The 57671-nt window shown below is 46.8% G+C and carries 50 protein-coding genes, 1 tRNA gene and 1 other RNA gene (2 of these 52 cut by a window edge); 40 read left to right on the top strand and 12 right to left on the bottom strand.

Going from position 1 to position 57671, the window contains the following annotated elements:
• Positions 1-1065 carry the 3' portion of a PDZ domain-containing protein gene (locus ACN08W_RS03540; protein ID WP_419107403.1) on the top strand. Its footprint begins 39 nt before the window's first position, so the window shows 1065 of its 1104 coding nt (coding positions 40-1104); its start codon lies off the left edge, out of view; it ends in the stop codon at positions 1063-1065.
• A 105-nt stretch (positions 1066-1170) separates the two neighbouring features.
• On the opposite strand, the gene ACN08W_RS03545 is transcribed toward ACN08W_RS03540, so the two are convergent.
• Positions 1171-2775, bottom strand: a complete 1605-nt coding sequence (locus tag ACN08W_RS03545) for a helicase HerA-like domain-containing protein (protein ID WP_419108812.1) — start codon at positions 2773-2775, stop codon at positions 1171-1173.
• A gap of 216 nt (positions 2776-2991) precedes the next feature.
• On the opposite strand from ACN08W_RS03545, the gene ACN08W_RS03550 reads away from it, so the two are divergent.
• A complete protein-coding gene (locus ACN08W_RS03550; RefSeq protein ID WP_419108813.1) occupies positions 2992-6006 on the top strand; it encodes a UPF0182 family protein in 3015 nt (1004 codons plus the stop codon).
• A 177-nt stretch (positions 6007-6183) separates the two neighbouring features.
• A tRNA-Met gene (locus ACN08W_RS03555) sits at positions 6184-6260 on the top strand.
• A 507-nt stretch (positions 6261-6767) separates the two neighbouring features.
• Here ACN08W_RS03555 and ACN08W_RS03560 read toward each other — a convergent pair.
• The 3 genes from ACN08W_RS03560 to nagB form a co-directional block, all read right to left on the bottom strand.
• A complete protein-coding gene (locus ACN08W_RS03560) occupies positions 6768-7013 on the bottom strand; it encodes a hypothetical protein (RefSeq protein ID WP_419108814.1) in 246 nt (81 codons plus the stop codon).
• A gap of 673 nt (positions 7014-7686) precedes the next feature.
• Positions 7687-7809 carry a hypothetical protein gene (locus tag ACN08W_RS03565; protein ID WP_419103543.1) on the bottom strand — a complete coding sequence of 41 codons (123 nt, stop codon included), beginning with the start codon at positions 7807-7809 and terminating at the stop codon, positions 7687-7689.
• A gap of 1024 nt (positions 7810-8833) precedes the next feature.
• A complete protein-coding gene (nagB, locus tag ACN08W_RS03570; protein ID WP_419108815.1) occupies positions 8834-9628 on the bottom strand; it encodes a glucosamine-6-phosphate deaminase in 795 nt (264 codons plus the stop codon).
• Between the two features lie 72 nt (positions 9629-9700).
• On the opposite strand from nagB, the gene ACN08W_RS03575 reads away from it, so the two are divergent.
• Genes ACN08W_RS03575 through udk form a run of 3 tightly spaced genes read left to right on the top strand, consistent with a single transcriptional unit; the run spans position 9701 to position 12311 of the window.
• Positions 9701-10468 carry a GntR family transcriptional regulator gene (locus ACN08W_RS03575; RefSeq protein WP_419107396.1) on the top strand — a complete coding sequence of 256 codons (768 nt, stop codon included), beginning with the start codon at positions 9701-9703 and terminating at the stop codon, positions 10466-10468.
• 9 nt (positions 10469-10477) lie between these two features.
• Positions 10478-11593 (top strand): N-acetylglucosamine-6-phosphate deacetylase, encoded by a 1116-nt coding sequence (gene nagA, locus ACN08W_RS03580; RefSeq protein WP_419107395.1) that lies wholly within the window; start codon positions 10478-10480, stop codon positions 11591-11593.
• Positions 11594-11645: 52 nt separating this feature from the next.
• Complete coding sequence (gene udk / locus ACN08W_RS03585; RefSeq protein ID WP_419107427.1) at positions 11646-12311, top strand: uridine kinase; 666 nt, start codon at positions 11646-11648, stop codon at positions 12309-12311.
• Between the two features lie 86 nt (positions 12312-12397).
• Here the strand turns inward: udk and ACN08W_RS03590 are convergent, their stop codons facing one another.
• Both ACN08W_RS03590 and ACN08W_RS03595 read right to left on the bottom strand, forming a co-directional pair.
• Complete coding sequence (locus ACN08W_RS03590; protein ID WP_419103539.1) at positions 12398-13114, bottom strand: PspA/IM30 family protein; 717 nt, start codon at positions 13112-13114, stop codon at positions 12398-12400.
• A gap of 132 nt (positions 13115-13246) precedes the next feature.
• Complete coding sequence (locus tag ACN08W_RS03595; protein ID WP_419108816.1) at positions 13247-15103, bottom strand: TPM domain-containing protein; 1857 nt, start codon at positions 15101-15103, stop codon at positions 13247-13249.
• A gap of 377 nt (positions 15104-15480) precedes the next feature.
• Here ACN08W_RS03595 and ACN08W_RS03600 point away from each other — a divergent pair, with 377 nt between their 5' ends.
• Positions 15481-16911 carry a S1C family serine protease gene (locus ACN08W_RS03600; protein ID WP_419108817.1) on the top strand — a complete coding sequence of 477 codons (1431 nt, stop codon included), beginning with the start codon at positions 15481-15483 and terminating at the stop codon, positions 16909-16911.
• 101 nt (positions 16912-17012) lie between these two features.
• On the opposite strand, the gene ACN08W_RS03605 is transcribed toward ACN08W_RS03600, so the two are convergent.
• Positions 17013-17480, bottom strand: coding sequence for a tRNA (cytidine(34)-2'-O)-methyltransferase (locus ACN08W_RS03605; RefSeq protein ID WP_419108818.1), 468 nt, complete (start codon positions 17478-17480; stop codon positions 17013-17015).
• Positions 17481-17631: 151 nt separating this feature from the next.
• Between ACN08W_RS03605 and ACN08W_RS03610 the strand changes: the two genes are divergently transcribed.
• The 10 genes from ACN08W_RS03610 (at position 17632) to secA (ending at position 30540) form a co-directional block, all read left to right on the top strand.
• Positions 17632-18867, top strand: coding sequence for a cysteine desulfurase family protein (locus tag ACN08W_RS03610; protein ID WP_419108819.1), 1236 nt, complete (start codon positions 17632-17634; stop codon positions 18865-18867).
• Positions 18868-18940: 73 nt separating this feature from the next.
• Positions 18941-20143: a tRNA 2-thiouridine(34) synthase MnmA gene (gene mnmA, locus ACN08W_RS03615; RefSeq protein ID WP_419108820.1), complete on the top strand. Its 1203-nt coding sequence runs from the start codon at positions 18941-18943 to the stop codon at positions 20141-20143.
• 48 nt (positions 20144-20191) lie between these two features.
• On the top strand, positions 20192-20581 hold the full coding sequence (locus ACN08W_RS03620) for a chorismate mutase (protein WP_419103533.1): 390 nt from the start codon (positions 20192-20194) through the stop codon (positions 20579-20581).
• Between the two features lie 49 nt (positions 20582-20630).
• Positions 20631-21659, top strand: coding sequence for a methionine synthase (locus ACN08W_RS03625; protein ID WP_419108821.1), 1029 nt, complete (start codon positions 20631-20633; stop codon positions 21657-21659).
• Between the two features lie 80 nt (positions 21660-21739).
• On the top strand, positions 21740-22429 hold the full coding sequence (gene mtrA / locus ACN08W_RS03630) for an MtrAB system response regulator MtrA (protein WP_419103531.1): 690 nt from the start codon (positions 21740-21742) through the stop codon (positions 22427-22429).
• An 8-nt stretch (positions 22430-22437) separates the two neighbouring features.
• Complete coding sequence (gene mtrB, locus ACN08W_RS03635) at positions 22438-24147, top strand: MtrAB system histidine kinase MtrB (RefSeq protein WP_419108822.1); 1710 nt, start codon at positions 22438-22440, stop codon at positions 24145-24147.
• The gene (locus tag ACN08W_RS03640) at positions 24148-25872 is read left to right on the top strand and encodes an LpqB family beta-propeller domain-containing protein (protein WP_419107389.1); all 1725 of its coding nucleotides are present in this window, start codon (positions 24148-24150) and stop codon (positions 25870-25872) included.
• A gap of 102 nt (positions 25873-25974) precedes the next feature.
• Positions 25975-26781, top strand: coding sequence for a ComF family protein (locus ACN08W_RS03645; RefSeq protein WP_419108823.1), 807 nt, complete (start codon positions 25975-25977; stop codon positions 26779-26781).
• A 181-nt stretch (positions 26782-26962) separates the two neighbouring features.
• Positions 26963-27607 carry a ribosome hibernation-promoting factor, HPF/YfiA family gene (gene hpf / locus ACN08W_RS03650; RefSeq protein WP_419108824.1) on the top strand — a complete coding sequence of 215 codons (645 nt, stop codon included), beginning with the start codon at positions 26963-26965 and terminating at the stop codon, positions 27605-27607.
• A gap of 308 nt (positions 27608-27915) precedes the next feature.
• Positions 27916-30540 (top strand): preprotein translocase subunit SecA, encoded by a 2625-nt coding sequence (gene secA / locus ACN08W_RS03655; protein ID WP_419108825.1) that lies wholly within the window; start codon positions 27916-27918, stop codon positions 30538-30540.
• A gap of 64 nt (positions 30541-30604) precedes the next feature.
• On the opposite strand, the gene ACN08W_RS03660 is transcribed toward secA, so the two are convergent.
• Positions 30605-31120, bottom strand: coding sequence for an Rv3235 family protein (locus ACN08W_RS03660; RefSeq protein ID WP_419106898.1), 516 nt, complete (start codon positions 31118-31120; stop codon positions 30605-30607).
• Positions 31121-31167: 47 nt separating this feature from the next.
• Positions 31168-31554, bottom strand: a complete 387-nt coding sequence (locus ACN08W_RS03665) for a LysM peptidoglycan-binding domain-containing protein (RefSeq protein WP_419108826.1) — start codon at positions 31552-31554, stop codon at positions 31168-31170.
• Positions 31555-32136: 582 nt separating this feature from the next.
• Between ACN08W_RS03665 and ACN08W_RS03670 the strand changes: the two genes are divergently transcribed.
• Positions 32137-32688: a hypothetical protein gene (locus ACN08W_RS03670; RefSeq protein WP_419108827.1), complete on the top strand. Its 552-nt coding sequence runs from the start codon at positions 32137-32139 to the stop codon at positions 32686-32688.
• Positions 32689-32701: 13 nt separating this feature from the next.
• On the opposite strand, the gene ACN08W_RS03675 is transcribed toward ACN08W_RS03670, so the two are convergent.
• Complete coding sequence (locus ACN08W_RS03675) at positions 32702-32917, bottom strand: helix-turn-helix domain-containing protein (protein WP_419106901.1); 216 nt, start codon at positions 32915-32917, stop codon at positions 32702-32704.
• A gap of 238 nt (positions 32918-33155) precedes the next feature.
• Between ACN08W_RS03675 and ACN08W_RS03680 the strand changes: the two genes are divergently transcribed.
• Genes ACN08W_RS03680 through ACN08W_RS03690 form a run of 3 tightly spaced genes read left to right on the top strand, consistent with a single transcriptional unit; the run spans position 33156 to position 36763 of the window.
• Positions 33156-33794, top strand: a complete 639-nt coding sequence (locus tag ACN08W_RS03680) for a flagellar biosynthesis protein FlgA (RefSeq protein WP_419108828.1) — start codon at positions 33156-33158, stop codon at positions 33792-33794.
• Positions 33795-33802: 8 nt separating this feature from the next.
• On the top strand, positions 33803-35173 hold the full coding sequence (locus tag ACN08W_RS03685) for an AAA family ATPase (protein WP_419108829.1): 1371 nt from the start codon (positions 33803-33805) through the stop codon (positions 35171-35173).
• Between the two features lie 60 nt (positions 35174-35233).
• Entirely contained in the window at positions 35234-36763 is a 1530-nt protein-coding gene (locus tag ACN08W_RS03690) for a sensor histidine kinase (RefSeq protein ID WP_419108830.1), read from the top strand.
• A gap of 110 nt (positions 36764-36873) precedes the next feature.
• Here the strand turns inward: ACN08W_RS03690 and ACN08W_RS03695 are convergent, their stop codons facing one another.
• Positions 36874-37122 (bottom strand): WhiB family transcriptional regulator, encoded by a 249-nt coding sequence (locus ACN08W_RS03695; RefSeq protein WP_419101533.1) that lies wholly within the window; start codon positions 37120-37122, stop codon positions 36874-36876.
• Positions 37123-37387: 265 nt separating this feature from the next.
• On the opposite strand from ACN08W_RS03695, the gene ACN08W_RS03700 reads away from it, so the two are divergent.
• The gene (locus ACN08W_RS03700; protein ID WP_419108831.1) at positions 37388-37750 is read left to right on the top strand and encodes a hypothetical protein; all 363 of its coding nucleotides are present in this window, start codon (positions 37388-37390) and stop codon (positions 37748-37750) included.
• Here ACN08W_RS03700 and ACN08W_RS03705 read toward each other — a convergent pair.
• Positions 37734-41495, bottom strand: a complete 3762-nt coding sequence (locus ACN08W_RS03705; RefSeq protein WP_419108832.1) for an FtsK/SpoIIIE domain-containing protein — start codon at positions 41493-41495, stop codon at positions 37734-37736. The genes ACN08W_RS03700 and ACN08W_RS03705 overlap by 17 nt on opposite strands.
• Positions 41496-41844: 349 nt before the next feature.
• Here ACN08W_RS03705 and glf point away from each other — a divergent pair, with 349 nt between their 5' ends.
• From glf to ACN08W_RS03795, 18 genes are all read left to right on the top strand, one after another.
• A complete protein-coding gene (gene glf, locus ACN08W_RS03710; protein WP_419103516.1) occupies positions 41845-43032 on the top strand; it encodes a UDP-galactopyranose mutase in 1188 nt (395 codons plus the stop codon).
• A 24-nt stretch (positions 43033-43056) separates the two neighbouring features.
• Positions 43057-45051 (top strand): glycosyltransferase, encoded by a 1995-nt coding sequence (locus ACN08W_RS03715; protein ID WP_419103515.1) that lies wholly within the window; start codon positions 43057-43059, stop codon positions 45049-45051.
• Positions 45048-45932: an ABC transporter permease gene (locus tag ACN08W_RS03720; RefSeq protein WP_419108833.1), complete on the top strand. Its 885-nt coding sequence runs from the start codon at positions 45048-45050 to the stop codon at positions 45930-45932. The genes ACN08W_RS03715 and ACN08W_RS03720 overlap by 4 nt, the downstream gene beginning before the upstream one ends.
• Positions 45933-45938: 6 nt before the next feature.
• Entirely contained in the window at positions 45939-46721 is a 783-nt protein-coding gene (locus ACN08W_RS03725) for an ABC transporter ATP-binding protein (protein ID WP_419108834.1), read from the top strand.
• A 346-nt stretch (positions 46722-47067) separates the two neighbouring features.
• On the top strand, positions 47068-48312 hold the full coding sequence (locus tag ACN08W_RS03730) for a CpaF family protein (protein ID WP_419108835.1): 1245 nt from the start codon (positions 47068-47070) through the stop codon (positions 48310-48312).
• Between the two features lie 9 nt (positions 48313-48321).
• Complete coding sequence (locus ACN08W_RS03735) at positions 48322-49179, top strand: type II secretion system F family protein (RefSeq protein ID WP_419103653.1); 858 nt, start codon at positions 48322-48324, stop codon at positions 49177-49179.
• Positions 49176-50105 (top strand): type II secretion system F family protein, encoded by a 930-nt coding sequence (locus tag ACN08W_RS03740; protein WP_419103652.1) that lies wholly within the window; start codon positions 49176-49178, stop codon positions 50103-50105. The genes ACN08W_RS03735 and ACN08W_RS03740 overlap by 4 nt, the downstream gene beginning before the upstream one ends.
• A gap of 48 nt (positions 50106-50153) precedes the next feature.
• Positions 50154-50360: a hypothetical protein gene (locus tag ACN08W_RS03745; protein WP_419101523.1), complete on the top strand. Its 207-nt coding sequence runs from the start codon at positions 50154-50156 to the stop codon at positions 50358-50360.
• 16 nt (positions 50361-50376) lie between these two features.
• Positions 50377-50832, top strand: a complete 456-nt coding sequence (locus tag ACN08W_RS03750) for a TadE/TadG family type IV pilus assembly protein (RefSeq protein ID WP_419108836.1) — start codon at positions 50377-50379, stop codon at positions 50830-50832.
• 3 nt (positions 50833-50835) lie between these two features.
• Positions 50836-51291: a hypothetical protein gene (locus ACN08W_RS03755; RefSeq protein ID WP_419108837.1), complete on the top strand. Its 456-nt coding sequence runs from the start codon at positions 50836-50838 to the stop codon at positions 51289-51291.
• Positions 51270-51764, top strand: coding sequence for a pilus assembly protein TadG-related protein (locus tag ACN08W_RS03760; RefSeq protein WP_419108838.1), 495 nt, complete (start codon positions 51270-51272; stop codon positions 51762-51764). The genes ACN08W_RS03755 and ACN08W_RS03760 overlap by 22 nt, the downstream gene beginning before the upstream one ends.
• Before the next feature lie 42 nt (positions 51765-51806).
• On the top strand, positions 51807-52919 hold the full coding sequence (prfB, locus tag ACN08W_RS03765) for a peptide chain release factor 2 (RefSeq protein ID WP_419106015.1): 1113 nt from the start codon (positions 51807-51809) through the stop codon (positions 52917-52919).
• A 15-nt stretch (positions 52920-52934) separates the two neighbouring features.
• A complete protein-coding gene (smpB, locus tag ACN08W_RS03770; RefSeq protein WP_419108839.1) occupies positions 52935-53426 on the top strand; it encodes an SsrA-binding protein SmpB in 492 nt (163 codons plus the stop codon).
• A gap of 36 nt (positions 53427-53462) precedes the next feature.
• Positions 53463-53963, top strand: a complete 501-nt coding sequence (locus tag ACN08W_RS03775) for a DUF4190 domain-containing protein (protein ID WP_419106911.1) — start codon at positions 53463-53465, stop codon at positions 53961-53963.
• Between the two features lie 127 nt (positions 53964-54090).
• Positions 54091-54465, top strand: a transfer-messenger RNA (tmRNA) gene (gene ssrA, locus ACN08W_RS03780).
• 460 nt (positions 54466-54925) lie between these two features.
• Positions 54926-56125, top strand: a complete 1200-nt coding sequence (locus ACN08W_RS03785) for an ABC-three component system protein (RefSeq protein ID WP_419108840.1) — start codon at positions 54926-54928, stop codon at positions 56123-56125.
• Positions 56109-56612, top strand: coding sequence for a three component ABC system middle component (locus ACN08W_RS03790; RefSeq protein ID WP_419108841.1), 504 nt, complete (start codon positions 56109-56111; stop codon positions 56610-56612). Before ACN08W_RS03785 ends, ACN08W_RS03790 begins: the two co-directional genes overlap by 17 nt.
• Positions 56613-57403: 791 nt before the next feature.
• Positions 57404-57671: the start of a DUF3732 domain-containing protein gene (locus ACN08W_RS03795; protein WP_419108842.1), read on the top strand. The gene runs 893 nt beyond the window's last position; the window shows 268 of its 1161 coding nt (coding positions 1-268); the start codon lies at positions 57404-57406; its stop codon lies off the right edge, out of view.

The following is a 57671-nucleotide window of genomic DNA, read 5'->3' on the forward strand; positions in this document are numbered from 1 at the left end:
TCTTCTCATAAGAGGTCACGCCGTGATTCTGTTCAGAGTCTATGTGCGTTCTCCACGATTGGACTTGCTTTCTTGGGGCTATGGGTTCCTGTCAATTTTGTGACGGAAGAGCCTGGCCCCACCTTTAACACTATTGGTTCATATAAAGATCAACAACTTATCAGTATTGAGGGCGAAAAAACATACCCTGTAACGGGTGCTCTAGATATGACAACTGTGTCTGTTGCTGGTGGACCTAACACTGATATTTCTGCAGTACATGTATTATCGACGTGGCTGATGCCAGATACTTTAGTTCTCCCTAGTGACTTGGTCTATCCTCATACGCTCACTCGTGAAGAAGTGACTGAACAAAATACTGTTGATATGGCAAATTCTCAAGAGGTTGCGCAGGCTGCAGCACTCAAATATTTGGGGAAGCCGTTTAAAGAAAAGATGACGGTAGCTCGACTGACTAAAGATAATCCCAATAGTGACCTTATTAAACCTGGTGATGTTCTCATCTCTTTAAATGGTCAGAAGATTGAGCATTATGAGCAGATTGCTGAGATTTTGTCGAGAACAGGTGATAAGACTCTTGATGCTGTTATCGAAAGAGAAGGGAAAGAAGAACATCTTTCTCTTAAACCTAGCTATGACGAAAAAAAGCAAAAATATATTCTGGGGTTATTTCTTGGTGCAACTTATGAATTCCCTTTTAAAGTGAATTATGGGTTAGAAGAAGTTGGCGGGCCTAGCGCCGGCATGATGTTTGCTTTAGGAATTATTGACGAACTAACGGAGAAGAATCTGACCGGTGGAAAACATTTTGCTGGTACCGGAACAATCGACGCTCAAGGTCATGTTGGAGAAATTGGTGGTATCGCACAAAAGATGGTAGGTGCTCGTCAGAGTGGAGCAACAACGTTTATCGCACCCGAAAAAAATTGTGGTGAAGTAATCGGTCATATCCCTGACGGTCTATCTGTTGTTGCTGTATCAACTCTAGATGAAGCAGTACATGCAGTGGAAGGCATCGCGGCGGGAAAACCTGCAGATAGTTTTAGACAATGTACCGATTCATAAGATTTTAGCCATTGTCGTTAAACAATAGGTGGTGTGCCCTAACAAGAATGTTGGAGCACACCACCTATTGTTTATGTAAAACTCTTCTCAGAGGCATCTAGCGGTTTAGAAGAATCCTCCACCTCGACGGCGTGAAGAACGTTTAGTTCCAAAGATAGAACGTACCAGCTCACGGCCTAGAGTAGAGACGATATTAGTGCCGATACGCATTGCTGCGTCGTTACGTTTTTGGCGTTCACGTTCTTCTGCCCGCGCAATACGCTCAGCTTCTTTGGCCCGTTCTTTTTCAAGCTTTTCTTGTTCTTTAGCTAAACGTTCAGCTTCTTTTTGCTGTTCTGCACTAAGCGTTTGCTCTTCTTGCTTCTGCTGAGTTTCAGTAAGTTTTTCGTATGCAGAATAAGAATCCACGACGGTTGCGTAACGGTCGTTCAATGAGCTTGCCGCAACTACTGAGCTGATAGCTTCGGGGGCAGGAGCCATGAGTGATTCTGGCGCAAAAATCTTAGTCTTTGCAACCGGTGAGGGTGCACCTTTTTCGCTCATGACCGTGACCAAGGCTTCGCCAATTCCTGCACTCGTGAGTGCTTCTTCCATATCGTAGGCAGACTTTGGGAAAGTCCGTGCGGTAGCCGTCAATGCTTTCTGATCATCTGGGGTAAATGCACGTAGAGCATGTTGCACGCGGTTGGCTAACTGACCTAGTATTTCTGCGGGGAGGTCTTTAGGTGTTTGAGTAATGAAGAAGAGACCTACACCCTTGGAACGAATGAGTCGAACCGTTTGAGTAATAGCTTCTTTAAACGCTTTAGAGGCACCATTAAAGAGTAGGTGCGCTTCGTCAAGGAAGAAGACAAGTTTGGGTTTCTCTACATCGCCAACTTCGGGCAACTCTGAGAAGAGATCGGCAAGAAGCCACATTAAGAAAGTGGAGAATAGTTTAGGATTAGCCTGCACATCTGCCAATTCCAAGATGCTAATGACACCGCGCCCGTCTGCTGCGGTACGTAGGAATTCTTGAGGTTCGAACTCTGGTTCGCCAAAGAACTTTTCCATTCCTTCAGCTTCTAACGTGACTAATTCACGAAGAATGACACCAGCTGTTGCACTGGAGATACCGCCGATACCAGATAGTTCTGCTTTGCCTTCGGGGGAGGACAGAAACTGAATCACTGCACGAAGGTCAGCAAGGTTATATAGTTCTAGGTTCTTCTGGTCTGCGTAATGGAAAATTAGCTGTAGTGCAGACTCTTGAGTGGAGTTAAGGTCCATAACACGCGAAAGCAGAATTGGGCCAAAGGACTCAATGGTAGCTCGGATAGGGACACCAATACCTTCGCCACCGAGTGTGAAGAATTCTGTGGGGAATGATTTTGCTTCCCATTGTTGGCCCAGAGATGCCGAACGTGCAGCTAACTTTTCACTATTTTCTCCCGGTGCCGCTAGACCAGAGAGGTCACCTTTCATGTCAGCAAGGAATACTGGCACGCCCTGCGCGCTGAGCTGCTCTGCAAGAACCTGTAGAGTCTTAGTCTTTCCAGTACCTGTGGCACCGGCAACGAGACCGTGCCGGTTCATCATAGATAGGGGTAGTGAGACTTTTGCTTCTGGGTCGGGCACGCCGTCGCAGGTTGCTACGCCTAAGGGGATGGTTTTCCCTTCAAAGGAATACCCATTTTTAATTGCTTCAAGCTGTTGTGCATCATTAGACATGGCTTCAGTATAACGGGATTAACCACCATATATAACACATCTATTCAGCGTATTTTCAGGTTAGAGGTAAAACCTGTCATCACGGGATGTTCTCGTACCAAAGGCCCTTGTTATTTGGCACAATAGATACATACCTTTGAGCTTGTCTGCTGATAGCAAGAAAAGCTCCTATGACCGGCGAACTGAATTCGCGACGCAACCATCATCGAGGAAGATGTGAGTACCGGACCTACCTCTCAAAAACCCCGTCCTGCACAACGTAGCAATAGCACACTTGTTATAACAGCAACCATTATTGCTGTTCTCATTGCCCTATTCGTTGCAGGCACCCAAATCTATACGGACGTACTGTGGTATAACCAGCTTGGTTATCTTGGAGTGTTCATCACCGAAAACGTTTATAAGATAGCTGTTTTTGGTGTAGCTGCCCTTATCGCAGGAGTTTGCTTGTGGGCAAGCATGTTTTATGCTTTCTCGCACGGTGAACCACCTAAAATGCCGCGTCCTCAAAGACCACGCCCCACAACAGAAAACTCTGGAAACAACCCAGACCCCTTCGCTGAGATCCAAGATTTGTGGGAACAAAGCATGGGACGTTATCGTGACTCCGTTGAGCGTCTACGAAAACTGATTCTCATTGTTGTTCCCCTCGTTGGAGCTATCATCGTTGGTAGCGGAATGAGTGCACAATGGGACACCATCGCACTGTTCTTTAACGGGGTTGGATTCTCTCAAGAAGACCCAGAATTTGGTAAAGACCTCGGTTTCTTTGTCTTTTCCCTTCCTTTTTGGAAATTACTCGTCGACTTCTTGAGCACTATCGTGATTTTCTCTGCCATTGCAGGAGGAGCCGTACACTACTTCTACGGTGGTATTAAAGTTCTCGATAAAGGTATCGAAACAACCAAAGCTTTCCGCATTCAAGCTGCCGTTATCGCCTGCTTGTATCTTCTGCTACGCGGGGCAAAAATCTGGTTAGAACGTTATATCTCAACCCAAACCACTAGCGGAAAATGGGTGGGTGCGATGTTCACTGACGTCAATGCCATCATCCCTGTGAAAGGCATCCTCGCGATTGCAACGTTGCTTGTTGCGATACTTTTTGCCATTACTGTTGTTACTCAACGTTGGCGTATTCCTCTTGTAGGAACCGCCGTTTTGGTGATTGCTTCATTACTTGCAGGCAACTTATATCCCACCATTATTCAGCGTTTTCAGGTACGCCCTAACGAACAAGCATCTGAAACTCCTTATATCCAGCGCAATATTGATGCAACACGGGCTGCATACGGTTTAGACAACATCAAAGTTGAAAGCTATGACGCAACCACTGCAACAAATGCTGGTGCACTTACAGGGGAATCTGCAACAGTTTCTAATATCCGCCTTCTGGATCCTAACGTTGTTTCTAGTGCTTTTGCTCAGTTGCAGCAGTTCCGCCCGTACTATCGTTTTGAGCCAACGCTTTCTGTCGATCGATATACGATTGATGGAAAAGTGCAAGACACTGTACTTGCTGCACGTGAGCTGAATCCTCGTCAAACTGAAGGTTCTTCGTGGATTAACCGTCACGTGGTGTATACCCACGGGTATGGGGTAATCGCTGCATACGGTAACCAAGTAGAAGCTGATGGAAAGCCCAAATTTATGCAGGGCGGTATCCAAGCTCAAGGTGAAATTAGCGATACTTATGAGCCACGTATCTACTTTGGTATGAGCTCTCCTGAATATTCCATCGTTGGCGGTTCTCAAAATGATGAGCCTTTGGAACTAGACCGCCCACAAAGTTCAGATGATTCTGGAAACGCAGACGCTAAATACACTTTTAGTGGTAATGGTGGACCTAATATCGGTAACTTCTTTAACCGTTTGTCCTATGCGATTAAACATCAGTCCTCCGATATTTTGCTCTCGGACGCTATCCGCCCTGAGTCTCAGATTCTCTATGACCGTAAACCGACTGAACGTGTTAAAAAGGTTGCACCGTATCTGACGGTGGATGGAAACCCTTATCCTGTGATTGTTAACAATCAGGTGCTATGGGTTATTGACGCATATACGACAAGCGACCAGTACCCGTATTCTCAGGCAGAAGAGCTGCAACGAGCCACCACTGACTCTGAGACAGAATCTGGTGCTACTGCAGCTTTGCCTCAGAAGAAAGTGAATTACATCCGTAACTCCGTAAAAGCTACAGTCAATGCCTACGATGGTTCTGTTACCTTATATGCGTGGGATGACCAAGACCCAGTGCTTAAAGCATGGCAGGGAGTGTTCCCTCAGACGGTCAAACCTTATAGCGAGATGAGTGCAGACCTCATGGCTCATATGCGTTACCCTCAGGACCTGTTTAAGGTTCAGCGTGAAATTCTCAATAAATATCACGTGACGAATGCTGGTAGCTTCTACGCTGAAGACGATGTGTGGTCTATTCCTAACGACCCAACAGTTAAAGCTGCTCGTCCACTGCCTCCGTACTATCTGTCTTTGCAGATGCCTGGTGAAAAGGATGCTTCTTTCTCTCTTACCAGTAGCTTCATCCCTCAGCAGTCGGACTCTAACACCCGTAACGTGATGTATGGGTTCCTTGCTGCCAACGGTGATGCCGGAACTGGTAAGGATGGTGTGAAGAGTGAAGAATACGGCAAACTCACTCTTCTGGAGTTACCTCGTTCTTCTGTTGTTCCTGGCCCTGGTCAGGCGCAGAACGTGTTCAACTCTGATACTGAAGTATCAACTGAGCTGAATCTGCTACGGCAGGGTGCTTCATCCGTTATTAACGGCAACTTGCTGACTCTACCTGTGGGTGACGGTATCTTATATGTTCAGCCAGTTTATGTGGAGTCTTCTGGGGATGCGGCGTATCCGACGTTGCGTCGTGTGTTGGTAGGTTTCGGCGAGAAGGTAGGATTTGCTCCTACTCTCGATGAAGCGTTGAATGAACTCTTTGACGGATCTTCTGGCGCCCAGACTGCTGCAGACGCTGGTGTTGATCCTTCGAAGGTTGACTCTGACACAGCAGAGGGAAGCTCATCCGGCGAGTCAAAAACTTTAGCGGATGCTCTTCAACGTGCAAATCAGGCACTTAAAGATTCTGATGCTGCACGACAGAAAGGTGATTGGTCTGCATATGGTGAAGCTCAGAAGAAGCTTGACCAAGCAATTAAAGACGCGTTGAAAGCTGATGGGGTAGAAGTGGAGCAATCTGCTGATAAGCCCACTGATAGCTAACAGGCGTTTTGAAAACAGCGTTGAATCGTTCTATAAGGTTGTGACGTTGTTTTGCTCAGGGGTTGGTTGTTGTTCTTGAACGAGAGTTAACAACCAACCCCTGAGTGTATCCTCTCTCACAAAAAGCATTTTAGGTTTGCGTTCAATCGACAAGGTGTGTATAGTTATATAAGTCGCCGCGGGGTGGAGCAGTTCGGTAGCTCGCCGGGCTCATAACCCGGAGGTCGCAGGTTCAAATCCTGTCCCCGCAACCACTTGATAAGTAGCCCCAGTTGGTATGAATCCGATTGGGGCACTTTTCTTTTCCCCTTCATTGTTAATCATCGCAGTGGAGGGGATTTTTGCGTTAATGATATTTTCCCCAAGTAATTCTCCTAGCGTAATTCCTAGCATTCCCGCTGTAACAATTAGAATTTCTAAGGAAAATAGTGTTTTCCCGCGAAGTTTTTCGGAGCCTGAAACTGAACTTAGACCTAGTGTTTGGGCTAGGTCTTTCTGCTTTATACCAGCTCTTGTAATCCATACTTTGATTTCTCTACCGACTACAGCAGGCATACTTAAGTAATTTTTTTCGTTGTTCATCATGGTTGCATGATTAGCAAGTTTTACTTTCTTAATCAACGATAGAGAAGAAAGAATTTAAGCTGAACCAAATTTTTACTTGAAAAGTTCGGTTTAACCGTTTGATGATTCGCTTTGCTGCTTGTCTGTCAAGCTTTTTATGTGCTTACGTGAGTTTTCAGTAAATTCAACACTCCAACTCATAGATCTAATTCAGCTTTGATGCTATCAAGGGAGTATGTTTTAGCTTTTCCAGAACGTGCTTGCTCCGCGTCTTGGCGAAGCCCATAGGCGTGCTCAAGTTCTCCGAGGTGCTCTTCGAGTAGGGAATTGATATAGAAGGAAACGGTTCGGTTAGTTTCTTTGGATAGGCCTGCTAAGCGTTCTTGAACGTCTGGGTCAGTTCGGAAGGTTATTACTTTTTTGGAAGGTACTTGTACGCGCATAAGAGCAGTGTAATATGTGCATTACACTGCATATAATACGTTTTCTTTCTTGTAGCCAACAATAGGCAGGTTTGTATATCCAAAATTTTCATAGAATGTTAGGAATGTTTTGGTATGTCGTTGAGACCCCCACTAATATCCTGCTAGTTCGCTGATTTCTATACTCTCTACCTTCCGCCAGCTTCTCGTTAAAGCCGGAAAATTAGAGTGTTCAGCTATAGAAGTAGAAAAAGTAAGCGAAGATGCTTTTTCGCGGTGGATTGAAAAATACAGCGGTGAGTATTCTCGAAAAGAGATTGCTGATTTTATTGAGATGGACCCTGTTAATCTCTCCTGCCAGATCAATAATCAGACGCTGAGTTTTGATAGGTGCTTAGCGGTTGCTGAATTCTTAGATGCAGATGCTCGAATTCCTCTTATCTGCTGTGGGCATTTAGGGTTAGAAGATTTTTCTGGGGGGCTAAGTCAAATGCTTGCAAAGGCTTCTTTGGGTGCTCTTATTGACGTTGTAATGGAAGGGCAGAAGTTTCTCATGAATGAGATAAGTGAGCTTGGGAATAAATCAAGCCATCTATCACCTCCTTGTGGGAAGTAACAGACGGCTTGACATCATCAGCGTCAATAGCTTTTAAGTAACAGGTGGCTCTACTCTAAGGTAGAGCCACTTGCTGTTTTAGGCCATCTTAGGTTCGTACTTTTTGACATCCAAGAACAGGCGAACTTCTCCAAGAACTGCTAATAGCATCAAAGCAGTGCCGATGAGTGGGTTTTGGTAAAGAACGAAAATGTTATTCAACTCAATATCTTTTGTAAAGAGGAAATATCCAAAGCAGAATACTGAGATGAAGCCAAAGAAGTTGTATGTGAACGACCGGCCAGATTTTGTTTTTAGTTTTTTATCTAAGTTGTACATATACGTAACCGTAGTCCTATGGTGTGCATGCAATAAGAGTGGTTGAGGTTAGGGTATCCCTGTGAGTGAATGCTGCATCAGGCATGATTTCTCCGATGGGTAATTAGGTGGCTTTTCACTAGCGAAAGTTACTTATATGGTAACAGTCACTAATGTATGCGCTAGTGAAGGGGGTGTCAATGATTTTTAGAGTAAAAATTATTTAAAATAGTGATTACGTCATAATCTGCAAAAATGTAGATTAACGCCTTTTGTTTGCGTAATGTAGACAAGTTCTAAATTGTTTAAAATCATGTTTAAAACAGTGGTTACCTACCTGTATCTATAGGTGACCAAGTGTTCTAACTAGGGCTAGAAAACTTTTTCTTGTCCCTCGATAAGGGCTCAGGAACATCTGCTTGGTACCATTTCGCCGAGCTTTCTCTCTTTCAAGCCTTGCCTCTGCCGTTAACTAAAACGTTGGGAGCAAGGGATATTTGTGTAAGCTGCCTCAAGAAGGGCAGGACTACTTAGGCGAAGCTGTTTATTGGCTTCTATGCCTTGATAAATAATGGGAGATTTTTTCGCTGGCAAAAATTGCTGCAGTAAGGGTGCAACTACTTGGACTGTGCTCTGTTGTGACACCGCATAAATAGTGTTTATGAGGTTACGTCTTTTATGCTCTTGTTCTCGCTATGAATTGCTTTCTCTGGCAGGCTGTTTTCCTGCAAATATTAGGTGACTAGAGAAAAATTAATAACTGAATCACGAATAAATATGGTGCGCAGATGAAATAATAAAAATAGGCAGAACACACAAATACATTGTTACTTTCAGTCCCAAGCGTGGGTCAATATATACAGTTAGAGGGCGTTACCTACCTGTAGTAGGTAACGCCCTCAACTATAGGTGCGGTGAGGTGATGACATTATTGATCGTATCGAGGTTTCTGCCACTCAGGTTTTTCTTGCTGAGCATAGCGATAATACTCGGTGTACGTTAGCTCGCTAGCTGCATCTTCGTCAATAACAATGGTGACATCCGGATGCATTTGAAGAATCGAAGCAGGACAGTACGTTCCAATAGGTCCTTCCACCATCTGTGCGATGGCGCGGGCCTTACTTTTTCCTTGAGCTACGAGGACAATTTTTTGAGATTCCATGATGGTGCCAATACCTTGTGTGAGGCAGTGGATAGGAACCTGCTTAATATCATCATCGAAGAAACGTGCGTTATCTTCTCGGGTACGAGGAGCTAAGGTCTTAATGCGTGTACGAGAGACAAGAGAAGAACCTGGCTCGTTGAATCCAATATGCCCGTTGGCGCCAATGCCTAGAAGTTGAACATCGACACCGCCAGCATCTTTAATGCGTTGTTCGTATGCTGCGCACTCTACTTGGACATCCTGAGCTTGGCCGTTAAGAACGTGCACGTTCTGAGCTTGAAGACCAATTTTTTCAACAATTTCACGGTTGATGACAGCGCGGTATGACTCTGGGTGCCCTTCGGGAATTTCAACGTATTCGTCCAACGCAAAAGCCTTGACTGCGCTTACGTCAAGTCCGTCGCGCACCAGCTCTGCTAAGTGTTCATAGGTTTTGATGGGGGAAGAACCTGTAGCGACACCCCATACAGCTTGTGGGTTGTGGCGTACAGCGTCTGCCATGATTTCTGCGCTGTATGTACCAACTTCTTGTGCTGTAGAGAGAATGATGATTTCCATAAGTACAGCATAAACCACAAATCATTATTTGTATGAACCAATAAAATCTTTTTCTCGTATAAACTAGAAAATATGCGAACCAAAACGACCAATAAGCAGACCAATTCCCGTCGGCAGGGCGCTAATTCCCTACCCGCAGAACCTAAATATCGTTCGCTAGCTCGAATTATTGAAGAACGTTACGTTCTCGAAGGTAAACCACACGACACGCTACCAACAGAACGTGAGCTACAAAATATTTTTAACGTCTCACGAGACACTATCCGAAGAGCGCTCTACTCACTATCCGTCCGTGGACTCATCTACAACATTCAAGGCTCTGGCACATACATCGCAGAATGCCAAAGGATCACTAAAAAACCACACCTCACCTCCTTTACCGAAGACATGACAGCTCGAGGACACCTGCCTGCTTCAACCACCGAAAGCTGTAGCATTGTGCCAGCATCGGCAACCGTTGCCCGTAACCTCAACATCTCTGCAGGAGAAGACGTATACGAAATCATCCGTCTCCGAACCGCCGACGGAGTGCCTATGGCCTATGAAAGAGCCTATTTTCTCGTTGAAGCCTTCGCCGGACAACAACCCCAAGTTCATGCCTCCCTCGATGAACAACTACAACGTACCGGCTACCGTATTGTGAGCGCCCACCAAAGGATTAGCGCAACCAACCTCAACGCAGAAGAAGCACTTGCACTCGAACAACCCTTTGGGATTGCTACGCTCAAGGTAGAACGTATCGGATATACCGAACGAGGTATCGCCGTGGAATCAACACAAACGCTCTACCGCGCAGACCGCTATGATTACGAAATGCGAATTATCCGAGACGACGCTTAAGGACACACCATGAAAACACTGATTCACTCAACTCGTATTTTCTCCCCACAAGACCAAAAACTTTTCACAGGATGGGCCATTATTGAAAACGGAAAAATCACCTCCCAAGGTGTAGGAGAACAACCTCAGCTAAAAGAAGAACACGAAATACTCGATGGTACCGGAAACATCCTAACTCGCGGATACACCGATATTCATTGCCACGGTGGCGGGGGAGTAGCCTTCGAAGACCCCGAAGAATGCCATACCGCATTAAAAACGCATCGAGAACAAGGCACACTACGTGTTATCGCCTCGTTGGTAACGAACCAAGTTCCTGACATGTGCGATACCGTTGCCGCACTAGCCCAACGCTGCCAAGAATATGCTCAACCAACACAAGAGCATGCAGCACTTGTCGGAATTCACCTTGAAGGCCCCTTCCTCTCACCCCTACACAAGGGTGCGCACCGTGAAGACTACCTCACCGCACCAACACCAGAACTTGCAGAACAACTGATTGAAGCTGGCCAAGGCTACATTAAACAAGTCACTTTAGCTCCTGAAACTGACCGCGATTTAGCTGCCACAAAAACTTTTGTGCAACATGGTGTTCGCGTTGCTGTTGGACATACGGACGCTAACTATGAACAAGCCAAAGCTGCTTTTGAAGCAGGCGCTACACTGCTCACACACACTTTTAACGCAATGAGCCCTTTGCACCATCGTGCACCAGGCCCCATAGCCGCCGCTTTAGACACCCCAGGGGTAACCTGCGAAGTCATCGTTGACGGTACTCACGTGTATGCGCCAATGGTCAGAATGCTATTTGCTCAAGCTCCTGAACGTATAGCACTGATTACCGACGCTATGGCAGCGGCTGGTTGCTGCGACGGAAACTATAAACTAGGTAGCCTTGACGTTACCGTTAAAGACTCCGTAGCACGGTTAGATTCTAATGGTGCTATTGCAGGGAGCACACTTACCCTAGGAAGAGCAACTCGTACCGCGTATTCCTTTGGGATTCCTCTAGAACAAATACTCTCTTCAGCAACCACAATACCTGCTCAAGCCTTAGGCATATCTGATGAAACTGGCTTGTTGCTATTGGATGAAGAACTGAATCTCGTACGTTCTTTCATCTAAGAGCCTCGATATCGTTAAAGAACTTGCACGAGCACACTAAAAACATGAAACAATATACGAGGAATACACAGATGAGGAAACCCTAGGGACGTTCATGAAACCGCTTGTAATAGGAATTGCCGGAGGAACCGGCTCAGGAAAAACTACGCTGACGAACGCTCTCGTAGACTCCTTCGAAGGTCAAGTCGCCGTAATATACCACGATAACTACTACAAACGTCACGACGAGCTCAGCTACGAAGAACGCTGCCAACTCAACTATGATGCCCCCGAAGCCTTCGATAACGATCTTCTTATTGAACACCTTGATGAACTACTCAACGGGCAAGACATCGAAACTCCAGTATACGATTACACGGTACATAATCGTTCGGACCAGACGATGTCTGTCAATACCCGACCTATTATCATCATTGAAGGTATTCTGATTTTCGCTGAAGAACGTATCTGCTCACGTTGCGATATTAAGATTTTTGTTGATACTGATGCAGATGTTCGTATTCTTCGTCGTATGCGTCGAGACGTTCTTGAACGTCAAAGAACTATCGAATCGGTAGAACAACAATATCTCACCACAGTAAAGCCTATGCACGAGCTCTACGTGGAGCCTTCAAAACGACAAGCTGACATTATCGTCCCAGAAGGCGGCAGCAACCTCGTCGCTTTAGAAATGCTCATTCATCGGGTGCAGAACCAACTAGCTATTTCCCAACCATAAAACGTTCTCCACAGAATAATGCTGGGGTGCGAAGAAAACTTTTCGGTTTTCTCCGCACCCCAACATTATCTGAACGATACGATAATTTAAGAATTCTTGTTCTTAAGAGCTGCCAGACGTGCCTCTAACTCACTTTGTTTGCCGAGTTCTTCTAACTCATTAAACTGGGCATCAACAGAAGAAGCTGCCAATTCCTGTGCACCACGAACACGCGCTTCTTCACGGCGGACTTTCTCTTCAAAACGTGAAAGTTCTGACTGAGGATTCATAATGTCAAAGGACTTTAGCGAATCATGAACCTGAGCCTGAGCTGCCGCATTCTTTTGACGAGCAACAAGCTCATCACGCTTCGCAGAAAGCTCACGTAGCTTCTCTTGCATCTTTGCTAGACCGTCTTTGAGCTGTGCTACCGCTTGAGTCTGAGACTCAATCTGCGGTTTAGCAACGGCCATCTCTTGCTCAAGGCTCATCTGACGGCCAAGAGCGACTTTTGCAAGATTATCGAACTTATCTGCATTAGCAGTATCCCCAGAAGCACGGAACTGGTCTGCTGTACGTGAAGCAGAGAGCGCCTTATCTCCCCATTCTTGCGCTTCACGCTCATCAGAAGCATAGTCTTCTTCAAGGAGGCGAAGATTACCAATGGTCTGCGCTACTGCTTGTTCTGCTTCGGTGATATTAGCGGAATAGTCACGCACCATCTGATCAAGCATTTTTTGGGGATCTTCTGCAGCATCTAGCAAAGCATTAATATTTGCTTTTGCTAACTGTGCGATACGGCTAAAAATAGATTGTTTTACCATTGGGTCACTTCCTCAAAAGTTTCCTAGTATTATCGAGCCTCCACAAGGAGACAATAACTATATTGTGTCAGTGTTTCTTCATAAGATACCGAGAAAACACCTAAAAATCATAGGGTTTATCAAAAATTAACTTTAGAAATTTCCGCCAGTACCAGGTCCATCGAAACCACCAAAGCCACCATCAAAACCATTATCAAAACCTCCACCAAAACTCGTATTACCAGAAGAAGAACCTCCACCGTTGAGCAATGTTCCTAAGAGGATTCCGCCCAACATTGCAGAAGGATAATCCCCATGCTGTTGCTGCCCGAAACCTTGAACATCCTGCGAGGAACGGTCTTTTGCCTCTGTTGCTAAACGAATTGCCTGCTGCGCATGTTCTAGTGCGCTAACAGGGTCTTGATGCTGTAACTGTTGAGCCTGCTGAAGATAACGTTGTGCCTCTTGTAAGGCAGTGCGCGCCGGCGTTTTGACACCACCACGACGTGCTCGTACAAATTCAGAAGCACTATGAACCTGCGTCTGGGCAGAGAAGAGAGTGTGTTTGAGACTCTCACGGGCACGTTGCGTCTGCTCCTGAAATTCTCTAATCTCTTTGAGAGAATCATCAAGATGAGTACGTGCATTCTCTAAACGACTCAACATTGCTAAAGGATCAATCTGTTGGTTCTGAAGATGCGCACGAATCTGCTGAACAACACTTTGAAGACCAGCCGCTGCGCTCGCCATGTGTGCACGGTCTTGGTGCTGAGCAAAACTTTGTGCTTCGGCAATATCTCGTTCTGCTAGAAGTAGTGCGTCTTCGACAGAGCGCTGCGCTTGTCTTAACTGTTCGGGCGATGCCATGACTGACTCAAGCAATTTTTGTGCTTGAGAGAATGCTTCTTGGGTTGCGTGGATGTCTGCTGAAGCTTGATCGTATTGTTGCTCGGAGACTTTCTCCTCAGCAATTTTTAGGCTACGACGACCGAACTCTAAACGCTCTACAGCTTGTTGATGGTTATCGGTTGCCTGCTCTAAAGCAGATGCTGTGTAGTGGTTCTGTAGCTGCTCTATCACTGCTAGCGCCTTGGGTTCTTGGGTGCTAAGACTTTGAGAAGACTTCTGTAACGTGGCAATGAGTTCTGGAGCGTTACGAGCGATTTGTCGTAGCTGGCTAATGCTACGTAATTCTTGATGGAGCTGAGTAATAATGTCTTGGCAACGAGAAATAATATCTTCAAGCCACTGACGTTGGTCTTCTTCGGTGTCGGGAATATCGTCGTCAAGCTGCCGTTGTAATTGGAAAGCTTTTTGAAGACTATCTTTTGCGGTAGAGATTCTTTCGACGAAGCTGTGAACCGCAGAATCCCCATATTGCATGCGCGCAAACTCAAGTTCTTGTTCTGCCTCAGCTATAGAGTTATCGGCCTGTAAGAGAAGAGAATCGGCGTTGGCACGTAATTGCGGTAGCGGGGTAGAAGGGGTACGTCTTTCATTCGAGGAGGCTGGGACTCTGCGTAATTTTCGAGAGTTCTTTCGAGAAGCATAGTATGCGGCACCGCCGACTCCTAACACCGCCAGACCACCGAGCATACCGAAGGTTCCTAGTGAACTGCCTGAACCTTCTCTGGCCTGTTCGATGGCTGTCATTGCTGCAATAGCAGCCTGCTGATAGTCAGATTTTTTGAGGTAAGGAAATACCTTATTCTGGTAGATATCTTGAAGTTGCTCTTCGGAGAGAACCTGTGAACTACCTGCTTGGAAATAGGCTTGACGTGAATCGGTGGCGACCGCTAAAACAACGTCATTAGCTCCCATATTATTGAGCTGTGCTAGTTCCTTGACCCATGCTTGAGCTTGGTGTGGGTGTTCAAAATTCTTGACTAAAACAAGATAAAAATTCATATTCTCTTTTTGAGAGAATTGTTCAATCTCTTCGGAGAGCCCCTGATGCTGAGATACAAGGTGAGCTTCATCAATGATTCGAGTACCGGCGGGGATTTTCATGGGTTCTTCTGCGAATGCAGGTACCTGAACACATGCCAGAAATACCACGGAACTTGTGAGAAGTGTCCTGAGAAAAGTGCGATTTTTTGCCATGTCTTCCTCTGTGCCCCTTATCTGACGGTGATGAAGAATCTTATGCTCATTCTAAAACGTTATTTTTTCTTTGGTAGAGCAGTGGAAGACAATTCGTCTTGAGCGTAGAAAAAATAACACCAAGAAAACTTGCAAGAACCTCCCAGAAAATAACCAGAGTAAGTTCAATAAAACTCCAGATAAATGATAGATAGTAAAGATACGTAAAAAATAGTAGATATTTGAACAGGTATACACTGAGGATATCGACACAGGCCTTTAAAACAAGAAAGAAGAATAACAATATGTCACAAGAACCTTGGAACCAACAGCACAATTCAAACACTGCCGGATACCAGCAAAACCCTTATGCCCCTACCTCGCAGAATCAACAACCCTATAACACTTCCGAAAACCAACACGGCTACACTGGCGCATACCACACCGAATCACCCTACTACACCTCATATAACACCCCCTACTTTGAAGAACACCCCAAAGCATCTAAAAAATATGCAGGTGGCGTACTCCTCGGCGCTGCACTCATCGCCTCACTCATCGGCGGAGGAGTCGGAGCAGGTGTTGTTGCTCTCTCACAAAACACCTCATCAACTATCACCACCACCAATGCCGGAACAACCATCGTCAATAACAAAGACTCCGTCAATGCCATTACCGCTGCTGCAGAAAAAGCAATGCCGTCAGTTGTGACCATTGGTGTTGTTGCACCAGGAGCTACAGGCTCTGGGTCTGGAATCATCCTTGACGGAGAAGGCCATATCCTCACCAACACACACGTTGTAACTCTTGATGGAAAAGTCAATAACCCAGCAGTTGAAGTCCAACTTTCAAACGGACACACTGTTAGCGCAACCATCGTCGGAACAGACCCCACCAGCGATCTTGCCGTCATTAAAATAGACCCCAGCGGACTAACCCTCACGCCAGCAACCCTAGGAAACTCCCAAAAGCTTAACGTCGGAGAAACAACCATCGCAATTGGTGCACCGCTAGGGTTACAAAACACCGTGACTGACGGAATCATTTCAACCCTATCCCGAACTATTCAAGTAGCATCCTCAGAAGCACCCGAAGAAACACCTCAAGAAGAACACCAGCGACCCAACCTCGGAAACCAAAACCTTCCCTTCCAATTCCAAATTCCCGGACAAGATATTGACGGAGTATCAGCGCCAAAGAAAACTATTTCTTTGAACGTCCTCCAAACAGATGCCGCTATTAACCCCGGAAACTCTGGCGGTGCACTCGTCAATACTCAAGGCGAAGTGATCGGTATCAACGTCGCCATCGCCTCAGCACAATCAGGCCCATCCTCAGCAAGCTCGGGAGGAAACATCGGCGTTGGATTCTCCATTCCCATCAACTATGCCCACCGTATTGCCCAAGAAATTATCAAAGACGGCGCAGCAACTCACGGATTCCTTGGCGCTAACGTCTCTACCTCACCAGCCGATAACGACCAAAGTGAAATGTTCGGCGACGGTGCTCGCATCGAGGCAGTTGTTCCCGACAGCGCAGCAGCAAAAGCCGGATTGCAAAAAGGTGACGTTATCACCATGTTTAACGGGCATCGTATTACCGACTCTACAGAACTGACAGCTAGCGTCAGAGAAGCAGCAGCCGGACAAACCGTCAAAGCAACCATTCTGCGTAACGGCTCATCCGAAGAAAAAGAAATCACTCTCGGCAACGCCGCAGACGCCCAGAAAAAATAACACCAACACCTCAACAAAAGCTATAAAAATAGAGGGGGTAGCAGTCTACCCTGCTACCCCCTCTCATAAAATCCCATTGACATGAGAGGTGAAAACACTCCTTAAAGCAGTGCCCCTGAGAAATCATTCTGACGCCACGCCTCATACACCGCAATAGACGCAGAATTTGCAAGATTTAGCGAACGACGTCCTTCTAACATCGGAATACGAACCCTCTCCGTGATTTGCGGGGCGTTCTGAACATGCTCAGGAAGACCAACAGATTCAGGGCCAAATAAAAGAACATCGCCGGGACGATACGATACCTGCGCAAAATTCTTCTGCGCCGTCGTCGTAAAAGCAAAAACACGTTCAGGCTTAAGCTCTTCCCACGCTTGCTCAATATTTTGATGTACTTGAACAACCGCAAGATCATGATAATCCAAACCAGCACGACGCAAATGCGCATCATCAAAGTTAAACCCTAAAGGCTCCACAAGATGTAACTTTGCCCCCGTAATAGCCGCTAAACGAATAACATTTCCAGTGTTACCCGGAATCTCAGGAGTATAGAAAAGAATATTAAACACACCTCTAGTGTATGCCTTCCCTCATCACCTTTGTCATCATCAGCCTTGATCCGCCACAGAGAAGGTGAAACATCTCATGTGCTCGTCTAGGATGATAAGCGTAAAATAGTGGAGGCCAAACACCGCTAGATAAACCAAAGGACCTGTTCTCATGAAACGTACATACCTTGATCATGCGGCAACCACACAACCACTAGCATCCGTAATTGACGAAGTAACAGAACACCTAAAATACAGCGGAAACGCTTCAGCCTTACACTCCGCAGGACGCAGAGCACGTGCGGTTGTAGAACAAGCCCGCGAACGTATCGCCCAAGCTGTAGGCTGCGATAGTGCAGAAGTAATCTTTACCGCAGGCGGAACCGAAGCCGACAACCTCGCCATTAAAGGTATCTACCGTAAAAGAACTCACATAAACCCCCAATGCCGGCGTATCCTCATCAGCTCCATAGAACATCATGCGGTCAGCGAATCAGCAGAATGGCTCGAAGCGCATGAACAAGCGCAACTATGCTGGATACCCGTAGACTCACACGGCCTTATCGACATGAAAGCACTCAAAGCTCTCATCGAAGAAGACCCCGAAAATACGGCTCTCATCACCGTTATGTGGGCGAACAACGAAGTTGGTACCATACAACCAATCCGCGAAATTGCAGAACTCAGTGCCACCTACAATATTCCGTTTCACACCGACGCAGTACAAGCCTTCGGCGCTATCCCCATCAACTTCCGCCAAACAGGGGCAAACAGCATGGCAATATCTGGACATAAAATGGGTGCACCTCAAGGTATCGGCGCACTGATTGCTACCCGAACTACCGCCCTAACGCCAGTCCTCCACGGTGGGGGACAAGAACGAGCCGTCCGCTCAGGAACACTAGATACCGCAAGCATTGCCGGATTTGGTGTAGCTGCTCAAGAAGTCACCCAACACCTCGCTGAAGAAATGGTGCGCCTTGGGACACTCCGGAATACTCTCATTGAACGTATCCGCCACGAGATACCCAACGCAACACTACGCGGGGCAGAACCCGAATCAATTGAAGAACTGGAACAAGAAGGCGCCACCCGCCGGCTACCACACAACGTACATTTCACCTTTGACGGCTGCGAAGGAGATTCTTTGCTCTTCCTCCTCGATATGGCCGGTATAGAATCTTCTACTGGCTCTGCCTGCAATGCCGGAGTTCCACGCCCTTCCCACGTGCTACTTGCCATGGGAGTTGATGAAGAACACGCACGTGGTGCACAACGTTTTACCCTCGGACATGCCAGCACCAGCGAAGACATTGACGCCCTCATGGAAGCGTTGCCCGGAGCTTATGAACAAGCCCATAAAGCTGGTTTAGCGGCGCACGTACCGAATGAACACATCTGGCATTAGCAATTTGGTAAGTTGAAGACTGTCTTATACGTTCAGAGCATTCACACACAGCAATACGAAGGAAAATATCTTTATGAAAATCTTGGCTGCAATGAGCGGTGGTGTTGACTCTGCCGTTGCCGCTGCACGCGCGGTAGAAGCCGGACACGACGTTGTCGGCGTCCACCTCGCACTATCACGCATGCCCGGAACCCTTAGAACCGGAAGCCGCGGATGCTGCACTATCGAAGACTCCATGGACGCACGTAGAGTCTGCGACCAGCTAGGCATCCCCTTCTACGTATGGGACTTCTCTGAACGATTCAAAGAAGACGTCGTTGACGATTTCATCTCCGAATACGAAGCCGGACGCACACCTAACCCTTGCATGCGTTGCAACGAAAAAATCAAATTCGCTGCACTCCTCGAAAAAGCGGTAGCGTTAGGCTTTGATGCCGTTGTGACTGGGCACTATGCAAAAGTCATTAGCGACGAAAACGGAAACCGAGAACTGCACCGTGCCGCAACCTGGGCAAAAGACCAATCCTATGTTTTGGGCGTACTTACTCATGAACAGCTCAAACACGCATGGTTCCCCCTCTCAGACACACCGTCTAAAGATGAAGTCCGTGCAGAAGCTGCACGACGAGGATTCTCCGTCGCTAAAAAACCAGATTCTTACGATATCTGCTTCATTCCTGAAGGTGATACTCGCGCATGGCTTGAAGACCATATCCAGATGAGCGAAGGCAACATCAAAGATACTCAAGGGAACGTTTTAGGACAGCACCCTGGAGCTCAAGCCTATACTGTAGGGCAACGTAAAGGACTTGCTATCGGACGTCCAGCACCCGACGGAAAACCTCGTTTCGTACTAGAAATTCGCCCCAAAACCAATGAAGTCATCGTCGGTTCGAAAGACTTACTCGCTATCGATCGTATCCGTGGTATTAGAACTACTTGGGCAGGGCTACCCATTGATTGCGTACAAGAATTTCTTAACAAAACACCCGAACTGAACGCTCGAAGCGATAGCTTTGAAGTCACAACCCAAGTACGGGCCCACGCTGACCCTGTTGCCTCAACCGCATATATGCAGTGGGTTCTTGACGACGAGAACACCACAGACACAGAAAAAACTTCATTACGGTTAGAAACCGTCGTACACCTGAATGAGGGGTTGCGCGGAGTAGCGCCCGGACAGACTATGGTGATGTACCAAGGAACACGCGTCCTTGGACAAGCAACCATTAACCGTGCATATTCCACGGAAAGAGAAGATATTAACGCTTCATAAAAATAGTCATCACATAACAGCGCACAACAACTCACCAAAGGTAAAAACATGCCTGACTCACAAGACATCCAAGCACATAAAGAATTCGACCAGCGCGCATCATCGTTAAGAGGACAGGTTCAACCAGAAGTCCTTGAAGAGCTGTACAGCATCCGGAAAATTATTGATAATCTTGACGCTGCACTGATGCATATCTTGGCAGAACGCTTTAGGGCAACACAACGTGTCGGACACCTTAAGGCTGAACACCAGCTACCAGCTGGAGACCCTGCCCGAGAAGCTGCTCAAATTAAACGTTTGCGTTCTCTTGCGGAACTATCTGATTTAGACCCAGAATTTGCAGAAAAATTTCTGAATTTCATCATTTCAGAGGTGATTCGGCACCACGAACAAATCGCGCAAGAAAATAACACCACCGCGTCCCCGCAAGCTTGTTAAAACTGCTACCAGCAATAGCAGATGCCAGAACATCCCAGCCCTCAACACCGTGAAAATACAAACTATCACTGAATCACCTATTAGGGTACGCGCCAGCGCAACCGGAACTCTCAGCGGAGAAAACCTCCTTGACAGCATTTTCCGCGTCCGAGGAGAGCTCGGAAACCCACACCTGCCCTTTTTACCCGAACTACCACAACGTGGATACGCCGCAACCACACTTGCCAGAACCATCGCAACCCTCGATGAACTCCACGCAGAAGGGGCCTCCTATGGGTGGCGGTTAAGTAACGGCACCTCTCGAGAAAGCGAACTGGCCCGCTCCACATTCCGTTCGGATATCAACCTACTAGCTGACGTTATTGGGCAAGAAGAAGATCGAGGGAAAAACCTCAAACTCCAATTCATGGGGCCTATCTCTTTGGCTGTATCGCTCTACCTACCCAACGGAGAACGCGCTATCAGCGACCACGGAGCTAGACGAGACATCCGAGACTCCTTCCTCAACGGGCTCTCCAACTGGATTGACACCATTGATACCGCAACGGGATCTCAACACCTCTACCTGCAACTTGAAGAGCCATATCTTGAAACAGCACTGCACGGAAACATTCCCACCGCAAGTGGGTATCGAACCATTCGACACCTACCGCAACATGAGCTTCAAGAAACATATGGTCTCATTCAACAACACTTACAGCAACGTTCCATTTCACTAGCTATCACCAGATGCGACATTCAAAACCTCAACACCATACAATCAATACCCGACGCCCTCTGGTTCGACACCACAAACTACACACAACATGACTGGGAAAAAATTGCTCCGCATGCTGAAAGAGGCAAAGAACTCTGGCTAGCAACCACCGGTAACAACCTGAAGAGCCATATCCCAACTCAGGCCTACCACCTCTGGAAAAGCTGGCGCACCATCGGACTACCCGCGCAAGCCTTATCACAAGTGACCCTCTACGATAATGCAACACTCCACCTCATGAACATCGAAGATGCTACCAGCATCTTTACAGAACTCGTTCAAACAGCTCAAGCCCTCAGCGAGATAGCCCAAGACTCATAAAGAATGTTCCACCATGATGCCCCACCCCATGAAAAGAACACGATAGACTAGGGAAGACGTCGCGACCCTATGGGAGAAAAATGAACTCTACAATTCTCATTGTTGATGATGACGAAGCTCTCGCCGAAATGGTTGGCATCGTCCTAGCACAAGAAGGCTACGAAACAGTATTTTGCGAAGCCGGAGACAAAGCACGGGACGCTTTTAATAGCAACCAGCCAGACCTCATCCTGCTTGACCTTATGCTTCCAGGGATGAGCGGTATCGAAGTCTGCTCCAAAATACGTGAAGACTCAGACGTGCCCATCATCATGCTCACCGCTAAAAGCGACACCGAAGACGTCGTCCGCGGATTAGAAGCAGGCGCAGACGACTACATTGCCAAACCCTTTAAACCAGCTGAACTTTTGGCACGTATTCGCGCTCGCCTACGTCCGCGTGAAGATCACAGCAACGAGCCACTTCGTGTTGGCGGTCTGATTATTGATTTAGCGGGGCACACTGTCTCTCGTGATGGTGCGCTGATTCCTTTAACCCCCTTAGAATTTGAGCTTCTTGCTAACCTTGCGCAGCAACCGGGTCAGGTACTCACCCGCGAAACACTTTTGGGGAATGTATGGGGATACGAGAAGACTGTTGATTCCCGTCTCGTGAACGTACATATTCAGCGTCTACGCTCAAAAATTGAAGAGGACCCCGAAAATCCTAAGATTGTTCTAACTGTTCGTGGTGTGGGATATAAAGCTGCAGCTGATAGGACCCGCCGTTAGGCAAAATTGTGGCTAAACATTTTCCTCAGGCACCCCCTATTACGACACGGCAATACCGCAATAGTGAGTGGTTCTCGAACCCTCTTAGGCGTTTTCGTTTGTATTGGCACCAATCTTTGCAATTTCGTGCGATTGCTGCTGCTATTGTGCTGCTGATTGTCACCTTCATTTTTGTTGGTTCTTTCTTGTCCTCGCAGATTGCTAATTCTCTCTTCCGAGGTAGAGTAGATCAATCATTACAGGACTCAGCAGCTGGGTTCTCGAATGTTCAATCACTACTTGATAGTTCTGATGCTACGGGACGCTCTGAGATTCACCGTAACGTCCTGCGGTTCTTAACAGTTCTTGAAGCTGGGGGAGAAGAATCAGAAAAGCAATGGGTGCTTGCCCCTAATAAGGGAACCTCTGCTCAAGGATTTATCTCTGAACAGAGTCAGCATGGCACAATCAGCACCTCTGACATTCCCACCGAGCTACGCGATACCATCAGCCGTAATGAAGGTATTTACTGGCAGTCTGCAAGTTTGAACATTGACGGCCATCGACAGCCTGTTATCTTTGTGGGAACGAGTATTCGTATCCCTCAAAACCCTGCATACGGTTTGTATCTGGTCTACGACCTGTCCTCCTCACAAACAACGTTGCGATATATCAACCTCGTGGTGTGGGTTGCTTTCTTTATCTTGTTGCTTATCGTTGTCACGATTGTCTGGTACATTACGCGTTCTGTGATTCGTCCTATCTCTTCTACCGCAATTACTGCTGAAAAACTTGCCGCGGGGGACTTAGGGCAACGTGTCATCGTTCGAGGGCATAACGAGACTGCTCGTTTAGGTAATTCTTTTAACCGTATGGCTGATAGCCTTGAAAATCAGATTTCTCGTCTTGAAACTCTCTCTACGATGCAACAACGTTTTGTATCGGACGTTTCTCATGAGTTACGTACACCTTTAACCACCGTGCGTATGGCAGCAGAAATGCTATACGATGGCCGCGACGAATTTGGGGTAGCATATCGTCGCCCCACGGAGTTGCTCTATCATCAAGTAGACCGCTTCGATGCGTTGCTTGCTGACCTTCTAGAAATTTCTCGTTTTGACGCTGGTTCTGCAACGTTGGATGCTGTGTCTGTGCAGTTTATGGCGGTGTTTGAGGAAGTTCTTATCTCAGTAGAACCTCATTTACAACGTACCGGTACTGAGCTGAGAGTTCATCATGATAACAGCGATATCTCTGTAGAAATGGATCACCGTCGCATTGAACGCGTGCTAAGAAACTTGCTGTTTAATGCTGTTGAACATAGTGAAGGCCAGCCGATTGACGTCTATATTGCAACATCTGAGACAGCGTTAGGTGTTGCTGTTCGTGACCACGGTGTTGGGCTCAGTGAAGAACATGTAACGCAGGTCTTTAACCGTTTTTGGCGGGCAGACCCTTCACGTAAACGTACTCTTGGCGGTACCGGTTTGGGGCTTTCTATTGCAGCTGAGGACGTACGTTTACACGGTGGTACTCTCGAATGTTGGGGTCGTCCGGCAGAAGGTGCGTGTTTCCGTATGACTTTACCTCTCCGTCAAGGAGAACCTATGGGTAAATCTCCCGTACGGTTATCGGGGGATGCTCTTCCTCCCGATGAATATCTAGATATTGACGTTCCGACTTCTACCGATTCCGATGTGTCTGACGCTGAGGATAAGAACCAGCATGGTGAAAATTAGATGAAAAAAATATATTCTTCTACCAAGGTTCGTTATCTTGGTGTGGGTTTATGCTTTCTTGTCGGCGTAAGTGGCTGTGCAAGTATTCCACAAAGTGGTGCTGTTAGCCACTATGCTGATTCTCAAAGTACAAGTCCTGATACTCAGAGCAGTATTGTGCTTGATCCTCCTCGAGATGGTGCAAGTCCGCAGGAAATTATTCAAGGATTTTTACGGGCTGGTGCTGGTGCGAAAGATGATTATCAAGTAGCCCGTGAATATCTGACGGAAGAGTTTTCAAACTCTTGGATACCTGATGAACGGACCTTAGTATATCGGGATTCTACAACTTTAGAAGTCACCTCAGATACTGCTCATGAGGGTGCTCAACACGGCGATGAATATTCGGTTACGGTTCCTGTGGCAACTTCTATTGACCGGCGAGGAATCGCAACATCATATGCGGAAGTCTCCCCAGAAAACCTTAGGTTTAAGGTGGTTCAGGTCAATGGGCAGTGGCGTATTGCTCAGGCACCGCAAGGCACTGTGATGAACCATCATGATTTTATTCAGGTTTTTGCGACATACACCTTGTACTTTTATGACCCTACATACACCTATGCCGTACCTGACATCCGTTGGTTTGCCGACCGCCCAACGGTTGTTACCTCAATTACGAAGGTTCTTCTAGAAGGGGCCGCACCGTACCTTGAGGGTGCTGTGAGTAGTGCTATCCCCTCGGGGACAACGCTCACTCGTAACTCTGTTCCGGTGGAGGAGACTGTTGCCCAAGTGAGCTTACACGGTGAGGGGCTAGGTGCTGATATCTCACAGCTCGATATTGAACGGATGAACTCTCAGCTGACGCAAACGCTATCACTTTTGGGCGGTATTGACTCTGTCAAATTGACCTTTGACGATCAAGATGTCAAAGCTGGTCCTCTCGATAATTATGTTGCTCCTCAGGTCAACCCTAGTGTATCGGGCAATATCGTTGCTCTTGACGGAAACCAGCTAGTTACTCGTAGCGAAATTTTCAATGATGCTGACCAGAACAAAATTGTTGATATTGCGGTGGCTAATCCTCGGGATCTAGCGATGGATTACACTCGTAAAAACTTCGCGTTCTTAGACTCTCTACAACAGTCACTCTTTTGGGTCTCTGATCAGAAGATTACTCATATGTTTGATGGTGTTGGACTAACACACCCATCTTTTGACCAGTTCCAATGGCTATGGAGCGCTGATTCTACAGGCCGGTTGCGAGCTGTTTCGTATGTAAACTCTCAGGAGAAAAAACAGGTTGATGTTCGTTCTCCATGGTTAGAGGGATACGACGTGAAATCTGTTCGTATTTCTCGTGATGGTGCGCGTGCGGCGGTTGTTGCAACTCTTGATGGCGAAACATATGTGTGGGTATCTGGTATTCATCGTAGTTCTGATCACCAACCACTTGAGCTGACTTCTCCCGTCCGTTTAGGGACGACTCTTGACGTGACTGATGTCTCTTGGACAAGTGATCAGAGCCTTATTGCAGCAGATGAACTTTCGGGCGAATCTGAGATTATCTACCTATCGGGGGAGATTACTTCTGTTGAACGGCTAGATGGTTTATCTCTTATCGCTTCTGGTGCAGGGAATAACCAGATTGTTGCTCAGACAAAGGACGGGCGTCTTTACACTTTGGTCGATCGTGGTTGGTCTCGTATCGACATCCCATTGCATGACGTGAACTATTCAGGTTAGTCGCCAATTACTGCTAAAACGTCAGAAAAATATTTCATATCTTTATCCACAGATATGAAAAATCCTAAGAGTCTCTCGCCCCATAGAGAGATACTTAGTGCTGTGCTATCTTCAATGGGTTTTTATCTGCGCTTATTGTGCTCTGAGGCGCTAGAACTGATTCGACCTCGAGTCTGTGCAAGCTGCGGGGCATATGGGACGAAGGCTGTGAACCGTTCTTTATGCTCTCATTGTGATTTTCAGGTTCGCCATTCACTACTGAACGTTCATTGTTCTAGAGTTGATGGAGTCGGGTGTCCAATATATTCTGCTGGGGCGTATGAACATGAGTTAGCACGCAGTATTTTGGCGTATAAGAATCATTCACGTACGGATCTTCTCGATATTCTTGCTACCGGTCTGGTTCGTGTAGTGGTGGAATGTCTCCAACAGGCTGAAGATGTTAAACGTATAGTTCTTATTCCCATGCCTTCTGACCCAAGTGCAACACGAAGACGCGGTTATGTCCCTGCTCAATTATTGGCAGAGCGTGTGTGCCAGTTGATGGGGGAGTACGCTGGTGTGTCTTGTGTATCGTATGGTCTTCTCTCCAAGAAAAAGCGCTGGGGTAGGGGAGATAAGTCGGGGCAGAAACTTTTGACGGGGGCTCAACGCCGTCAACGGCTGTCTCATTCTATGCGTTTAGCGTCACCACCTCTGTCTTTTATGGGGTTCTATTATGATGTTCGTGGTGTGCATTGTCTTCTCGTAGATGACGTATTGACTACGGGAGCGACTTTAGCGGAGGGGTATCGTGTTGTTTCTTCTGCTGGGGGCAAAGTGATAGGTGCGGTTACGGTTGCTTATGTTCCTTATCGGGGTGGCACCTCTACATATACTGTGGGGTATTCACCTATATCTCTTGATTAAAGGATGGTGAATGTTCGCTGTGGGTAGCGTATATATTCTCACCTGAAAAATCTTTTGCGTGACACGAGACATCTTTTGAACTAGGCTAGTGATAGGGAATCAAAGACGAATTCCTCGGCTTAGCTCCTCTTCGGATGGAGTCGCAGCTAAGTACACGCCCCCAAATATGCTGGAGGGAATTGTGGAAATTAACATCATCGGACGAAACGTTAAAGTTACTGAACGTCTGCGTGAACATGTTGAAGATAAAGTTGCAAAGTTTGAGCAACTGGGTGACCGCGTCAGCACCATCGAAATAAAATTCACTAAAGAAGGCCATTCTGGTCCAGAAATTATTGGCGCAGAAATTACTGTTATCGGCAAAGGCCCTGTTCTTCGTGCAGAAGCTACTGGAGAAGATAAGTTCGCGGTCTTTGATGACACCTACGGAAAACTCCTTGAGCGTTTACGCCGTGCACGAGACCGACGCAAACCTAGCAAATCAGGAACAAAACGTCCTATCTCAGTTTCTGAAGCAACCGGATCTCTCCCCATTGTGACGGAACAAGTTGCTATCTCTGAGATACATCTAGATGATGTGCCCGTCGAAGAAATTGCTTTTTCTACCGAGTATTCTCTTGAAGATGAAGTCTCTTCACCCTTAGAAATCCGGCGTAAGACCTTCCCTGCAACACACTTAACGGCAGAAGAAGCTGTGGATCATATGGAACTCGTTGGGCATGACTTCTTTGTCTATCTTGATAAAGAAACGGGTGCACCATCTGCTGTGTACCGTCGTAAAGGATGGACGTACGGCGTGATTTCTTTAGAAAACACTCCTGAGTAAGATTCTTATTTAGTCTTTATCAAAGTAGTGTTTAAAGCGCCTAAGGATTTTGCTCAGGTGCTTTAGCCTAGCTGAAACGGCATCAAATACTGGACAGCTCACAAAACGTGGCGCCAGCTATTTGATGCCGTTTTTGTATTCTAAAACCCTTATTTCTAGGGGTTGTCCTCTAAAAATAAGGCTTAGCTGAGAGAGTAATACGAAAAGCGTTCTCATATTGACTAGTTTTTAGCCTAGAATAGTGATGATGTGCTGACATAAAGTGTCGGTACCGTATTTAAAGTTTTCGTCTCAAGGAGTCAGTTTTCGTGGCATCTTTCTTAGAGAAGATTCTTCGCGCAGGGGATAAAAAAATTCTCAAACAGCTTCGTGCGTACACTGATGCAGTGAACTCGCTCGAAAGCAGCTTTGAAAATATGAGTGACGCCGAACTGCGTGCAGAAACAGACTCGTTCCGCGCTCGCATTAAAGATGGCGAATCTCTTGACACCCTCTTGCCAGAAGCGTTCGCTGTTGTACGTGAAGCCTCAAAGCGTACCCTTGGAAAACGCCACTATGACGTTCAGCTGATGGGCGGGGCAGCCCTACACCTCGGCAATATCGCCGAAATGAAAACCGGCGAGGGTAAAACTCTTGTCGCCACCGCGCCGGCATACCTTAATGCGCTATCTGGTAAAGGCGTGCATATCGTAACCGTTAACGATTACCTTGCCGAATATCAAGCAAACCTCATGGGACGAGTATTCCGTTTTTTGGGGATGGAATCGGGCGTTATCCTTTCGAACCAGACTCCAGAAGAGCGACGTAAACAATACGCAGCAGACATCACTTACGGCACCAATAACGAGTTTGGGTTCGACTATCTACGCGATAACATGGCGTGGAGTGTTGAAGAACAGGTTCAACGTGGGCACAACTTCGCCATTGTCGACGAAGTTGACTCCATTTTGATTGACGAGGCTCGTACCCCGCTGATTATCTCTGGGCCAGCTGCAGGAGAAGCACACCGCTGGTACGCTGAATTTGCAGGTTTCGTACAGACTCTTCTTCCTGAAAAAGATTACGAAGTAGACGAGAAGAAGCGTACCGTCGGTATCCTTGAATCCGGTATTGACAAGGTAGAAGACCACCTCGGAATTGAGAATCTTTACGAGCCAGCTAATACTCCGCTCATTGGTTTCTTAAATAACGCTATTAAAGCTAAAGAACTCTTTAAGAACAATAAAGACTATGTCGTCATGAATGGTGAAGTTCTCATCGTCGATGAACATACTGGACGCATCCTCCCCGGACGCCGTTATAACGAGGGCATCCATCAGGCTATTGAAGCTAAAGAAGCTGTCGAAATTAAGCCTGAGAACCAGACCATGGCAACGATTACTTTGCAGAACTATTTCCGCATGTACGACAAGCTCTCCGGTATGACAGGTACTGCAGAGACTGAAGCAGCAGAGTTCATGAATACTTACGAACTTGGCGTGGTTGCTATTCCTACGAATAAGGAAGTTCAGCGCGTTGACCACCCCGACCGCGTACATAAGAACGAAATTGTAAAATTCAACGCTGTTGTTGAAGACATCAAAGAGCGTTTTGAAACCGGGCAGCCTGTTCTAGTAGGTACAACCAGCGTAGAAAAAAGCGAGTACCTCTCTAAGCTTCTCAAACGTGAAGGTATCCGTCACGAAGTGTTGAACGCAAAAAACAACGCACGTGAGGCTGCTATCGTAGCGCAAGCAGGTCGTAAGGGCGCTATTACCGTTGCGACGAATATGGCTGGTCGTGGTACCGACATCATGTTGGGTGGTAACCCTGAGTTTAATGCTGTTGAAAAAATGGCAGAACTCGGCTTAGACCCAGAACAGAACACCGAAGAATACGAGGCGAAATGGCCTAGCATTCTTGCTGAATGTGAGGATGCGGCTCGTGCAGAACACGAAGAAGTTATTGCTCTTGGCGGGCTGTACGTTCTTGGTACTGAACGTCATGAATCTCGCCGCATCGATAACCAGCTACGAGGCCGCTCTGGACGTCAAGGCGACCCCGGCGAATCACGTTTTTATCTCTCTCTATCAGACGAGCTAATGCGTCTATTCAATGGTCAAGCAGCTGCTCGTCTGATGGCTAACGCTCCTGACGACACTGTGCTTGACTCCAAACTGGTTTCTCGTGTTGTTGCCTCAGCTCAGGGACAGGTTGAATCTCGCAACGCTGAACAGCGTAAGAACATCCTTAAATACGATGATGTTTTGAATCGTCAGCGTGAAGCAATGTATAAAGACCGTAACCAGATTCTGCATGGAGATGATCTTAAAGAACAGATTCAAATCTTTACGCGTGAAGTTCTTACCTCTGCGATTGATGCACAGGTAGGGGATAACCACGCAGAAGATTGGGACTTTGATAAACTCTGGGAAACTCTCAAGAGTATTTATCCTGTCACGATTACTGCTGAGGACTTGGCAGAAGATGCGGGAGACCGCACAAAGATTACTCGTGACCAGCTAGTTAAAGAGATTATTGCTGATGCCGAGTTAGTCTACCAAGAACGTGAAGAAACTATCGGTGCGGATTCTATGCGTGAAATTGAACGCCGTGTTGTTCTTTCTGTGATTGGGAAGCGTTGGCCTGAACATCTTTACGAGATGGACTACCTGAAAGAGGGTATTGGTTTACGTGCTATGGCTCAGCGCGATCCCCTCATTGAGTATCAGCGTGAAGGTTATGCACTGTACCAGACGATGATGGACGCTATTCGTGAAGAATCTGTCAGCTACTTGTACCATGTTGATTTGGCAAAGCAACGTACGCAGTCTTCTCCTCTGGGGATGAAGATTCCTGCTCAGCCGAAGTTCTTACAGTATTCTGCACCTTCAGAAGATGGTGGAACTGAAACTGAAATTCGTAAAAATGATTTGATGAACCAGAAGAAATAGTTTTAACTCTTAACTATGAGACGGTGGGGTGCTGACCAGATATGGGCAGCACCCCACCGTTGTTTTATGCAATTTCTAGAGCTGTAATCTTCCATTTGGAGAAAACTTTTTCTACTCTCATAGCTATGGCTCGTACTCGGGCCAAATCTTCCATGATGAGACATACTTCAAACGTATCTGTTCGTACTTTTTGCGCTTTAGCACGGCGAGCTTTGGGCAGTTTTGCCCTATGAGATGTGGGAGAAGGTTTGAGAGGTGTCCTCATACTATGCTGCCGTAAGAGTTGTTGGGTGAGCTGAGCTCTTTGCGTTACCTGTTGATAGCATTCTTGACTAAGCCACCGTGCAATATGCTGTGTTGGACGTCGTCCTGCAAAAACTTCTAAAATTGCAACGCTGATTCCTGCGCACATGATTTCGATAGCTTTACATTCTTCGTTGCTTGGGCTGATGGGGCGTTTAGGCCGGAAGTTGATATTTTCTTCTCGAGCTAAGGCCTGTCGGAAACGCTCATATTCTTCAGCTGAGATAACAGTAAAACGTTGTTGGTTTGGTGTGGACTCGGGTTGGTGGATAGCCATGATGATGTCCTTATATCGTCTTTGGTATATAGGTAGGGTGGGTGGTTCTAGATGTTGGGAAGAGTGAGTTTTTCTCCTGGATATATGGGTGCTTCGTAGGCACGTAGGAGTTCCTGATTATGTTGGTAAATCTGGTAGCTATATTCCAGAATGCTGCTAGGCGTTGCGTCTTCTCCTAAATGTGTTTGTGCAATGTTCCAAAGGGTGTCTCCTGCTTGAACAACGTGATCTTTTGCGGGGGCTTTAGTGTGCACGCTTCGTGTTGATGTGGTGACTCCAAAGAGTGGAGTGAGCGGAATATATTCTTTCTCTGAGGCTGAGAGCATGATGTGGTGTAGAGAACTATTTTTGGCCTCATATCCAGAAGATCTTTTTTCGGCAGAATCATGCTGAGAAATTTTTGACGTAAAGAATGTCGTCAACGGAGGGCTCATAGGCCTGGACTCTATATTCTCTACTTGTCCTTGCCCTACGCAAGTGATTGCGGTTGCTGTTTGTGTGGGGGAGTACGCCTGTGCTGGAGTGCAGATAACGCCAATCCCGATCAGCGCTAGTGCACAGTTTTTGAGGCACGTCGGCGCCCACGAGGGAAGGTGAAGGCGCCTGTGAGGGTTTCTCTGCTGGAATCGGTATGAACGCAGAATGAAGAAGATACTTGTACACCACCAAAGCAGGACTAAACCACTGAGACAAAGGACGAACTGTACATATACATAATCAAGATGTGTTGGTTTTGTGGTGGTTAGTGCTAAGCGAGAGCCGAAAATTGTGCATATTGCGAGGAGAGGTGTTCCAACGCTGAGAAGATAGTCAGTTCTTGAACAGCTGACTTGGGCTTTACCCAACATACTCGTTTGATACATAAACACCTCTTATTGTGTCATTTGATGTAGTTTGATGCCTTTAGATAGAGTATGTACTGCCTTGATGTTAAAAGTAAAGAGTTTTAAATAATTTTTCATAGAAAATAGAAAAAATATCTTGATGAGAACCAAAGATGGGATATACAAGTGTCGATGGAAAAGATTTTTAGAGACTACGAAGCTCAACTCGATTCACTGCGACAACAAGAGATAGAGTCATCTGCTCAGGAATCGCGACGTGCAGAATTTGCAAAAATCCAGCAGGTGGACCGTTTAGCAGCACAACAAGGACGTCGTATTCGAGTATGTTGCCATCCGTCCATACTGTGGAGTGCAGAGCTTGAAACTGTAGGTAACGGGTGGGTGCAGCTTCGCTCGACAACAGAAAATATTCTGATACCCCTACGCTCTATTCTGTGGTGGGAAGGCGAAAACAGGCGCTCTCAACTAGATACGGGAGCGATTACCAGAAAACTTAATTTTTCCTATGCGTTTCGAGCGCTTAGTGTAGCTAGAACACCCCTACGTATTTTTCACCGTGATTTTGTGACAACGACTGAAGGGACAGTTGAAAAAGTAGGGTTAGATTTTATAGAAGTTGCATTACACCCTTTAGACGGGCAATACCGTTCAAGAAATATTACTGGTATGCGTGTTGTCGGACTAGAAAATGTGGGGGCAGCTTGCTCCCCTCGAAACGTGTGATATCAACCGAAAACTAGGTTAACTGATTCTGCTCAATAGCTTGTTCAGCCTTTTGATACGCTTGTGCGATATATTCTTCAAGTTTGACGTCTTCAACTCTCCACTGACCTCGTCCGCCAATTTGTATGGCAGGAAGCTCACCTGAACGCACGATAGCGCGTGCTTGAGCGAGAGAAATATTGAGAATTTCTCCAACTTCTGTCAGTGTGTAAAAACGTTGCTTGACCATAAAAATATCCTCGTTAGCGTTTGAAAGAGGGGATAGCTGTTCATTACTATAACCCGTATTTCATGCTATTTGATAGCGGATATTAAAATGTGCTCTACTTTGATGATCACAAGGTGGGGTTATCCACAGATTTATGGTAAAGAAATGAAACTTTTGTTTTTGAGATGCTAAGAATCTGAAAATTCAGTAGGCTGTTACCCAAGCCCAAAACTGCCTAGAGAACTGACAGAAGTCCCTCATGAAAACAGACCCCAAAGCACCTAAAGCCTTTGCCTCACGGTTACAAAAACCTGGTTTTAAAGACCCGAAGCTACTTATCGGACTCTTTCTGATTCTTATGTCACTCACCGGAGTCATCACCGTCGTCAATATCGCCAACCAAACAAAACCCTATTGGGTCACGACACGAGAAATCTATGTCGGAGAAGAAATCAGCGAAAAAGACCTCAAAAAAGTAGACGTCCGACTCAGCGAAGCCTCCTCGCACTATCTCTCTACAGAAGACAGCGGAACACCACATATTGCAACCCAATTTATTGGTGCACACCAGCTCATACCTAAAAACTCTCTCGGAGAAGTCGAACAAAATGACCGTAAGAAAACAACAATCGTTCTCGACTCCACCATTGCATCAGGATATAAAGCAGGAGACCTCGTAGATGTTTGGGTATCTTCAAAGAACGAGACCGGTAACGGATACGCAACTCCCGTGCGTCTAATGGAACAAGCCGAAATAGCTCGTATCAACAGCGAAGATTCAGTCCTTGGCTCTACCGGAAAAACCGCCCTACAACTGCTCGTTAGTGAAGACGTCCTCTCCTCTATTCTCCACGCCACCTCTAACGACAGCAAAATATCGTTAGTTCCATCTTTCTAGGAAAACCTATGAATATCCCCGTAGTTGTTTTAGGTGATACTGCTGGACAATATATCCAAGCAATTGAACGTCAACGTGGCGCCATCAACGTTGTACGACACGTTCAAGAACTCAGTGACCTCATCGGTATCGCACATAGTGGTATAGCGCGTGTTGCCCTACTCGTCAGCGGCTATGAAGACCTCACCGCATCATTAGTGCATCAGCTCTCTGAATCTCAAGTCATCACCCTTATCATCGCAGACCCTGGCGAAGCACCCCACATCGCCGGTGCTCATACCATCAGTTCCCTCACCGACACCCAAGAACTCCTCAACCAGATTGAACAGATTACCTTCACCGAAGAATACAAAAAAGACGACGAACACCATCAAGAACCTGAAAAACGGGAGGAAGACTCTCCTCACAACGCGGATAAAGAACCCCAAGATGAGGGGCCATATAACGCAAAAATTCTCACGGTCTGGGGTGGGGCAGGGTCACCTGGACGATCAACAATCGCCACAAACCTTGCCGTATGCGCAACTCAAGAACAAGAAAAAGTATGTCTGATTGATGCTGATACCTACGCCCCATCAGTGAGCGCACTTTTAGGAATGTTAGAAGACTACTCTGGTTTAGCTCAGTTATGTCACCTTGCAGACAGGGCAACATTAACATCAGAGAACATTCATGAGATCATAACTACTATCAAAATTGAAGGTGGCTACCTCGACGTCATTACTGGAATCACACGTAGCGACCGTTGGCCAGAAATCCGTTCTCAAGCATTCGAACTTCTTCTAACAACCTTGCGCCAAAATTATGACCTCATCATTATCGATACCGGATTCTGCATAGAAGAGGACGAAGAAATTACTTTTGATGGGGTCGCACCAAGTCGTAATGCGGCAACACACGTTGCCTTAGAATCTGCAGACAACATCATTCTGCTCGGAAGCGCTGATGTACTAGGAATCCCCAGACTACTGCGCTCGTATGAAGAACTCCAAGAGTTCCAACAACGAAGAAACCTCAACGCCACCGTCGATATCTGGGTTAATAAAGTTCGTCCAAACTCAGTAGGAAACCGACCTGAAGAAAAAATACTACAAGCATGGCAACGCTTTGGCCCCGAAAAACCTATTAGAGGCTTCATCTCTCACGAACCGTCTATCGTCGACAAATGTGCTCTTTCTGGAAAAACCGTTGTTGAAGTTTCCAAACAATCTCCTATGACACAAACAATACGAAACATGTTATCGACACTTACAACAGGTGAAGAAAAATCTGCACAACATGCGAATCAAGAAGGAGCTACGGTGGTGAGTGTTAAACGCCATGACGATAGCCCCAAACCTCCAAAAAAACGGTGGTGGAGGAAGAAAAACTCTACCTAACAGGTGGTATCGTCATGTGTGTAGATAATCAAGACGAGCTGCACACCAAGGGGCAGAAGAATGCTTAGAGAAGCCACCATTTATTCTGAGAACCTCAGTCCACGAGACTCCGAATGGTTACATTTACTTCTCGGTGATTGGCAGATTATCGCTGACGCTGCCCACGGAGACCTTGTCCTCTGGTTACCTCAAAATATTGAACCACCACACCAATTTATGAGTGTGGCACAGGTGCGTCCTTCTACTGTGCATACACTGTTTCACCGCGATATGGTGAACAAAACTATGTATGAAGATCTTGTCCCTCATGCAGAACAGGCATGGTCTCAAAAAACCGTTAAAAAGTTTTCTCACATACTGCCAGAAACCGGTACACGAACTAACACCTGTATGGTTCCCCTCATGAGGGAAGAACGGGTTATTGCCTTATTGACCGTACACACAGAATTATTTGACGCACGTATTCCACCGAAAGTTGAATTGATGTGTCAAAAGTTTTCTATGGATCTTTTACAAATGGTCACTCGTGGAGCATGGCCTGAATTTACTGCCCCCGTAGGAAGCTCTCGTGGTAACCCACGAGTTAGCGACGGGGTGATTACTCTTGACGCAGAAGGCAAAGTGCTTTTTGCATCCCCCAATGCCGCCTCAACCTATAAAAGATTAGGGTTAAAAGAAGAACTAGAAGATACACGACTTGTCGATAAAACACGAGAACTCATTCCTTGCGGTGAGAAAGCAGACGAAACGCTTCCACTCGTGCTCACCGGCAGAATGCCATGGCGTGGTGAAGTACGAGCAAACAACACAAGCGTGACCTTTCGCGCAATTCCTCTTCGACGGCCCACAGCGCTTGGAGAAGAACGCTATGGTGCAGTACTACTATGCCGTGACGTCACTGAACTACGCCGTCGCGAGTTAGAGATGATGACCAAAGATGCCACCATCCGAGAAATACACCATCGTGTTAAAAATAATCTTCAAACAGTTTCTGCGTTGCTACGTTTGCAATCTCGACGTATGCACACCGAAGAAGCTAAACAAGGACTTGAGGAGGCGATGAGACGTGTGGCAACTATTGCATTAGTACACGAGACACTCTCTCAAGGGCTGACACAAAGCGTAGATTTTGATGAATTAATTCAGCGCCAATTCCGTTTTGCTGCAGAGTTAGCTTCCCCCGGTCAGGAAGTTCGTACCGTTCTTGAAGGAAGTTTTGGGGAGCTGCCGAGTCAGTTTGCCACTCCATTAGCGCTGATTATTAATGAGATTGTTGCTAATGCTGTAGAACATGGCTTAGCTGGTCAGGCGGGAACTGTTATTCTTCGTGGGGAGAGAGGCCATAACAAGGCCCATGAAGATACTTTAAGAATCACTATTACTGACGATGGCGTTGGTATGGGAGATACCAGTATCCCTGCCTCAGATAATGCCGGTTCCTTGACGATTAGTAACGATGAGGGACTTGGTATGCAGATTGTTCGTACTCTTGTGGCAAGTGAATTGAACGGTTCTATCCGTTGGCGTCCCGCCGAACCACAAGGAACTGAAGTTGTTATTGATGCAGTGTTGGTTGATACAGGGGAATAGTCTTTCCCGTAGTTCTAGGAGTACCCCTTTGGGGAGATAAAATAACAGCGAGGTTTCCTATCTCCTTCATAATTGAGAGATGAGAAACCTCGCTGTTAGATGCGGTATGTTTAGGAAGCTCTACGAGCTCGGGCGACACGTCGTTTAATGGCACGGCGTTCGTCTTCACTTGTTCCACCCCAAACACCAGAATCCTGGCTAGTTTCGATGGCCCACTGCAAACAGGTGTCCATAACCGTGCAGTTGCGGCACACCGTTTTTGCTTCTTCAATTTGGAGAAGAGCCGGACCACTATTTCCTACGGGAAAAAAGAGTTCTGGGTCTTTCTCCAAACAAGCAGCACGGCTACGCCAATCCATGAGCACGTTCTCCTTATAGACCTGAAGCACCCAACTAATAGCTGCATGATGCTTCTACAACAAATCAAGGCCCCTAAGGTTAGGGGCCATATCAAACCTCAATAAGGTTCGCACGTAATGAACTTATAGACAAGAGTTTTAACCGGAAAAATGTCAATAAAACTTGAGTGTTCTATCACAGAGCATCACGCAACCGTTTCTGAGCAGTCTAAATCTGAGATAGGATGTCTTCCGGTGAACAGTTCGACAATACAGGGGAGTACCGATGCTAGGATATAACGCACCAACAGCCGTTAAAACAGTTTCAGTGTTGGTCTTTCTTCAAGCCCTTTGTATCAGCGTATATGCTGTTTTACTCACTGTATTTGCTACCGATCTTGCCGTTGGCTTACCTCTGACTTTCTGTTTCATTGCTATTGCGTTGTGTCTGGGGTGGAGTGCCTATGCGTTGCTTAAGGCTCGTGGATATGCGCGTTCACTGATTCTCGTGTGGCAACTATTTATCATCATTATTGCGATTCAAGCTGTTATCGTTTCGGGGCATATCCTTGCTCTCATCGTGCTTCTGAGCGCGGGGGTAAACACCATCGTATTGTTTAGCTCTACAGTGTCTAAATATCTTCAATAGCTAGGGGCACCTGGCAACATCTTTGTTCCTGAGATTCTATGAGAACAGCTCTGCCTGGAGGTATTTTGCCTTCTGTCATCGCAGTGTAGGGGAGTCGTAGATGTGGGTAGAACTGTAACTCAGCATGCCCTTGAGGTCGTAGCAGCACCCCCTGCTGTGCCGTTTTAGCTGCTACTGCAAGTGGCAGATGCGACCAACGTGCTTCTGGACTGTAAACATAGAACATATGGCGGGTTTGAAAACTAAACTCTAAGAGAGCCTTCTGCGCTTCTGAGCTTAGATAATGGGCATCATCTACAAAAACGATGAGTTGTTCTGGGGCAGATATTTTTTCTAAAAGTTCTTTGAGGCTCTGAGCAGAACTCGTTTTCTGCCCGTGAATCAATAAGCCAGCATAGTGCTGGTTGCTATGTTGTAGGACTTTGAGCGTATTTGTTTTACCGCTACGGGCACCCCCGACGATAGGAGTATATGCTCCTGAAACGATGGGGATATGTACAGTATTTTTTGCGGTTTCTACACCGATAGCTAAAGATGTGCTATCCGAATATTTATGGGAGTTTTGAATAGCTGTTTGCCATCGTTTCCACGAGATATGTTCTGGTATTTGTTCGAATAAAGGCTGTGTGATGGGGAGTTCTTGCGCTAACTCTTCATAAGAACAATGAGACGGGTAAACTAATCCTGCTCTCATTTTTTCTGCACCTTTAACGCGGTGGAGGGCTTCTCCTTCCAACGTAAACTCTCCTGGTGCTGGTATAGGGTAGTTCCGTTGATGGGCCCGCAGAGGGTCATGTTCAACGGTGTGTGCCGAATATAACGCTGTGCGTGCAATAGTGGAGAATCTTCCCTTCAAAGGTTGGCGCGCGGTGACTAATACCGTGCGTTGAGGAATCTGGTCGATGAGTAGTGAGAGAATCAGGTTTTCTAAGGTGCGTTCGCGTGCGTAGTTTTCGAGCCAGACATCAAGTGCGTCAAAGAGAATGACTTGTGAATTGTTCTGAGGAGGATGAGATATGAGATGTTCAATAGTATGTCGTAAAAATTCTGGGTCATAGGGGCTTACTAAAACTTTAAAACACGCGTTTTTCCCCTCTGGCTGGAGTGCTCTCATCTTTTCATAGAACCGTGTATCTGCCGTAAATAGGTAGAGATCAGCACCCATACGTGCTGCTTGGGCAAGGAATGAATAGAGATAATTTTCTGTCTCGTCGGGGGCTCCTACGAGGGCATAGGTTCCTTCTTCTGGGCAGAAACGTAATCTATGGTGTAATCCTTGAGCGGGAAGCTCTAACACCCCACCAAAATGCTCTTGCCGATGAGATGCTCTGTAATGCAGATGATGTTTGTCTGGTGCGGGAAGAATAGGGCTTTCGAAAACTTTGGTGGATTCAATATGTTCGAGGTAACTGCGAAGTATAGAATCTTCGTCATGGCTCTGCTCAACTACAGATGGAGGATGGTGTGAAGAACCAATGTATTGGATAGTCAATGGTGTTTTTGGTTGGTGTGCTGGGGTGTCGATAGACACCCCTTGGAAGGGGAGCAACTGTTCATCTGTTTGATAAATAAGCCCTGCACCGGGTGTTGAAGTTGATATTTTTGATGCGGCGTCACTATTGATGAGGCTCATAGATTCTTGTACTGAAGAAACCCGAAGACAAAGTGTCGTGGCGATATTAGCTCGAATATCTGATGCAACGCTTCCTTGCGGTCTTTGCGTTGAAAGAATGAGATGTACTCCCAAAGAACGCCCGATACTGGCAATAGCCACAATATGTGAGTGAGCTTCTGGGTGGGCATCTATCAGCATTTTATATTCATCAATCACAATGACGAGTTCTGGAAGTAGTCCAGAACCTGAGGTGTGCTGTTTGAGGTAATCGGTGTAGGAGCTACAACCTAGGGTCGCAAAGTGTTCTTCTCTACGTCGTAACTCTGCTCGTAGGAAGAGAAACGCCCGCTGTACGCTAGAGGCATCAAGATCAGTTAGGAAAGCGCGCGTATGTGGCACCTGAGCAAAGGGACTAAATGTGCTCCCACCCTTATAGTCGATGAGTACTAGTCCAAGACGTTCTGGCGCATATTGGTAGAGCATCGACAGCAATAAGGCTCGAAGCAGATGTGATTTTCCAGAGCCGGTAGTTCCTGCAACAAGCCAGTGCGGTCCATCTTGATTAAGTCCTAGATAATGTTCTTTCCCGTCAACAACTCCAACGAGCACATTAATTTCTAATGGAATTTTGGATGGAAGCATCTGATATAACGGATGCGTTTGTGTAAAGAGCGAGAATGACTCAATGCTGCTAGATATTAGCTGATGTTGGTGATCTCGATGGTGGCGTAACTGTCGACTGATGGAGTTTGCGAAGGCCTGAACACTCATCTGGTTGGCTAATACTGTTATGGATTGCTGGCTATCTTCTGGTACGTATCGGGAGAAATAACTGGGAGTATGCACCGTTATGAGAGAGGTATAAGGGTTTTCTTGTAAAAGCGTGATGCTGTTTTCTGCCATATGTGAGGAATGTGAGAGATCCTCTGGTGAGGTACAGATTAGGAGATAATTTTTTTCTTTCTGGAGGTGTTGTGGTTTTTCTGAAGAGTAGGTTGTAATAATCCACGGCCTATGACACGAGTTAATGTCTGCCGTCTCGATAAGAGTGAGAGTTTCTAATAGCGCGTATTCTGCAGGGTATTCGTGAATAAACTCTGGCGTAAAAATAATGGTGTGCTTATGCTGCGAACATATTTGTAGAAGTAAAGAACGTAAAGCTCTTTGTGAGATATGTGTATAGATACGTACGGTATCTTTCTCTCCGTATCTTAAGAAGAAACCAACATCGTGTATGAGAGGTAGATGCGTTAGATGTGAGTTTTTGTGAGTGAGTGCTGCATAGCGTTGAGTTCTGCCAAGGCATAGAATCCTTGGCTGGTGTTTGGGGGAGTACCCCGGACAGCCTGCATGATGAACATGATTGGCTTGGTCTGCATCTTCCTGCGCTTTGGTCTGTATAAAATCACGGTATTGTGTGTTCTCATGCCTAGTCATCATCCAATGGACGCCCATGAGTACAGAAGTTGCTACTGAAAAGAGCAGAAAAATCCACGTATGCATGAGCCACGCAATGAGCACTCCCAATGCTAATGGCATGAGTGTCATCAGCGCTCGTTGAAGAGTGTTTTTAGCGGTCGCTGGTGGGGTGATGTCTAGCGGAGCTAGCATTTCAGGTGTTAGTGGACGATGCCTACATGAAAGGTCTTGAATTAGGACGCAGAGCGAATCCCCCATACGGAATGGGGTATCTAGAGCTAACGAAACTGAGGTGTGCTCATCGCGGTGAAAAAGTAACTGTGTAGGAGATATTGTGATGGTTCCGTTGTGAGGAGCTAAGGCCATATCTGCGATAGTGATATCGCAATCAGAACGTCCAATAGTGTATGTTCCACGTGTGAGTGGGTATATTAGGCCGCAGTCTGGGCCACTTTCAACGCAGAGGTAACAGATAACTTTTGAATGGTGGGGAAGGCTTCGAGGCTCGGTGTTTAAGATAGTTCCTGAGGGTAACAACCTAATATCAGTCACCTTTGAGAGGGCAAGGTCGTGGACGTATAGTGGCGGTATCTGCGATGAGTGTTCTAAAGCTGCTTGGAATGAAGCCCCGCAAATTTCTTCATGCGTTTCAACACGGATAGGTGTGTAGGTGCCAGCGTTGTGGTGATATATCAAGAAAAAGCGCTCCATACGTCCATTAGAGCTAGCGGTATAAGGGCGCTTCAAGAACCTCGCAATAAGATGTGGATAACTTGGGATATTTCTTAAATATCTCTGAAAGTTTTCCCCAAAATAAGGTATATATTGACTTCTTCATCACTTTTTGATGGATTAATCACTTTCAAGTGCATGAACCGCTGTGAGGACACGAGAGATACAATAGAAATTCAGGTAGTTTGTTTACTGAATGTTTTTGTTGATATGTCTTTTAATAAAAGCATCATAAGAACCACCCGTTGTAGCGCTGTTGGGGGCTACGCCAAGATAATAAAGAAAGCTTGAGCGGCTTATCACTCAAGCGAGAAGTACAGGAGTATTTGTGAACGCTGATCTTGTTGTCGTAGGTTCAGGTCTTTTCGGACTGACAATCGCAGAGCAAGCCGCTACTGAATTGGGACTGAAGGTTGCGCTTCTGGACCGTCGTTCTCATATTGGCGGTAACGCATACAGTGAAAAAGAAGAGCGCACTGGTATTGAAGTGCACCGATATGGTGCGCACCTATTCCACACCTCAAATGAACGTGTTTGGGAATACGTCAACCGTTTTACAGAGTTCACGGACTATAAACACCGCGTATACGCACAATATAAAGGCATCGTTTACCCCCTACCTATCAACCTCGGAACCATCAACCAGTTCTTCAACGCCGCATACTCTCCTGCAGAAGCTAAGGCTCTCATCCAAGAACAAGCTGGAGAATTTGCTGGAACTGACCCCGCAAACCTGAATGATAAAGGTATCTCTCTTATCGGCCGTCCGCTGTATGAAGCTTTTGTTAAGCACTACACCGCAAAACAATGGCAGACCCCGCCTGAGAAACTCCCCGCATCTATTATTTCTCGTCTTCCTGTGCGCTATAACTACGACAACCGTTACTTCAACGATAAATATGAAGGTCTTCCTGTAGACGGTTACGCTGCATGGTTAGAGCGTATGGCTGCACACCCCAATATTGAGGTTCACCTGAACACTGACTTCTTTGAAGATGGCCATGAATACTCTCGTTCAAAAGTTCTTGGCCAGATCCCTGTTGTCTATACTGGCCCTATTGACCGATACTTCGATTACGCTGAAGGTGACTTGTCTTGGCGTACTATCGACTTGGAAGAAGAAGTCCTTGAAATGGAAGATTTCCAAGGCTGTGCAGTGATGAACTACTCTGATGAAAACGTTCCGTTCACCCGCATTCACGAGTTCCGTCACTTCCACCCAGAACGTGACTACACCAAAGACGCCACCGTCATTATGCGTGAGTACTCTCGTTTTGCAGAAAAGGGCGACGAACCCTATTACCCCATCAACACTGACAGCAATCGTCAAAAACTTCTTGCGTACCGCGACCTTGCCGCAGGGGAGAAGAGCGTACTCTTCGGAGGACGTCTTGGAACTTACAAGTACCTTGATATGCACATGGCTATTGGCTCTGCACTATCAATGTTCGATAATAAAATTCGACCTCACTTCGAAAAAGGCCAGAAAATTGTCTCTGGCGGAGTAGAGGTATAGGTTATGGGCGCTGAAACTTTAACCATGAAGACTCTACAACGCGTTATCTTCCCTGAACGTGAACAGACCGATACCATCCCTCTATACGTAGATTCTGGTATTGCTACTGGTGTGCAACTCTCACACGTCTCAGGTGCACTCACCTCTAATGATTCCCTAGACACCGCAGACACAACAGAACGCACCGACTCTGCAAACCTTGGTTCGAAGGTGTCAGAAACTCAAATCGAGGACTTTATCGGTCGTAGTTCTACCCTCATTCGTTCTGGAACACGACTTTCTTTTGCCACCTACTTCAACGCTTTCCCTGCTTCTTATTGGAAACGTTGGACAAACCTGACCTCTGTGCGTTTGCAAACACGTACGAACGGCACTGGAACTATCGTTGTGTATAAGTCCAATGCACGCGGGTCTATTCAGCGTGTTGATTCGAAAAGCCTTTCTGGTAAAGAAACCACAGAATTCGATTTGACGCTTAAACCCTTTGGTGACGGCGGCTGGTACTGGTTCGAGCTCATTGCTAGCGGTGAAGATAACCTGATTCTTCACTCTGCTCAGTGGATGGGTGAAGACGACGGTAAAACTGCAGGGAAAATTACATTGCAGATTACCACCATGAACAAACAAGACTTCTGCCTAGATAACCTACGTCTGCTGGCAAAAAATCCAGAAGTTTTGGAAAACCTTCAAGAAATTCTTATCGTTGACCAAGGTAGCCAAAAACTTCAAGATGCTGAAGGCTTTGAAGAAGTTGCAGCGCAGCTTCCTGGAAAACTGCGCATCATCAATCAAGGTAACTTGGGCGGATCTGGTGGTTTTGCTCGCGGCATGTATGAAGCAGTAGAAAACGGTAGCGACTACGCCCTTCTACTAGATGACGATGTCGTCGTTGAACCAGAATCTATTATTCGTCTACTCACTTTTGCCGATATGTGCCGTAAACCTACTATTGTGGGTGGACACATGTTTGACCTCTACAACCGTACGGTCTTACATACCTTCGGCGAGGTTGTAAACCGCTATCGCTTCCAACCCTCATTACCTCACGCAGATCAATTCCTTGGACATGATTTCTTGCACGGTAGCTTGCGTAATACCCCATGGTTGCATCGTCGAACCGACGTCGATTACAACGGTTGGTGGATGGACCTTATCCCAACGCAAGTCATCAAAGAAATTGGTCTTTCTCTACCCATCTTCATTAAATGGGATGACGTGGAGTACGGTCTAAGAGCTAAAGAAGCTGGATACCATACTGTATCTCTACCTGGTGCAGCTGTTTGGCACGTCTCATGGGCAGATAAAGATGATCTTGTTGGATGGCAGGCATACTTCCACATTCGTAACCGCATCATCACCTCATTACTCCACTCGCCTTATGAGCGTGGCGGAAAGCTCTTGCAAGAGTCTTCGTTTGCAGATGTGAAGCATCTTATTTCGATGCAGTACTTTACCGAACATGGAAGAATTATGGCTTTACGCGATATTCTTCAAGGCCCCGAACAGCTACATACTATTTTGTCTGAGCGTCTTCCCCAGATTCGTGAACTTGTACAACAGTACTCGGATGCACAATTCAAAGAAGACATCGAGTCCTTCCCCGAACCGAAGATGCACAAGCCCCCACGTAATGGCCGCGGTTTTGCGCCACCATCGTATAAGAGCTTGGTTCCTTGGGCTGTTAAAACCCTTGCAAAGCAGCTTGTTAAACCTGTTGAAGATACCTATAAGAACCGCCCACAGGCACATATTGCTCACCTCGATAACCGTTGGTGGCGTATGTCCCAGTATGATTCTGTTTTGGTTTCTAATGCAGAAGGTTCTGCCGTTTCATGGTATAAACGTGACCCTCAGCAGTTACGCTCTAAACTTGTTGAATCAACAAAACTGACGGCACAGATTCTTAAGAGCTGGCCTCAGCTACGCCAGCAATACCGCGCTGCTGCTACTGAATTGACTTCTTTTGAGTCATGGAAGAAAACGTTTGACCAACATACTGAATCTGAAATTACTCGATGAAAAATCTTGCTGATATTCCTTTAACCGTTCCGGGCTCAGGTCGTGGTCTACGCGATATACCCTCCCATAAATATCTTCTTAAACTTCTTGTTGATAAGGAGATTCAGGTTCGTTATCGCGGATCTGTGCTAGGTATTTTATGGTCGTACATTAAACCTGCTGTGCAGTTTAGTGTGTTCTATATTGCCCTTGGCGTGTTCTTGGGACTAGAACGGGGAATGCATAATTACGCCATCTACCTTTTCTCTGGAATGGTCATTATTAACTTCTTCTCTGAAGGGTTTAGTAATGGTGCGAGGGCACTCATCGCTAATGGTTCTTTGATTAAAAAGATTTACCTGCCGCGTGAGCTGTTCTCTGTCTCAACGGTTTGGGTGGCGTTGATACATTTTGTTCCGCAAGTGGTGGTGCTTTTAGTCGCCTGTTTCTTTGCAGGCTGGTCACCAGATGTGAAACAACTCGGCGCGGTCATCGTTGCCACGATTATCATTATGATTTTCTCTTCAGGGCTGGGGCTAATATTCGGTGTAGCCAATGTTTTCTTTAGGGATTCTGAAAACATCGTTGATATGTTGTTGATGATTGCAACATGGATTTCTCCGGTGCTGTATTCGTGGACGATGGTGCGCGACACCCTTTACCCCTGGGTTATTAACCTTTACTTGCTGAACCCTGTGACCATTGCTGTGGAGCTTTATCATTACGCTTTTTGGATGCCAACTCTTGATGAAGCAGAATTAGCGTCTTCGGTTGCTGCACAGATTCCACCTCATCTACTGACGTTCTGGACGCCTGTAGCGATTTTGGTGTCGTTGTTCTTCTTGTGGCTGGGAGATATTTTCTTCCGCCGCTTTGAAGGCAACTTCGCTCAGGAGCTCTGATCATTGATGAAAGTTAAAAAGTTTGACTTACCTCCAGTGAACCCTCATGGTACTGTGGTCATTCGTGTTGATAGGCTTATCAAACGTTTTGTGCTGCGTCATACACGTTCTATGAAAGAAGCTTTTATTTGGCTTGTGAACGGACGTAAAGGTGACCTGAACGAAAAATTTAATGCCGTCAATGAAGTGACCTTCGACATCCGCGAGGGGGAGCGTGTTGCCTTATTAGGTAAAAACGGTTCTGGAAAATCCACCATGCTTAAGCTGATATCTGGTGTGATGGTTCCGGATTCTGGTCGGGTGCTGACTCGTGGCCGTATCGCAGGTCTCATTGAAGTGGGTGCAGGTTTTCACCCTGACTTGACCGGACGCGATAACGTCTATTTGAATGCCGCTATCCTTGGTATGAGCAAAGAAGAAATTACCGAAAAATTTGCCTCTATTGAAGAGTTCGCAGAAATTGGTGATTTTATGGATACTGAAGTGAAGTTTTATTCTTCAGGCATGTATCTTCGACTTGCTTTTGCGGTAGCAGTACACACAGATCCAGAAATTTTCTTAGTTGATGAGATTCTTGCTGTTGGTGATGAAAAATTCCAGAAGAAGTGTCTGGAACGTATCCGCCAGTTGTGTTTGGCGGGAAAGACCCTCGTCGTGGTGAGCCACGAGCTAGATATGATTTCAAAGATTTGTGATCGTGGCATCATCATGGACGGTGGACATATGGTTTTTGACGGACCTGTTGACGATGCCGTGAAAATTATGCGCGGTGAGAGTCTCGACTCCTAAACAATAATTTCATCTTGTGATAGATATTCATGCGGGTAACCTCGGGCAGGTTACCCGCATGTTTGCGTTATGGCAAGGGATAACGTTTTATTACTTCTTGTGGGGTGTTCTGTAGACAACTTAACATGTTTATTTCTTGAAAGAACTCTTGACTAGCACTTTCATTAAATGTTTAGTGAAAATTAGTGGGCCATTTGGGTGAAAACATGTGCTCCAAGGTGTCCAAAAGTCTTCAACTTATCCACAAAAATAATATTTAGTTGAAATAAAAATGTTGTAGATTTAGATTTTTTATGTCTGAACTGATGTTTAGGCTAACCACTGCCATACAAACGCAAAGAAAACCATGCACCTAACACAACAACGCAACTCAGGGCATCAAATCCTTGAAGACGATGTTCGAGAGCTCATCCGTGAAAGCGGAATTGATCCTCTCAACAACACCCAACAAGCGCATCAACTCATCGATCAAGCTCTCAACGCTTACGAAACACGCATGGTTCGTGGAACCCTCCCACGCATTGAAGACTTGACCAACGCACGACAATGGCTCATCCACCAAATCTGTGGTTTTGGTGCGCTACAGCCATACCTTGAAGACCCCAGCGTTGAAGAAATTTGGATTAACTCTCCCAGCGAAATTTTTGTTGCTCGAGCAGGCGAATCTGAACTAACCGGAATAACACTCAATAGTGAACAAATCCGCTCTCTCGTAGAACGCATGCTCAAAATATCTGGACGCAGGCTAGACCTCAGCGCACCCTTCGTCGATGCCTCATTGCCCGACGGTAGTCGCCTGCACGTGGTTATTCCCGACATCACCAAGAAACATTGGAACGTCAACATCCGAAAATTTATTGCGCGCGCCAAAAGCCTCAATGACCTCGTCCGTTTAGGGTCATTGAACGCCGCTGCCGCTCGATTCCTCGATGCGGCTGTCGCCAGCGGACTGAACATTCTCGTCTCCGGTGCAACGCAAGCAGGAAAAACAACCATGCTTAACTGTCTTTGCTCAAGCATTGGAGCACGAGAACGCGTCATCACCTGCGAAGAAATCTTTGAACTCAACGTCCCATTACGAGACGTCGTTGGGATGCAATGTCGGCAAGCTAACCTCGAAGGAAAAGGCGAAATACACCTACGTAGGCTCGTCAAAGAAGCGCTACGTATGCGCCCTGACCGGCTACTCATCGGAGAGGTCCGTGAAGCAGAATCCCTCGACATGCTTATCGCACTAAACTCTGGTCTACCAGGTATGTGCACCATCCACGCTAATTCTGCACGAGATGCCGTCACCAAAATGTGCACTCTACCCCTTCTTGCAGGCGAAAATATCTCCTCGCAATTTGTGGTTCCAACCGTTGCATCCTGCTTCGACCTCGTTGTGCACTGCATAAGAACACGTCGCGGTCAACGCCACGTTCAAGAAATTATTGCGCTAGGAAACCGCGTAGAAAACGGGATTATCGAAACAAGCACTATTTTTAAACGAGACGGAGAAGACTTCACCTTATACGCATCTGAACTACCTGCAGCAGAAAAGTTTGCTCAACAGGGTTACACCTTTGAGAACGTACTAGGGCAAAGCTAGGGGAGTCTCATGAACATTATTTTGGGTTTGACCTTAGGCATTGGGGTATTCCTCATTTGGCTATCCTGTTGGGAACAACCAGCCAAAGAACCACGAAAAAATACTTTTGACTCAAAAATAAGACTTTTACTTCACCAAGCAGACGTACACCGAGTCTCCGCAAAAATGTTCTACCTTATTAGCATATGCTTTGCACTGTTTCTGGGGCTTGTGATTTTTGCGCTGACTGCACTATATAACCTTGCACTATTGAGCACCTGCCTAGGATGTATAGCACCATGGATGATGATTCGTCAGCGAGCAAAGAAACGTGTAGCTCTCATGCGAGAACTCTGGCCCGACGTCGTAGACCATCTACGCTCTGCCATCCGCGCAGGACTCTCCCTGCCAGAGGCTCTGATGCAACTCCAATACCGTGGACCAGAAGAACTCCGTCCAGCCTTCGAACAATTCTCTGCTGACTATCGTTCTACTGGCGAGTTCGTTGCATCCCTTAACCGACTCAAAGAACGACTCTCAGACCCCACCGCAGATAACATCGTCGAAGCGCTCAAAGTAACACGAGAAGTTGGAGGCACCGACCTCGGAAAACTATTGGGAACCCTCAGCGAATTCTTACGAGAAAACGCCCGAACCCGATCCGAACTTGAAGCCCGACAGTCATGGACCATCAACGCCGCAAAACTTGCTGTCGCAGCACCCTGGGTCGTACTCTGCCTCATGGCAACCCAACCAGGAACCGTCCATATTTACAATAGCTTTTCTGGATTTATGGTCATGCTTAGTGGGCTCATCATCTCAATTATTGCCTACCGTCTTATGCTCAAACTTGGTGAGCTACCCGAAGAGAAAAGAGTCCTCGTATGAGCATCCTCCTCATACTCAGCCTGATCTTAGCCGCCGGCCTTTGGCTCGTAGGAGATGCACTCTATCGAGGGCACACAACAGACTTTAGTGATCGTATCGCCCCGCAACTCAAAGCCATCGAGATGAAAACCCAGCACCTCCACGCGAGAAACCAACATCTAGGGCTCATCAGCGGCAGCGTTGAACTCATCCGACCCATATCCCAATCCATACAGCAACGTTTCAACTCGTCAACCGCCAACAGCGTAGCCTTACAAAAACGCCTTATTCACAGTGGCAGCTCAATGGACGTCACAACCTTTAGAGCTGAACAACTCGTATGGGCAACTACGGCACTTTTATTGAGCATACTCATCTTTGGTACGGGTGCATTACGAGGAAATATAGACTTTATCGCAGCCTTCTTGCTCTCCATCTTTTGCGCCATCACCGGATTCCTTGCAAGAGATTGGTGGCTGACTCAAAACATCAAACAGCGAGAATCCCAAATGATTGCAGAGTTCCCAGCCCTTGCCGAACTCATGGCACTATCGGTTACCGCAGGAGAATCAGCCCTCGGTGCCATCGAACGAGTCTGCAACTGTTCTTCTGGTGAACTTGCGACAGAGTTCCAAAAGATTCTCTCCCAAATGCGCTCAGGAGACAGCCTCGTGAACGCCCTTCAAGATTTTTCGCAGCGTACTTCTTTACCACCGCTATCACGTTTTGTGGACGGTATCGTCGTCGCCATTGAACGAGGAACACCACTGGCTGATGTTCTTCGAGCACAAGCACAAGACGTACGCGACAACGCAAAAAGAGAGTTAATGGAAATTGCAGGAAAAAAAGAGATTGCCATGATGGCACCCATTATTTTCTTCATTTTGCCATTGACGGTTGTTTTCGCGATTTTCCCAGGACTATCGCTTATCAACCTCAACTTCTAAAAAAAACACGGGTCTCTACGACCAAAAAACTACCTAAGGAGAACACTCATGAAAGAGCTTATCCAAAAAATTCTTGCCACCGTCACAGCATTTATCTGGACTTTACAAGCTAAAACAGAAGAAGAACGTGGAGACGTCCCCGGCTGGGTGATGATTACCATGATGACCGCAATCCTTGTTGCTGCGCTGCTCGTCGTCGCAAAAGATGCGTTGCTGAACATGTTCAACAACGCCATCGGAATGATTGGTCAATAAGCGTGAGCTTAAGCTGATGAGCACAAAAGAACTCAGATTCTTTCACACCCCGTTGAGGCAGCATCCTTTGTCCAAAGAAAAAATACGCAACACCGCAGAAGATGGCAACGCCACCGCAGAATTTGTGATGGTCAGTTCTCTTGCTGTCTTGTTCTTTGCGCTGGTATTGCAAATAACCTTTGCGATTTACACTCGCAATATTTTGATTGATGCTGCCTCAACAGGTGCACGATACGGCACCCTCCTCGACCGTAACTACTCTGACGGTGCACAACGCACACGAGACATCATTGCCTCTGAACTTCCAGCCGTTTACTCATCAGAGGTGAGTTATCAACTCGTTGCGGTAGATGGGTATCAGACTCTCGAAATTCGTGTGCATGGTGCTCTGCCAGTTGTAGGACCTTTTGGGTTTGAACACGGTATTGATGTAGCGGCACACGCAATAGTTCCTACACCAGAAGGAACATAAAAGATGAACGCATCTTCTTGTCTTAAAGCCATCCTCACAAAGTTCATTCAAAAGAACACAAGAGAAGACGGCAACGCCTTGATCGAATTCGTGGGATTAAGCGTCATGCTCTTTATCCCTACCGTCTATTTTCTTCTCACCGTCTTTACCCTACATTCTGGTGCTCTAGCAGCCTCTTCCATCTCTGCACAACTGGGGCAGACCATTCATGATGCAGGTGGGAAAGAGCTCAACCCTAGAGCCTTACGCAATATTGCAGAACTTGTAGGGAAAGACTATAACCTCAACGGTGAACAAATACATTTTCAACTAAGTTGTGTGAATGATTGCCACAGCCAACAACGGATTGATGTAACAGCTAGTGTGGACGTCCAACTACCTTTGATGCCCTTACTTGATGTTGGTTCTATTGCAACGATGAATTCCACAAGCTCTGTATGGATAGGAAAATACCGTTGATAAGAAAACCACACGATGCCATTAGCTTCTCTACACCCGCACATAAGGAACAAGAGCAGGGGAGCATCATGCTCTTGCTGATTGGGTTATGTCTAGTCCTTCTACTCATTGCCTCTGTTACTGCTGGAATTAGCGCCGTATATGTAGAACATAAAAAATTGCAAGTTCTTGCGGACCGCACTAGCTCTGCCGCTGCACAAGAAATTAGAGCGTTACATCGTGGTGGGGTAAAACCTCGAGTCCTTCTGAACGACGCCTCTGTACAAGAGAGTGCACAAAATTTTCTTCGAGAAAGTTCTGCATACACACAATTTGAGGCCTTGATACTCTCCTCACCAACAGGAGCATCTACACCCGAGACCGCCCTTGTGACCTTGCGTGCGCGGGTTAAACTCCCTCTTGTGAGCGTTGTCGTCCCTGAAGGAGTAGAAATAAGCGCAACAAGTTCTGCTCGTAGCCGTCTAGAACAGTAAACATACAGCAGAATTATTGTTTTTCAGTTAGGCTTAAGAGTCATGGCTTCATTAGATTTTTCTGCAGAGATTAAAACATTACGCTCAACCTACGCATCAATTGCCGAGGTGAGCGATATTAACGCGCTCAAAAACTCTATCGCAGAGCTATCTGAAGCAGCAGGCGCGCCCGACCTATGGGACTCCCCAGAAAAAGCACAAAAAGTAACCTCACAATTATCACATAAACAATCTGAACTAGAACGTCTAGAACGTCTTCACTCACGCATCGACGACCTTGAAGCCCTCGTCGAACTTGCTGAAGAAGAAGATGAACCAACCATGCTTGACGACGCGCAAACAGAGCTAGAAGATATTCAACAAAAACTTGCTGATCTCGAAGTCGTCACGCTGCTCTCCGGCGAATATGACCAGCGTGAAGCAGTTGTCACGATTCGCTCCGGTGCAGGAGGAGTAGACGCAGCAGACTTCGCTCAAATGCTTCAACGAATGTACCTTCGCTGGGCTGAGAAAAACGGGTTTACCACCCAAATACTCGACACCTCCTACGCAGAAGAAGCCGGCATCAAATCAACAACGTTTGAAGTGCAAGCACCCTTTGCCTACGGTAAACTCTCGGTAGAAGCAGGTACACACCGGCTCGTACGCATCTCCCCATTCGATCACCAAGGACGTCGTCAAACATCGTTCGCCGCGGTAGAAGTTATTCCACTCATCGAACAAACCGACTATATTGACATTCCCGACTCCGACATTAAGATTGATGTATTCCGTAGCTCTGGGCCCGGCGGGCAATCTGTTAACACAACAGACTCCGCTGTTCGCCTCACTCATATCCCTACGGGCATCGTTGTCTCCATGCAAAATGAGAAATCTCAGCTTCAAAACAAAGCTGAAGCTTTACGCGTTCTTCAATCCCGACTCTTGTTACTGAAAAAAGAACAAGAAGACGCAAAGAAGAAAGAACTCGCAGGAGACGTCAAAGCAACATGGGGTGACCAAATGCGCTCCTACGTTCTGAACCCCTTCCAAATGGTCAAAGACCTCAGAACAAACTACGAAGAAGGTAACCCCAGTGCCGTATTCGATGGAAAGTTAGAAGGCTTTATCGATGCGGGTATTCGATGGCGCGCTACCGAACGCGCAGAAGGATAGGAGGTGAACATTTAGATGGCGAAGAAAAAGAAAAGCTCAGGGGCAGACCCAAATAACCATGTCATTGCCTCAAACCGTCGAGTTACACACAACTACAACATCATTGATACTTATGAAGCCGGCATTGTATTGTTAGGTACAGAAGTGAAATCATTGCGTGACGGCGGAGCATCTATTGTCGATGGTTTCTGCCAGATGTACGGCAACGAACTCTGGTTAGAAGGCGTCAACATTGCCGAATACGGACGTGGCTCATGGACGAACCACGCCGCGAAACGGCGACGAAAACTCCTCATGCACCGCAGTGAAATCAACAGAATTGACCAAAAACTTCGTGAAACAGGGTATGCAGTAATTCCACTGAAACTCTACTTCACAAAGGGCAAGGTCAAAGTCTCTATCGCGTTAGCAACCGGTAAACGTGAGTACGACAAACGTCAAGCGCTACGAGAGAAACAAGATAGTCTCGAAGCACGTCGAGCTATGCGATACAAAAACCTCGGATAGCTGAACAAACACATAACAAAAAACGGGAGAACAATCATGTCTGAAAATCCTTATGGCAACACCCCTCAGCCTGAGCAAAACTCACACAACGGGTATAACAACCAAGCACCCCAAGGCGGATACCAGATGCCTCAGCCTAACGCGTACGCACCTATGCCCGGGCAGAAAGTACCCGGCGAAGGAATGTCACTTGCCGCTCTAATTCTCGGTATTCTCGGCTTCTTGAGCGGATGGCTCGTCATCGGCGGTCTACTGGGCCTCATCGCCCTCATCCTAGGTATTATGGCGTTGCGTAAGCTCAAGCCATACCCCATGGCTGGACGTGGCAAAGCAATCGCCGGCATTATCTTGGGTGTGCTCTCTATTCTTGCTGCTATTGTGATGGCATTCTTCTGGAGTGTGGCTATTAACATTGGTTTTGAAGCAGCAGAACACTGCAAAGAATACCAAGACAACCCCACCCAGCTAGAACAGTGCATCACCGATTACACTGATTCAAAGTCCAAAGGCATTGAGGTAGAAATTTCTAACTCCTAAACCTTTGCTAAACACTCAACCTATAGTGTAGGATGGTGTTTCCATGAGTGAATGGTCCTGTAGTGTGATTTAGGCTCACACCAGCAGATAACTTTCACTTCATGGAGTTCTTTGACAAAAGAATATTGGGGATGATCGGTTTCGACGACGTGAGTTGAGACAGGTGAAGCGTGCCGAGGATGTAGCGGATACTCGTTAATACCCGCTGCAAAAAATAAGTGCAAAAACTAATAACCGCACTGACTTCGCACTCGCTGCCTAAGCGCGAGTCCAGTCTGCTAGCCTGAGCTTGCCTTAAGCTCAGAGTTTCTAGTATCAGCTTTATAAGGCCACTGCTTCACTTCCTCGTCGTAGGGGAGTGAAGGACTTTTATACGAATAGGTTTGGCGGTATATGTGTTTACGCAAGTACCGAAGCCGAAAACACCGAAGCGTAAACTGCGCACGGAGAAGCCCTGACAAGGCCACGTCGGACCGGGGTTCGATTCCCCGCATCTCCACCACCTAGATGCTGGTTTGGATACAATCCAAACCAGCATCTTTTATGTCTTAGAGGAGGGCTAAATTCTTCTTTGCTAGGGGATTGCTATCTTCCTCATTACCAACTTCCTTTCGACGTCCTGTGTTAAAACCAACTTGTTCGCTATTTCGAAAGATTACGACATAGTGTAGCTGAAGATATTCTTGAGTATGGTAGCTTTACGATTGAATAGAAAGGTTAACTGTCTGATTCTGTGATGCCCTTCAATGAAGGGGAATGCTGTTTACAGGAATGGTTCTGTTTGGAATGTAGAGAATTTATAATTGTGATAACCTAGCGTTGTGGTGTATCGCTGGGCGGGAACCGCTTAACTTTGGGCAGTGGATTATCGAGTTGTGCTCTACCCGTGGTAATAAGTTATTACACTTCGTGACAGCTAACGTTGTACAGCTGATTGCCTTTACCTTAGAGGAGGGGATTCATTGACAGGCAAATCGTCGCATAGTGCTGCTGGCCAAGCGCTCGGGTATGTTCACCAATGCATGTGGGCACTCATTGAACTCGGGAAGCGCGCCCCTTTAGAGCCAGCCGCTCAGCTTCGGTTAGAAGTCTTGGACGATATAGAGTTTGATAGTGCAGGTTCACCTACTGAACTTCTGCAGATGAAGCATCATACGCGCAGTGCTGGTACACTCACAGCTCAATCAGCTGACCTCTGGCGAACCTTGAACGTCTGGATGGATTTGAATACATCAGACCCACTCGTGCTACGTCTAGTTACCACTCAAATGCTCAGTGAAGATTCGGGGCTGATTCATCTTCGCGACGGGAATTCCCGCGATACCTCTGTAGCGCTTGAAGAACTGCTGGACGCGGCAAGAACATCGACAAACCGGACCACAGATAATTGGCGTAAAAAGTTTCTCGACCTCGATGAAATCCACAGGCTTGAGCTGATAAATCGTATTGTCATTGACGATGGGTCACTACTTGCAGGCGATATCGACAAGGAACTGGTCCGAATTTTCCGATATGGATGTCCGAATGGTCAAGAGAAAGTCTTTCTCCACCATCTCAAAGGATGGTGGGCAGGTGTCTCTGTGAAGCTCTTGACTAGAGAGCGGGAAATGGTGACAGGTCAAGAATTACTAGCGCAAGTCGAAGACTTGACAGACCAGTTTACAAGAGATACTTTGCCTATTGACCCAGTCATTATGGAAGAGTACGATGAGTCAAATTCCAATCTATATAAGGATTGGACCTTTGTGCAGCAGCTCCTTTGGATTACATTAGAAAACAACCGTCTTCAGAAAGCAATCCGGGACTACCATCGGTCTTTTACTCAACGCTCGGTCTGGTTTCGTAACCAACTCTTAGCCGAGACTGAACTTGATCGGTTTGCCTTTCGCCTTCACGACGAGTGGGAGCAAATTTTCGATTCGCGAGTAGCTGACATGAAGCGTAAAGGACGGACTGATTACGACGTTATAGGTCAAGAAATTCTAGAGGAAGTATCCAGATCCTCGCGGGCTTGTCTGCGGTACCGTTTTGACGAGCCTTGGTTTAACCGTGGAATGTTCCACGCGCTCGCCAACGGTGACCTAGGAAAAAAATGGATTGGTTGGCATCCCGAATTCGAGTTGAAACTGGAGGAGATACTTGGCCATGCCTCATCTACCTGAAGTGCAGCCTTCACTTCCAGCCCGCTCGCCAGAGGCTGTGGCACTTTTCAACACCATCTTCACCTCAGAGTTACTTGTCAATGCCTGCTGGGCGAAGGCCCAGAAAGGCACTCCCGGTCTCGCGTGGCCTGCTGCTTACCTCATCTTGCCACTCACTCTGCACCCGGAGACACGAGACAGCCTACCCCGTGATCGACGGATTACCCTCGCTCGTTGGGCAGTGCAACATCACGATTTGCTCGCGACCATGGAATATCGCGTGGCGAATATGGCCTTGCCAACCAAACGAGCCATCCGCCGTGGCCTCCGCGTGAGGCGACTCGGGCTTGACGGAACCAACCTCATTGCGCTCGCTAGGCCGAAAAAAGCCACGTCGCAATGGCCCGCAGAACTGAGAGATTCTGTTAAAGCAGCACAGATTTGCGGACAATGGTTCAATACTATTGAGACGCACATGGCGTTTGAACTATTCGGGATAGGAGGCTAATAGTGCACATCGTATCTCTTGGGGTGTTCAATGAATCAGGCAGACGTCGTGACGTTAACTTCCATCCGGGCGCTCTGAATATTCTGACTGGAAAATCGAAGACCGGCAAGTCTGCCATACTCGATATTGTCGAATACTGTCTCGGAAGAGACACTGTCACAATCCCGATTGGAGTTATTAGCGACCACGCTTCTTGGTACTATGTGATTGTCCAATTTACGGGTGAACGCGTTCTGATTTGTCGACCGAACCCAAAAGGCGCAAGCACCCGCCGGGCCATGGTTCGCACAGGCGGTCTAAATCTTGTTGCCCCCACATACGACGAACTCAAGGTTAACGCCGACATCGAAGTCGTGAAAGATATACTTACCCAACGGCTCGGAATCGAGACTTTTACCATCACCCCCGAGGGCAACTCACTCAGGTATACCTTCGATGTCTCAGTCCGACAGGCACTCTTCTACTGCTTCCAGAATCAAGGGGAGATTGCAAGCCGTGACGTGCTTTTTCACCGACAGGTGGAGAATGAGATTAAGACAACGATTCGAGACACACTTCCGTACTTTCTCGGTGCAGCAACACCTGAGCAAAGTGCCCTACGCCGCCAACTCGTTACGATGCGTAGAACTCTGCAACGAACGCAGAACAGAATCCACGCCGCGGAAGCTGATCTTGATCAGCAGGACAGTCGAGCCACTCACCTAATTGACTCTGCAATCACTCTTGGCCTGTTGCCTGCCGATGCGCGAATTGGTGTTAGAGAAGGAATACGTGCGATGCTGGAAAGCATCTTGGCCTATCGGTCCGATAGTTCGTCGACTGAAGAGTTGGAAAACTCCCGCCACAGGAGAGAACTCTCGAAAAGAGGACGAGAGATTCGGACTCAAATCCGTGAACTTGACAATCAACTTGAACTACTGTGTAAGTTACAAGATGAACAGAGCGATTCGCAAACCGAAGGTCGATACCAGACTGATAGGCTTCGCGCGCTCGATCTCCTCGTCCCGAAGTCAGCATTGACCGACGGAGACGTAGACATTTGCCCGCTATGCGATCAAA

This window comes from Rothia sp. CCM 9419, assembly GCF_048512815.1.
Taxonomy (GTDB): Bacteria; Actinomycetota; Actinomycetes; order Actinomycetales; family Micrococcaceae; genus Rothia.

Bases quoted from the DNA above. Each gene is read 5' to 3' on its own strand.
- ACN08W_RS03680 (WP_419108828.1), top strand. From the start codon at position 33,156: ATGAAAACAGACCCCAAAGCACCTAAAGCCTTTGCCTCACGGTTACAA.
- ACN08W_RS03740 (WP_419103652.1), top strand. From the start codon at position 49,176: ATGAGCATCCTCCTCATACTCAGCCTGATCTTAGCCGCCGGCCTTTGG.
- ACN08W_RS03575 (WP_419107396.1), top strand. From the start codon at position 9,701: ATGCGAACCAAAACGACCAATAAGCAGACCAATTCCCGTCGGCAGGGC.
- ACN08W_RS03735 (WP_419103653.1), top strand. From the start codon at position 48,322: ATGAACATTATTTTGGGTTTGACCTTAGGCATTGGGGTATTCCTCATT.
- ACN08W_RS03695 (WP_419101533.1), bottom strand. From the start codon at position 37,122: ATGGATTGGCGTAGCCGTGCTGCTTGTTTGGAGAAAGACCCAGAACTC.
- ACN08W_RS03750 (WP_419108836.1), top strand. From the start codon at position 50,377: ATGAGCACAAAAGAACTCAGATTCTTTCACACCCCGTTGAGGCAGCAT.
- ACN08W_RS03610 (WP_419108819.1), top strand. From the start codon at position 17,632: ATGAAACGTACATACCTTGATCATGCGGCAACCACACAACCACTAGCA.
- ACN08W_RS03675 (WP_419106901.1), bottom strand. From the start codon at position 32,917: ATGGTCAAGCAACGTTTTTACACACTGACAGAAGTTGGAGAAATTCTC.
- prfB (WP_419106015.1), top strand. From the start codon at position 51,807: ATGGCTTCATTAGATTTTTCTGCAGAGATTAAAACATTACGCTCAACC.
- ACN08W_RS03685 (WP_419108829.1), top strand. From the start codon at position 33,803: ATGAATATCCCCGTAGTTGTTTTAGGTGATACTGCTGGACAATATATC.
- mnmA (WP_419108820.1), top strand. From the start codon at position 18,941: ATGAAAATCTTGGCTGCAATGAGCGGTGGTGTTGACTCTGCCGTTGCC.
- nagA (WP_419107395.1), top strand. From the start codon at position 10,478: ATGAAAACACTGATTCACTCAACTCGTATTTTCTCCCCACAAGACCAA.
- ACN08W_RS03715 (WP_419103515.1), top strand. From the start codon at position 43,057: ATGAAGACTCTACAACGCGTTATCTTCCCTGAACGTGAACAGACCGAT.
- smpB (WP_419108839.1), top strand. From the start codon at position 52,935: ATGGCGAAGAAAAAGAAAAGCTCAGGGGCAGACCCAAATAACCATGTC.
- ACN08W_RS03775 (WP_419106911.1), top strand. From the start codon at position 53,463: ATGTCTGAAAATCCTTATGGCAACACCCCTCAGCCTGAGCAAAACTCA.
- ACN08W_RS03705 (WP_419108832.1), bottom strand. From the start codon at position 41,495: ATGGAGCGCTTTTTCTTGATATATCACCACAACGCTGGCACCTACACA.
- ACN08W_RS03700 (WP_419108831.1), top strand. From the start codon at position 37,388: ATGCTAGGATATAACGCACCAACAGCCGTTAAAACAGTTTCAGTGTTG.
- ACN08W_RS03690 (WP_419108830.1), top strand. From the start codon at position 35,234: ATGCTTAGAGAAGCCACCATTTATTCTGAGAACCTCAGTCCACGAGAC.
- ACN08W_RS03670 (WP_419108827.1), top strand. From the start codon at position 32,137: ATGGAAAAGATTTTTAGAGACTACGAAGCTCAACTCGATTCACTGCGA.
- ACN08W_RS03545 (WP_419108812.1), bottom strand. From the start codon at position 2,775: ATGTCTAATGATGCACAACAGCTTGAAGCAATTAAAAATGGGTATTCC.
- ACN08W_RS03755 (WP_419108837.1), top strand. From the start codon at position 50,836: ATGAACGCATCTTCTTGTCTTAAAGCCATCCTCACAAAGTTCATTCAA.
- ACN08W_RS03595 (WP_419108816.1), bottom strand. From the start codon at position 15,103: ATGAAAATCCCCGCCGGTACTCGAATCATTGATGAAGCTCACCTTGTA.
- ACN08W_RS03730 (WP_419108835.1), top strand. From the start codon at position 47,068: ATGCACCTAACACAACAACGCAACTCAGGGCATCAAATCCTTGAAGAC.
- nagB (WP_419108815.1), bottom strand. From the start codon at position 9,628: ATGGAAATCATCATTCTCTCTACAGCACAAGAAGTTGGTACATACAGC.
- ACN08W_RS03620 (WP_419103533.1), top strand. From the start codon at position 20,192: ATGCCTGACTCACAAGACATCCAAGCACATAAAGAATTCGACCAGCGC.
- ACN08W_RS03790 (WP_419108841.1), top strand. From the start codon at position 56,109: ATGCCTCATCTACCTGAAGTGCAGCCTTCACTTCCAGCCCGCTCGCCA.
- ACN08W_RS03760 (WP_419108838.1), top strand. From the start codon at position 51,270: ATGGATAGGAAAATACCGTTGATAAGAAAACCACACGATGCCATTAGC.
- ACN08W_RS03720 (WP_419108833.1), top strand. From the start codon at position 45,048: ATGAAAAATCTTGCTGATATTCCTTTAACCGTTCCGGGCTCAGGTCGT.
- ACN08W_RS03725 (WP_419108834.1), top strand. From the start codon at position 45,939: ATGAAAGTTAAAAAGTTTGACTTACCTCCAGTGAACCCTCATGGTACT.
- ACN08W_RS03660 (WP_419106898.1), bottom strand. From the start codon at position 31,120: ATGGCTATCCACCAACCCGAGTCCACACCAAACCAACAACGTTTTACT.
- ACN08W_RS03590 (WP_419103539.1), bottom strand. From the start codon at position 13,114: ATGGTAAAACAATCTATTTTTAGCCGTATCGCACAGTTAGCAAAAGCA.
- ACN08W_RS03600 (WP_419108817.1), top strand. From the start codon at position 15,481: ATGTCACAAGAACCTTGGAACCAACAGCACAATTCAAACACTGCCGGA.
- mtrA (WP_419103531.1), top strand. From the start codon at position 21,740: ATGAACTCTACAATTCTCATTGTTGATGATGACGAAGCTCTCGCCGAA.
- ACN08W_RS03560 (WP_419108814.1), bottom strand. From the start codon at position 7,013: ATGCGCGTACAAGTACCTTCCAAAAAAGTAATAACCTTCCGAACTGAC.
- ACN08W_RS03640 (WP_419107389.1), top strand. From the start codon at position 24,148: ATGAAAAAAATATATTCTTCTACCAAGGTTCGTTATCTTGGTGTGGGT.
- ACN08W_RS03665 (WP_419108826.1), bottom strand. From the start codon at position 31,554: ATGAGCCCTCCGTTGACGACATTCTTTACGTCAAAAATTTCTCAGCAT.
- ACN08W_RS03745 (WP_419101523.1), top strand. From the start codon at position 50,154: ATGAAAGAGCTTATCCAAAAAATTCTTGCCACCGTCACAGCATTTATC.